This window comes from Novosphingobium guangzhouense, assembly GCF_002896965.1.
Classification (GTDB): domain Bacteria; phylum Pseudomonadota; class Alphaproteobacteria; order Sphingomonadales; family Sphingomonadaceae; genus Novosphingobium; species Novosphingobium guangzhouense.
Genome location: NZ_LYMM01000002.1, coordinates 1 through 57,671, shown reverse-complemented (window position 1 = coordinate 57,671; position 57,671 = coordinate 1). Strand labels below are relative to the sequence as shown.

The 57,671-nt window shown below is 64.6% G+C and carries 43 protein-coding genes and 1 pseudogene (1 of these 44 running past the window's edge); 27 read left to right on the top strand and 17 right to left on the bottom strand.

Annotated features, from left to right (window positions below; genetic code table 11):
* The 4 genes in view from A8V01_RS01760 to A8V01_RS01745 are tightly spaced (each overlapping or abutting the next) and all read left to right on the top strand, a layout consistent with a single transcriptional unit that may run on beyond the window.
* Positions 1-321: the final stretch of an OmpP1/FadL family transporter gene (locus tag A8V01_RS01760; RefSeq protein ID WP_103094243.1), read on the top strand. 978 nt of this gene lie to the left of the window's left edge; only the last 321 of its 1,299 coding nucleotides appear in the window; its start codon lies beyond the left edge, outside the window; it ends in the stop codon at positions 319-321.
* On the top strand, positions 321-2,039 hold the full coding sequence (locus A8V01_RS01755) for a long-chain-fatty-acid--CoA ligase (RefSeq protein WP_103094242.1): 1,719 nt from the start codon (positions 321-323) through the stop codon (positions 2,037-2,039). Before A8V01_RS01760 ends, A8V01_RS01755 begins: the two co-directional genes overlap by 1 nt.
* Positions 2,036-2,455: a MerR family transcriptional regulator gene (locus tag A8V01_RS01750; RefSeq protein WP_281256467.1), complete on the top strand. Its 420-nt coding sequence runs from the start codon at positions 2,036-2,038 to the stop codon at positions 2,453-2,455. Before A8V01_RS01755 ends, A8V01_RS01750 begins: the two co-directional genes overlap by 4 nt.
* Positions 2,448-3,317: an acyl-CoA thioesterase gene (locus A8V01_RS01745; RefSeq protein WP_103094241.1), complete on the top strand. Its 870-nt coding sequence runs from the start codon at positions 2,448-2,450 to the stop codon at positions 3,315-3,317. The genes A8V01_RS01750 and A8V01_RS01745 overlap by 8 nt, the downstream gene beginning before the upstream one ends.
* Before the next feature lie 19 nt (positions 3,318-3,336).
* Here A8V01_RS01745 and A8V01_RS01740 read toward each other — a convergent pair whose 3' ends face one another.
* Entirely contained in the window at positions 3,337-3,912 is a 576-nt protein-coding gene (locus A8V01_RS01740) for a TetR/AcrR family transcriptional regulator (RefSeq protein WP_103094533.1), read from the bottom strand.
* Between the two features lie 136 nt (positions 3,913-4,048).
* Between A8V01_RS01740 and A8V01_RS01735 the strand changes: the two genes are divergently transcribed.
* Both A8V01_RS01735 and A8V01_RS01730 read left to right on the top strand, forming a co-directional pair.
* Positions 4,049-5,815, top strand: a complete 1,767-nt coding sequence (locus A8V01_RS01735; protein WP_103094532.1) for an acyl-CoA dehydrogenase — start codon at positions 4,049-4,051, stop codon at positions 5,813-5,815.
* A gap of 168 nt (positions 5,816-5,983) precedes the next feature.
* Positions 5,984-7,069, top strand: coding sequence for an acyltransferase family protein (locus A8V01_RS01730; protein ID WP_170065807.1), 1,086 nt, complete (start codon positions 5,984-5,986; stop codon positions 7,067-7,069).
* A gap of 3 nt (positions 7,070-7,072) precedes the next feature.
* Here the strand turns inward: A8V01_RS01730 and A8V01_RS01725 are convergent, their stop codons facing one another.
* Both A8V01_RS01725 and A8V01_RS01720 read right to left on the bottom strand, forming a co-directional pair.
* Positions 7,073-7,861, bottom strand: coding sequence for a sulfite exporter TauE/SafE family protein (locus tag A8V01_RS01725; protein ID WP_103094240.1), 789 nt, complete (start codon positions 7,859-7,861; stop codon positions 7,073-7,075).
* Positions 7,858-9,246 (bottom strand): ATP-grasp domain-containing protein, encoded by a 1,389-nt coding sequence (locus tag A8V01_RS01720; RefSeq protein ID WP_103094239.1) that lies wholly within the window; start codon positions 9,244-9,246, stop codon positions 7,858-7,860. Before A8V01_RS01720 ends, A8V01_RS01725 begins: the two co-directional genes overlap by 4 nt.
* 198 nt (positions 9,247-9,444) lie before the next feature.
* On the opposite strand from A8V01_RS01720, the gene A8V01_RS01715 reads away from it, so the two are divergent.
* From A8V01_RS01715 to A8V01_RS01705, 3 genes are all read left to right on the top strand, one after another.
* A complete protein-coding gene (locus A8V01_RS01715; protein ID WP_103094238.1) occupies positions 9,445-10,620 on the top strand; it encodes a GGDEF domain-containing protein in 1,176 nt (391 codons plus the stop codon).
* A 107-nt stretch (positions 10,621-10,727) separates the two neighbouring features.
* A complete protein-coding gene (locus A8V01_RS01710) occupies positions 10,728-14,372 on the top strand; it encodes a PAS domain S-box protein (protein WP_103094237.1) in 3,645 nt (1,214 codons plus the stop codon).
* An 85-nt stretch (positions 14,373-14,457) separates the two neighbouring features.
* Entirely contained in the window at positions 14,458-14,841 is a 384-nt protein-coding gene (locus A8V01_RS01705) for a response regulator (protein WP_170065806.1), read from the top strand.
* Positions 14,842-14,850: 9 nt separating this feature from the next.
* Here the strand turns inward: A8V01_RS01705 and A8V01_RS01700 are convergent, their stop codons facing one another.
* Positions 14,851-15,633 (bottom strand): energy transducer TonB, encoded by a 783-nt coding sequence (locus A8V01_RS01700; protein ID WP_103094236.1) that lies wholly within the window; start codon positions 15,631-15,633, stop codon positions 14,851-14,853.
* A 145-nt stretch (positions 15,634-15,778) separates the two neighbouring features.
* On the opposite strand from A8V01_RS01700, the gene A8V01_RS01695 reads away from it, so the two are divergent.
* The 6 genes from A8V01_RS01695 to A8V01_RS01670 are packed head-to-tail and all read left to right on the top strand — an operon-like array spanning position 15,779 to position 20,872.
* Entirely contained in the window at positions 15,779-16,552 is a 774-nt protein-coding gene (locus A8V01_RS01695) for a PepSY-associated TM helix domain-containing protein (protein WP_103094235.1), read from the top strand.
* A 14-nt stretch (positions 16,553-16,566) separates the two neighbouring features.
* Positions 16,567-17,067 carry a DUF2271 domain-containing protein gene (locus tag A8V01_RS01690; protein ID WP_103094234.1) on the top strand — a complete coding sequence of 167 codons (501 nt, stop codon included), beginning with the start codon at positions 16,567-16,569 and terminating at the stop codon, positions 17,065-17,067.
* A 36-nt stretch (positions 17,068-17,103) separates the two neighbouring features.
* Positions 17,104-18,018: a DUF4198 domain-containing protein gene (locus tag A8V01_RS01685; protein ID WP_103094233.1), complete on the top strand. Its 915-nt coding sequence runs from the start codon at positions 17,104-17,106 to the stop codon at positions 18,016-18,018.
* Between the two features lie 29 nt (positions 18,019-18,047).
* Positions 18,048-19,034 (top strand): FAD:protein FMN transferase, encoded by a 987-nt coding sequence (locus tag A8V01_RS01680; RefSeq protein WP_103094232.1) that lies wholly within the window; start codon positions 18,048-18,050, stop codon positions 19,032-19,034.
* A 45-nt stretch (positions 19,035-19,079) separates the two neighbouring features.
* Positions 19,080-19,760 (top strand): Fe2+-dependent dioxygenase, encoded by a 681-nt coding sequence (locus A8V01_RS01675; protein WP_103094231.1) that lies wholly within the window; start codon positions 19,080-19,082, stop codon positions 19,758-19,760.
* A complete protein-coding gene (locus tag A8V01_RS01670) occupies positions 19,757-20,872 on the top strand; it encodes an alpha-hydroxy acid oxidase (RefSeq protein ID WP_245892259.1) in 1,116 nt (371 codons plus the stop codon). The genes A8V01_RS01675 and A8V01_RS01670 overlap by 4 nt, the downstream gene beginning before the upstream one ends.
* 3 nt (positions 20,873-20,875) lie before the next feature.
* On the opposite strand, the gene A8V01_RS01665 is transcribed toward A8V01_RS01670, so the two are convergent.
* The 5 genes and pseudogenes from A8V01_RS01665 to A8V01_RS01645 form a co-directional block, all read right to left on the bottom strand.
* Entirely contained in the window at positions 20,876-23,314 is a 2,439-nt protein-coding gene (locus tag A8V01_RS01665) for a hypothetical protein (RefSeq protein ID WP_245892257.1), read from the bottom strand.
* Positions 23,315-23,445: 131 nt separating this feature from the next.
* Entirely contained in the window at positions 23,446-24,600 is a 1,155-nt protein-coding gene (locus A8V01_RS01660) for a glycosyltransferase family 4 protein (RefSeq protein WP_103094229.1), read from the bottom strand.
* Positions 24,593-25,828, bottom strand: coding sequence for a CDP-glycerol glycerophosphotransferase family protein (locus A8V01_RS01655; protein ID WP_245892255.1), 1,236 nt, complete (start codon positions 25,826-25,828; stop codon positions 24,593-24,595). Before A8V01_RS01655 ends, A8V01_RS01660 begins: the two co-directional genes overlap by 8 nt.
* 148 nt (positions 25,829-25,976) lie before the next feature.
* Positions 25,977-27,296: pseudogene (locus tag A8V01_RS01650) on the bottom strand (sigma-54-dependent transcriptional regulator).
* On the bottom strand, positions 27,293-29,035 hold the full coding sequence (locus A8V01_RS01645; RefSeq protein ID WP_103094228.1) for a sensor histidine kinase: 1,743 nt from the start codon (positions 29,033-29,035) through the stop codon (positions 27,293-27,295). Before A8V01_RS01645 ends, A8V01_RS01650 begins: the two are co-directional and overlap by 4 nt.
* Positions 29,036-29,245: 210 nt before the next feature.
* Between A8V01_RS01645 and A8V01_RS01640 the strand changes: the two genes are divergently transcribed.
* Together A8V01_RS01640 and A8V01_RS01635 are read left to right on the top strand one after the other, a co-directional pair.
* Positions 29,246-30,568: a dicarboxylate/amino acid:cation symporter gene (locus tag A8V01_RS01640; protein WP_103094227.1), complete on the top strand. Its 1,323-nt coding sequence runs from the start codon at positions 29,246-29,248 to the stop codon at positions 30,566-30,568.
* A 36-nt stretch (positions 30,569-30,604) separates the two neighbouring features.
* On the top strand, positions 30,605-32,068 hold the full coding sequence (locus A8V01_RS01635) for an alginate export family protein (protein ID WP_103094226.1): 1,464 nt from the start codon (positions 30,605-30,607) through the stop codon (positions 32,066-32,068).
* A gap of 1 nt (position 32,069) precedes the next feature.
* On the opposite strand, the gene A8V01_RS01630 is transcribed toward A8V01_RS01635, so the two are convergent.
* The gene (locus A8V01_RS01630) at positions 32,070-32,690 is read right to left on the bottom strand and encodes a transcriptional regulator (RefSeq protein ID WP_245892251.1); all 621 of its coding nucleotides are present in this window, start codon (positions 32,688-32,690) and stop codon (positions 32,070-32,072) included.
* A gap of 230 nt (positions 32,691-32,920) precedes the next feature.
* Between A8V01_RS01630 and A8V01_RS01625 the strand changes: the two genes are divergently transcribed.
* Genes A8V01_RS01625 through A8V01_RS01605 form a run of 5 tightly spaced genes read left to right on the top strand, consistent with a single transcriptional unit; the run spans position 32,921 to position 37,516 of the window.
* Positions 32,921-34,375 (top strand): aldehyde dehydrogenase family protein, encoded by a 1,455-nt coding sequence (locus A8V01_RS01625; RefSeq protein ID WP_245892249.1) that lies wholly within the window; start codon positions 32,921-32,923, stop codon positions 34,373-34,375.
* Positions 34,372-35,154, top strand: a complete 783-nt coding sequence (locus A8V01_RS01620) for a carboxymuconolactone decarboxylase family protein (RefSeq protein ID WP_103094223.1) — start codon at positions 34,372-34,374, stop codon at positions 35,152-35,154. Before A8V01_RS01625 ends, A8V01_RS01620 begins: the two co-directional genes overlap by 4 nt.
* Positions 35,147-35,947 carry an NAD(P)-dependent oxidoreductase gene (locus A8V01_RS01615; protein WP_103094222.1) on the top strand — a complete coding sequence of 267 codons (801 nt, stop codon included), beginning with the start codon at positions 35,147-35,149 and terminating at the stop codon, positions 35,945-35,947. Before A8V01_RS01620 ends, A8V01_RS01615 begins: the two co-directional genes overlap by 8 nt.
* Entirely contained in the window at positions 35,944-36,702 is a 759-nt protein-coding gene (locus A8V01_RS01610; RefSeq protein WP_245892247.1) for an SDR family NAD(P)-dependent oxidoreductase, read from the top strand. Before A8V01_RS01615 ends, A8V01_RS01610 begins: the two co-directional genes overlap by 4 nt.
* Before the next feature lie 13 nt (positions 36,703-36,715).
* Positions 36,716-37,516 carry an SDR family oxidoreductase gene (locus tag A8V01_RS01605; RefSeq protein ID WP_103094221.1) on the top strand — a complete coding sequence of 267 codons (801 nt, stop codon included), beginning with the start codon at positions 36,716-36,718 and terminating at the stop codon, positions 37,514-37,516.
* Between the two features lie 3 nt (positions 37,517-37,519).
* Here the strand turns inward: A8V01_RS01605 and A8V01_RS01600 are convergent, their stop codons facing one another.
* From A8V01_RS01600 to A8V01_RS01590, 3 genes are all read right to left on the bottom strand, one after another.
* Entirely contained in the window at positions 37,520-37,687 is a 168-nt protein-coding gene (locus A8V01_RS01600) for a YbdD/YjiX family protein (RefSeq protein ID WP_103094220.1), read from the bottom strand.
* A 2-nt stretch (positions 37,688-37,689) separates the two neighbouring features.
* Positions 37,690-39,735 carry a carbon starvation CstA family protein gene (locus A8V01_RS01595; RefSeq protein ID WP_211294933.1) on the bottom strand — a complete coding sequence of 682 codons (2,046 nt, stop codon included), beginning with the start codon at positions 39,733-39,735 and terminating at the stop codon, positions 37,690-37,692.
* A 126-nt stretch (positions 39,736-39,861) separates the two neighbouring features.
* Positions 39,862-41,835 carry an OPT family oligopeptide transporter gene (locus tag A8V01_RS01590; RefSeq protein ID WP_103094218.1) on the bottom strand — a complete coding sequence of 658 codons (1,974 nt, stop codon included), beginning with the start codon at positions 41,833-41,835 and terminating at the stop codon, positions 39,862-39,864.
* A gap of 145 nt (positions 41,836-41,980) precedes the next feature.
* On the opposite strand from A8V01_RS01590, the gene A8V01_RS01585 reads away from it, so the two are divergent.
* Positions 41,981-42,859 carry a nucleotidyltransferase family protein gene (locus tag A8V01_RS01585; RefSeq protein WP_103094217.1) on the top strand — a complete coding sequence of 293 codons (879 nt, stop codon included), beginning with the start codon at positions 41,981-41,983 and terminating at the stop codon, positions 42,857-42,859.
* Between the two features lie 249 nt (positions 42,860-43,108).
* On the top strand, positions 43,109-43,948 hold the full coding sequence (locus A8V01_RS01580) for a LysR substrate-binding domain-containing protein (protein ID WP_103094216.1): 840 nt from the start codon (positions 43,109-43,111) through the stop codon (positions 43,946-43,948).
* 6 nt (positions 43,949-43,954) lie between these two features.
* On the opposite strand, the gene A8V01_RS01575 is transcribed toward A8V01_RS01580, so the two are convergent.
* Positions 43,955-45,319 (bottom strand): FAD/NAD(P)-binding protein, encoded by a 1,365-nt coding sequence (locus A8V01_RS01575; RefSeq protein ID WP_103094215.1) that lies wholly within the window; start codon positions 45,317-45,319, stop codon positions 43,955-43,957.
* Between the two features lie 241 nt (positions 45,320-45,560).
* Between A8V01_RS01575 and A8V01_RS01570 the strand changes: the two genes are divergently transcribed.
* Positions 45,561-47,987: a putative bifunctional diguanylate cyclase/phosphodiesterase gene (locus A8V01_RS01570; RefSeq protein WP_245892245.1), complete on the top strand. Its 2,427-nt coding sequence runs from the start codon at positions 45,561-45,563 to the stop codon at positions 47,985-47,987.
* Here the strand turns inward: A8V01_RS01570 and A8V01_RS01565 are convergent.
* The 3 genes from A8V01_RS01565 to A8V01_RS01555 all read right to left on the bottom strand — a co-directional run bounded on the left by A8V01_RS01565 (position 47,984) and on the right by A8V01_RS01555 (position 53,332).
* The gene (locus A8V01_RS01565; protein ID WP_103094213.1) at positions 47,984-48,970 is read right to left on the bottom strand and encodes a pectinesterase family protein; all 987 of its coding nucleotides are present in this window, start codon (positions 48,968-48,970) and stop codon (positions 47,984-47,986) included. The genes A8V01_RS01570 and A8V01_RS01565 overlap by 4 nt on opposite strands.
* Entirely contained in the window at positions 48,967-52,080 is a 3,114-nt protein-coding gene (locus tag A8V01_RS01560) for a sugar-binding domain-containing protein (protein WP_211294932.1), read from the bottom strand. Before A8V01_RS01560 ends, A8V01_RS01565 begins: the two co-directional genes overlap by 4 nt.
* A 175-nt stretch (positions 52,081-52,255) precedes the next feature.
* Positions 52,256-53,332 (bottom strand): LacI family DNA-binding transcriptional regulator, encoded by a 1,077-nt coding sequence (locus tag A8V01_RS01555; protein WP_245892239.1) that lies wholly within the window; start codon positions 53,330-53,332, stop codon positions 52,256-52,258.
* 111 nt (positions 53,333-53,443) lie between these two features.
* On the opposite strand from A8V01_RS01555, the gene A8V01_RS01550 reads away from it, so the two are divergent.
* Both A8V01_RS01550 and pelA read left to right on the top strand, forming a co-directional pair.
* Positions 53,444-56,059: a glycoside hydrolase family 3 C-terminal domain-containing protein gene (locus A8V01_RS01550; RefSeq protein ID WP_211294931.1), complete on the top strand. Its 2,616-nt coding sequence runs from the start codon at positions 53,444-53,446 to the stop codon at positions 56,057-56,059.
* Positions 56,060-56,082: 23 nt separating this feature from the next.
* Entirely contained in the window at positions 56,083-57,372 is a 1,290-nt protein-coding gene (gene pelA, locus A8V01_RS01545; protein WP_103094210.1) for a pectate lyase, read from the top strand.
* Positions 57,373-57,671 lie beyond the last annotated feature (299 nt).

The window sequence follows — 57,671 nt, the reverse complement described above, 5'->3', positions numbered from 1 at the left end:
GGCGCCGATTACGAAGTGAACCCGCAGTGGACCCTGCGCACCGGCGTCCAGCGCGGCATCACGCCGACGCGTAACGGTGACCGCGACGCCCGCGTACCTGACAGCAACCGTTGGAACGTTTCGGCAGGCACCAGCTATTCGCCAAGCCCGGCGTTCACGATCGATGCCGCCGCGTCCTACATCTTCTTCAAGGATGCCCCCATCGACCGCATCACCGCGGCCTATGCCGGCACCGCGGCACAGACGCCGATCATAACGGATGGCTCCCTGACGGACGCTTCCGCACTTGTCTTCTCCCTTGGCGCAAGGATGCACTTCTAATGACCGAAGCGGCGACGATCGGCGGGGTCGCTCCCGCCACTGGAACTGTCACGACGGACGAGATGCCGCCGATCGCGCCGCGTCTTCTGACCGATCTGCTGGACCATGCGGTTGACGCGCATGGAGCCTGGCCGGCGGTCGATTTCATGGGCCGCAAGTGGACTTACGCGGAAATCGGCGCGCTTGCGAAGCGCGCCGCCCGTGGCCTGCAGGATCTTGGCGTGACCAAGGGCACCCGCGTCGGTCTGTGTCTGCCCAATACGCCCTACTACGTAGTCGCTTACTTCGCGGTGCTGCGGATCGGCGCGGTCGTGGTGAACTTCAACCCGCTCTACACCGAGCGCGAGATGGCGCATCAGGTCACCGATTCCGGCTGCGAGGTGATGATCGCCACCGACCTTGCCCTGTGCCTGCCCAAGCTGGAGCCGCTGGTCGGCAAGACCTGCCTCAAGCGCGTGGTCGTCTGCCCCTTTGCCGATGCCCTGCCCGCGATGAAGCGGCGCGCCTTCCTGCTGTTCAAACGGCATGACATCGCCCACGAACCGCACGATCTGCGTTATGCCCGCTGGGCCAACCTGATCGCCCGCGATGCGGAGCCCGACCTGGTCGAGCGCCACCCCAACGACCTTGCCGTGCTGCAGTACACCGGCGGCACCACCGGCGTGCCCAAGGGCGCTATGCTGAGCCATGCGAACCTTGCCGCCAATTCGGCGCAGATGATCGCCCATGTCGGCCACATGCCGGAACATCAGGAACGCACGCTGGGCGTCCTGCCGCTGTTCCATGTCTTCGCGCTGACTACGGTGCTGAACTATTCGGTCGATACGGCGGCGGAAATGATCCTGCTTCCGCGCTTCGAGATGAAGTCCTTCCTTGCCACTGCCAAACGCACGAAGCCGACACAGTTCTTCGGGGTGCCCACGCTCTACACCGCGCTCAACGGCCAGCAATTGCATGGCGAGTTCGATAACGTGCGCGTCTGCATTTCGGGCGGCGCACCGCTGCCACTGGAAGTCCGCCGCGAATTCGAAGAGAAGACCGGCGTGAACGTGGTCGAAGGCTACGGCCTGTCCGAAGCCAGCCCGATCATCGCCTGCAATCCCCTTGAAGGTCTGGTCAAGGACAACTCCTGCGGCCCGGCCTTTCCCGGCACTGCGCTCGAAATCCGCGATCCCAACGATGCATCCCGCCTTTGCGCGCCGGGCGAAAAGGGCGAAGTCTGCGCCCGTGGCCCGCAGATCATGCAGGGCTACTGGGGACGACCGGACGAAACGGAGAAGACCTTCATCTACGGCGCCCTGCGGACCGGCGATATTGGCTATCTCGACGAGGACGGCTATCTGTTCCTGGTAGACAGGATCAAGGACGTGATCCTGTGCGGGGGGTACAACGTCTATCCGCGCATCATCGAAGAAGCTCTTTACGAGCATCCGATGGTAGCAGAGGCAGTGGTGATCGGCGTTCCTGACGCCTATCGCGGCCAGGCCCCCAAGGCGTTCGTGGTGCTGCATGCGGGGGATCTGTTGGATCAGGATACGTTGCTCGGGTTCCTGCGGGAGCGGCTGAACAAGATCGAGATGCCGGCCGCCATCGAATTCAGGGATTCGCTTCCCAAGACGATGGTCGGCAAGCTGTCCAAGAAGGATCTGGTCGCTGAAGAGGCTGCAAAGCGTGCCGCTGTGCAGACCGCCGGAACCGCCGCCGGAACTGCCGCTTGAGCACCGCACCCGCCCCTGAACCGCCTCAGCTGCTTGGCATCCAGGAAGCTGCCACGCTGCTCGGCGTTACGATGCGCACCTTGCGCTTCTACGAAGACAAGGGCCTGATCGCGCCGCACAGGTCCGGCACCATGCGCATCTATTCGCGCCGGGAAATCGGCCGGATGCAGCTTATCCTTCGCGGCAAGCGGCTGGGCTTCAGCATCCGCGAGATCAAGGAGTTCCTCGACCTCTACGACGTCGACCCCGAACACCATGAACAGGTCCGCGCGCTGAAGGACAAAGTGGCAGAGCGCATCACCGACCTGCGCAAGCAGAAGCACGCGATCGAACAGACCCTGGACGAACTTGTGTCGATCGAGCGGCAGGCGCTTGCATGGCTTGATGGCTCACCGATAAGACCAGTCGATGATTGACGCAGCAGCAGCAGCAGTCACCGAACTGCGGGCTCTTCTGGAAGTGGAAGAGATCGACACGGACCTGTTTCGCGGCGCGGCCGCCGCCGAAGGGCCGGGCCGCGTATTCGGCGGGCAGGTCGTGGCGCAGGCTCTGGCCGCCGCCGCACGCGGATTGCAGGACAGCGAAGTCGACCGGCAGGCGCATTCGCTTCATGCCTATTTCCTTCGAGCCGGAGATACGACCCGGCCCATCATCTACCGTGTACTGCGCGATTTCGATGGCGGCAGTTTCGCCAACCGCCGCGTCGTTGCGATGCAGGGCGGAAAACCGATCCTCAACCTTGCCGCCTCGTTTCACCGGCAGGAAAGCGGCTTCGCTCACGCTGCCGCCGTGCCGCAGGTTCCCTCGCCCGAACAATGCCCCTCGCTGGTCGATGCGCTGGCGGCGGCGGGCCAGAAATTCCCGCAGGCGATGCTGGAGCGGCTGGCCGCATTCGATGTGCGCCCCGGACCTCCGGCCACGCAAGCAGGCGACACGCCGCGCCAGTTCCTGTGGTTCCGGCTGGCCGCACCGATGGAAGCTGACAACGTGCTCAAACGCGTGGTGCTGGCCTATGCCAGCGACTTCGCGCTGGTTTCCACCGCCGTGCTTCCTCACGCGAAGACCTTCTTCACGCCTGACCTGCAGGTTGCCAGCCTCGATCATGCTGTGTGGTTCCATTCCACCCCGCCCGTGGAGGACTGGCTGCTCTACACGATGGACAGCCCCTGGGCGGGTCATGCCCGGGGCTTCGCGCGCGGGGCCATCTACGACCGCGCCGGGACGCTGGTGGCCAGTGTCGCGCAGGAAGGGCTTTGTCGCAGCGTGCCGAAACCGTAATCGGTTTACGGGCCGAAGTTCAGCCGTCTATCCCGTAAAGGGCAAGTATCTGGTCGGCGATTGCCTCCACCCCAAGGCGCCCCGGCCGATACCATGCACCCGCTGAATTGAGCGTGGTAAGCAGCAGGATGCGGTAGATCGCCGGATCACGGCCGGGATGCGGCGGCAGAGCGTCCACCAGCTGCGAGAACAGCCGTTCGAACGCATCACGCCGCTGGATAAGCTGCGCGCGGACGCCCTCGGGCACCGCGCGCAGATCGTTCATCAGCGGCATCGTCAGTGACTCAGGATCAAGCTGGATCGCCAGCAGCACCCGGCAGGCCATGGCAAGCCGCCTTGCCGGATTGTCGACGCCCTCAATAGCCGCGCGTATGCGGTCTTCCGCACCCTGCAGCGCCGCATCGTGGAGCCGCACGAAGAGCGCGTCCTTGCTCTTGATGTAGTGGTAGAGCGACCCGCCCAACAGCCCTACCCGCTCCCCGATGTCACGGATGCTGGTGGCAGCATAGCCGCGCTCGGCAAAGAGCGCTGCGGCAGCGGCCAGAACCTCGTCCTCGCGCGTGGGGTTGGGCTTGGTGGGGGGTATGGCGGTCATCGGTGCCGCGATGCCGCCATGCGCGCAGATCGGCAAGGGATTTGACGGACCATGACACCCCCGGCTTGATTGTAACGATCGTTTGGTACATTGACGCATCAAGACGCGCAAGCGCGCAAGACCTGCGGAGACCATGATGCCCTCTACCTATCAGCCCCCAGTCGCGACGATGCGCTTCCTGCTGGAGCATGTGCTCGATTTCGATGCGCAGATGGCTGCGCTGCCGGGGCTGGAGGAAGTGACCAGCGAATTGGCGGCCGAAGTCCTCACGATGGCCGGACGCATGTGCGCAGAGCGCCTTGCTCCCCTGAATCTGCCCGGCGATGCGGCAGGCACCCAACTCGTGGACGGACAGGTGGTGACCGCCCCCGGCTTTGCCGATGCCTATGCCGAATTCGTCGAGGCGGGCTGGCCGGGCCTTGCGGGTGACCCCGAATATGGCGGCCAGGGCCTGCCGCGCACCGTGCAGATCATGCTGGACGAGATGGTCTCCGCCGCCAACCTGTCCTTCGGCCTGTTCCCCGGCCTTACGCGCGGCGCGGCAGAGGCGCTGGCCGCGCATGGGTCGAACGATCTCAAGGCGACGTATCTGGGCAAGCTGGTCACCGGCGAATGGTGCGGCGCCATGGCGCTGACCGAGGCTTCGGCCGGCACCGACCTTGGCCTGCTGCGCACCCGTGCGGAACCGCGCGAGGACGGCAGCTATGCCGTCACGGGAACGAAGATCTTCATCTCTTCGGGCGATCAGGATTTCGGCAACAACATCGTCCACCTCGTCCTGGCCCGCCTGCCCGATGCCCCGGCGGGTGTGAAGGGGATCAGCCTGTTCCTTGTCCCCAAGTTCCTGCCCGGTGCGGCCGGCGCCTTCGACGAACGCAACGCGATGTCGGTGGGCGCGCTTGAGCACAAGATGGGCATCCACGCCCAGCCCACTTGCGTCATGAACTACGATGGGGCCACCGGCTGGCTGGTGGGCGAAGCAGGACGCGGGCTCAACGCGATGTTCACGATGATGAATGCGGAACGGCTTTTCGTGGGCATTCAGGGCCTTGGCCTTGCCGATGCGGCCACGCAGAACGCCGTCGCCTACGCCCGCGAGCGCCTGCAGGGCCGCGCTTCGGACGGACGGCCCGGCACCGTGCCGATCATCGCCCATGCCGATGTGCGCAAAATGCTGCTGTCCTGCCGCGCCTTCGTAGAGCCCGCGCGCGCGCTGGCGGCGTGGACCGCGATCCGCATGGACGTTTCGGATCACCACCCCGATGCACAAGTGCGTGCAGCCGCCGCCGCGGACGTTGCCCTGCTGACCCCGGTGATCAAGGCCGCCTTCACCGATTTCGGCTTCGAGACGACCGTGCAGGCGCAGCAGGTATTCGGCGGCCATGGCTATATCCACGAAGCCGGGATGGAGCAGTTCGTCCGCGATGCCCGCATCACGCAGATCTATGAGGGCACCAACGGCGTGCAGGCGATGGACCTTGTTTCCCGCAAGGTCACGCTGGACGGCGGCGCGCCGCTGCGCAGCTACCTTGCAGCCATCACCGTCGACCTCGACCGCGCCGATGGCGAACTGGCCGGGCACGAACTGGTAATCGCCATGCGCCGCGCGCTGACCATGCTGGAAGAAGCCAGCGACACCGTGGCGGCCGCTGCCGGAGAGGCCGATGCCCTTGGCGCCGCAGCAACCGAATACCTCAATCTCTTCGCGCTGGTTTCGCTGGGCTGGATGTGGGTGCGCATCCTGAAGGCCGCCCCGGCGCTGGAAGATGCCCGCCTTCAAGACACTTACAAGGCGCTTGCCGGGTATTATGCCGCATACGTCCTGCCCCGCGCCGCCCTGCACGCCGCACGGATCGCAGCAGGGCCTGCCACCGTCATGGCCCTGGACGAAGCGCTGTTCTGACACCGACGGTCGCTTCCTTACCCGCCGCCCCGTCACAGTCTATCCCGCCACTGGCGCAGTGCGACGCATAGCCTTGGCATCACGCCGCCAAGGCAACCACTGCGCCCCCGGCGACTTATGATGACAAAGACACAGACGGAGCATGGATGACCATTGGCGGGACAACGTTTGGCTGAGCCCCGGAACGAGCTGCATGCGCGGCGGTCCGATGCGATCCGCATCGCGCGCGTCATCTGCATCGCGGGGATCGTCTATGTCCATGCCTGGACGGGACTATCGGGCTACGATCTCGAACTGGCGCGCGGCACACCGCAGGAAACCTTCCGCTGGATCCTGATGGAAGGCTTCGGGCGAAGCGCGGTGCCGCTGCTGGGCCTGATTTCCGGCTGGCTGGTGGCCGGATCTTCCCGCACCCGGCAATGGGGGCCGCACGTCTCGCGCAAGGCGCGCACGATCCTCTTGCCCATGGTCCTGTGGAATGCGCTGGCGGTTCTGCTCGTGTCGGGCGCCGCTGTGCTGTTCGGGCTGGCCGCGCCGGTTCCGCAATCGTGGGGATGGCTGTTCGAGGAACTGATGATCGTCACGCACCCGCCAGACATCAACGTGCAGATGCCGTTCCTGCGCGATCTGTTCCTGTGCATGGTCATTGCCCCGCTGCTGGTGCGGGTGCCTTCGCGCGTGCTCCTGCTGCTGGCGATGGCGGCGGGCACCTGCCACGTGTTCGGCCTTGGCCCGCCGGTGATCCTGCGCGCATCGATCCTGATGTTCTTCACGCTGGGCATAGTCGCGCGCCGCGCGAACCTTGCAGAGCGCGCCGCCGCATGGCCTGCGGTGATCGCCCTTGCCCCGTTCGTGGTGCTGATGCCCCTGCACCTCTACGTCTCGATCGGCGATGCCCGCCCGTTCGACGATGCATCGACGGCAGCGGTGGACCTTGCCGCGCGCGTCGCGGCGTCACTTGCTGTGTGGTGGCTGGCCTGGCGTCTTGTCGCAACACGCGCCGCCCCGCTGCTGCGCCGGATAGAACCTTACATGTTCTTCTATTTCTGCGCGCACCTCATCCTGATCTGGCTGTTCGGGCCGTTGATCGGGAAGCTTACCGGTAAGCTCGGCTCTCCGCTTTATCCGGTGTACCTGCTCGCCCAGCCGTTCCTGATCCTGGGCGCGGTGGTCGCCATGGCCAAGGCGTTGCGAAAGGTGGCGCCGGGACTGGCCGGAGTGCTCAGCGGCGGGCGGCTCAAGGCCGCCTCCTGACTGTTACATCCGCGAAAACAGGGGCACCGGCGCGAAAACCAGCGAGATCAGCCCCCACAGGCTCAGCGCAATCATCACGCCTCCGATCCACTGCGTCATGTCCCGTGACGATGCTCTGCGCGTGATCAGTGCGCCAAGTGGCGCGGCCACGATGCCGCCGATCAGCAGGCCGGATGCAGCAATAGAGAACGACTGCAGGCCAAGGCTGCCGATGAAAGCCGAAAGCACGGTGACGGAAACGAAGAACTCCGCCGCGTTGACCGTGCCCACCGCCATGCGCGGGGTCATCCCTTGCGCAATCAGGCTTCCGGTCGTCACCGGCCCCCATGCGCCGCCGAAGGAGTCCAGGAAGCCGGCGGCAAGTCCCAACGGCCCCACCGCGCGCATCCGGCGATAGGCCTGCGCCCGCCGCGCGCCGCGCCAGATCAGGTAGATGCCAACGGCGGCCAGATAGACCAGCAGCACCGGCCGCAGGATCGACAGGCTGAGGTGCGACAGCGCCCATACTCCGGCAAGCCCTCCGGCAATGCCCGGTATGACCAGCCGCGCAAACAGCATCCAGTCCACGTTGCGCTGCAAGGCATGGGCCACACCCGAAACGCCGCTGGTGAAACCCTCTACCGTATGCGTGACGGTGGAAGCGGCGGCGGGCGGCAGCCCCAGCAGGATCAGCAGCGAATTGCCGATCACGCCAAACCCCATGCCCACCGCACTGTCGACCAGCTGCGCCAGGAACCCGGCAATGATGAACGGGGCAAGCGCAGCCCAGGGGATCGCGGAAAAATCTATCATCGGTTGTTCCTGCGTCGCCGCCCGGCACCTGACCCAAGACGACCGGCTCCGAAGCGTCCCGCCGGAGAAGTCAGCAGGAACACCGCCGGGAAGATCAGCGCCATGATCGAAAGGATGCCGCTGATAACCGTCGTCGCGCCTGCCAGCCAGGGCATCACGGCCGCCCAGATCGCCACGCCCAGCACCACCAGCAGGGTGCGTTCATGGGCGCGGTCGTTGAGCCCGGTCAGGTCCACCTTGGCGCGACCTTCGAACAGGCTGCGAAGACCGATGCCGGTGGGGCTGCGGCGGTCCACCAGCGGTCGCGGGAAAGAACCCTGTATCAGGCAACCGATGCCCGCCGCCAGCATGCGCAGCCCCACCGCATTGGCAAAGCGGCGGAATTCGTCGTTGCGATCGCTCAGCGCGCGAAGGCCCGTGCGGCCGCCGAAGACCATGTCGGCCAGCGCCGTGCTTTCGGCCGGAGCGGGCGCGCGGTCCTGCACCGCCGCCTGAGTGGACACCACCCATTCGAGGATCGCCGTCGGCACATCCAGCCCGGTCGCGCGCTCCAGCCCCTGAAAGCCGGGCGCGGAATTGGCCTCGCAGATGCGATAGCCGTCCTCGTCGAACAGGATGTCGATCCCGGTGATGTCCAGTTCGAGCACGTCGGCGGCCTGCACCGCCAGCTCGGCCATTTCCGGCGGCGGGTTGTACGCCACGCCGACTCCGCCGAGCGAGACATTGGACTTGAACCCGCCGGTCAGCGAACGGCGCTCCATCGCGGCGATCACCCTGCCCCCGACCACCAGCACCCGCACATCGCGGCCATGGCTGGCCCGGACATAGTGCTGCAGGATAAAGTCCGCCTTGGCCTCCGCGCTTTCGAGAAGCCCGGCCAGATCCTCGAACTGGCTGCGATCCTCGCACTTGAGGACGCCCGCGCCGCGTGTGCCCTTCAGCGTCTTGACGATCACCGGGAAACCCAGCTCCCGCTCCACAAGATCGATGTCGATGGGGAACGTGCCCAGCATCGTGCGCGGGATCGGCAGCCCTGCGCGGTTGAGGGTCTGAAGCGTGTGCAGCTTGTCGGAAACGATCTCGATCGTGGCGGGGCCGTTCACCAGCCGCACGCCCCGCCGCTGGAAATGACGCAGCAGGGCAAGGGTGAAGTAGTCAGTCTCCGCCCCGGTGCGGCAGATCACGAAGTCGGGCTTGTCGATCGGCCGACCGCCATACTTGATCGCCCAGTCCCCCCCGGTGCCGACCACGAGTTCGAAACTGTGGGGTTGCAGCACATGAAGTTCGATCCCCAGCGCCCCCGCGGCCTCCTGGAAGCGAAATACTTCCGGCACCTCGGGTATCGAGGGGTCGAGTTCATGCTGAAACAGGATCCAGCCGCGCAATGGATTAAGTCCCCGGAAAAAAGCCATTGATGCCGATATGCGAAGGCCTTCGCGCGTGCGTTCGGCCGGGTGTCGTATGCAAGAATGGCATTGGGACGCTCCGGTTGCAAATCCATGGCAATCGTCCGGCGCATCGAGGTGAACGTTTTGTTTAGGATATTCGCGTAATTCGCCCTCTCAAGGGGGTTCAGGGTCTTCATGTCGGTTGATGCACCAACAATGTTGCTGCTGTCGAACGCGATCGCGTTCGTGGCCGCAACGTTTCTTCTGATCGAATGGCGATCCCTGCGCGAGCGGTTCCTGCTGAGCTTTGCGCTGGGCTTCCTGTCGATCGTGGTCGGCTGCACCCTGGCGCCGCTGCGTCAGAGCGGTGAGTTCTTCGTCGGTGTATGGCTCTCCAACTCGATGGTCCCGCTGGCACACTTCATGTTCCTTCACGGCGCCGCATCGTTCGCGCAGCGCAAGCTGAGCCTAGCGTGGTTCTTCGCACCACTGATCTGCTCCGCGCTGATGGCGATACCCGGACTTGGCGACCGCGATCAGGTGATGTCCCTGTTCAACGCCGGTTTCGTGGCGGTGTTCTGCCTTCGCGCTGCCGGAGTGCTGGTGGAGGAGCGCCGCAACACCGGCTCCGAAACGCGCACGCTGGTCGCCACCCTGCTGTTCCACGGATCGTTCTACGCCATCAAGGCGGGCTGCGCCTTCGTGCCGGGCGCGTTCGTGAACCTGTCCTCCTACAAGGGCACGATGATTTCTATCTCACTCTTCGAGGGGATCCTTGTCGAAGTGGCGCTGGCCATGTCGGTTGCCGGCGCGCTGCGTCGCCGCCGGGAAGAACGCGCCACCCGCCTTGCCGAAAGCGACCCGCTCACCGGCCTGCTCAACCGCCGCGGGTTCGAGAAGCGCACGCGGATCGTCCAGCCGCTGGGCGGATCGCTGCTGCTGATCGATATCGACAACTTCAAGACGATCAACGACTGCTTCGGCCATCAGGACGGAGATCGCTTGCTGGTCGACCTGGCAAAGTTCCTTTCCCTGCGCCTGCCTGCATCGGCGGTCTGTGCAAGGCTGGGCGGCGATGAATTCGTCGTGCTGGTTCCCGGCATGGACGCGGTCCGGGGGCTTCATCTTGCCGAGGACCTGTGCACCGGCTTCGCCGCACGTCAGGGCCCGGACCAGTGCGGCACCCTCAGCATCGGATGCGCAGCGGTGCCGCAGGGCACGCACGACCTTGCCCCCGCAATGCTGGAGGCCGACCGCGGCCTTTACGAAGCGAAAAACAACGGACGCAATAACGCCTGCCTCGCTCCGCGCAGCATGACATCGGCACAATCGCCTGCCGCCCGCCTCTATCCCTTCGCTGCTGCGGGATAATCGCGAAATAAGCGATTGCGAGGAACCGTTTCCGGGCCGATGTGTTGTCGCCTGCGCAGATGGCGGCGCAGTCAGTTTCGTCCTGCACGAAGGGATCGGTAAGGAGAATGGGGCGCATCGGGGCGGACGGCGACGGGTTCATGGGACTCGAAGGCGATCTTGCGCGCCGTATCGCCACGTTTGACTGGGCATCGACGCCGATCGGCCCGATCGACGGCTGGCCGATCAGCCTTCGCCACACCGTTGCGATGATGTTGCCCTCCCCGGTGCCGCTGGTCCTGCTATGGGGCCGCGAAGGCGTCATGATCTACAACGATGCCTATGCCGAATTCGCAGGCGGGCGCGACAGTCGCCTGCTTGGCTCCAACGTGCTGGACGGCTGGGAGGAAGTGGCCGAATTCAACGCCAACGTCATGCAGGTCGGGCTTGCCGGCGGCACGTTGCGCTACCGCGACCACATGCTGACCCTGTCCCGCCACGGCCGCCCGGAACAGGTCTGGCTGAACCTCGACTATTCTCCGGTGCCCGGAGACGACGGCAAGCCCGCCGGGGTGATCGCCGTCGTGTTCGAGATCACCGAGGCGCATCACGCCCGTCAGGCGCTGCAGGAAAGCGAAACCAAGCTGCGCTTCCTCGACGATCTGGGCCGGGCGATCGCCGATTGCCGCGGGGCGGCGGACATTCTTGCCATCACCACCCGCATGACCGCGCAGCATCTGGGCGTATCCAACTGCGCCTATGCCGACATGGACGCCGACGAGGACGGCTTCACGATCCGGGGCAACTGGCACGCGGATCCGGCTCCATCGATCCTCGGCCATTACCATCTGGCCGATTTCGGCGCGCTTGCCGTGCAGGAACTGCACGCGGGCCGCCCCTTGATCATCAACGACAACGCGATTGAAATCGCTCCTGAGGAAGCAAGGACATTCCAGGATATCGGCATTGCGGCCACCATCTGCATGCCTCTGGTCAAGCAGGGCCGGCTGATCGCCCTGATGGCCATCCATGATGCCACGCCACACCGCTGGACCGCCTACGAACTGGGCATAATACGGGAAGTGACGGAGCGATCATGGGCCCACATCCAGCGCGTCGGCGCCGAAGGGCTGCTGCGCGAACGGGAAGCCTACAACCGCCAGATTCTGGACGGCGCGATCGACTACGGCATCGTCGCTACCGACCTCGACGGGCGGATTACGCTGTGGAACGCCGGCGCCACGACGATGCTGGGCTGGACCGAAGAGGAAATGCTCGGCCGCCCTATCGATGTGTTCTTCACCAGTGAGGATCGTGCCGCCGGACGCCCGGCGATCAAGCGCCAGGAAGCGATGGAAACCGGCCGGGCGCACGATGCCCGCTGGCACTTGCGCAAGACCGGCGAACGCCTGTGGGGGTTGAGCGAGATGACCCCGCTGCGCAACGGGGACGGAGAGGCGATCGGCTTCGTAAAGCTGATGCGCGACCGCACCTTCGAACATGATACGCAGGAAGCCCTGCGCCTGAGCGCCGAGCAGTTGAGCCGCGCCCAGGTGGCGGGCGGGGTCGGGCTGTTCTCCGTCGACATCGCCGCCAACACGATCACCGGCACCGATGAATTCTGCCGCCTGTTCGGCGTACCGCAGGACGGAACGATGAGCCCGGAGGACTTCGAAGAGATTATCGTATCCGAAGACCGCCACTTGTCGTCAAATCACGCAAGGCGCAATTCGGGGGCCGCCGCGCTCGACGTGGAATATCGGATCCGGCGCCCGGATACCGGCGAAGAACGCGTGATCGCGCGCAAGTCGGAATTCGAATTCGACACGGCCGGCAATCCGGTACGCATGATCGGCGCAGTCCGCGATGTCACCGAGCGCAAACGCACCCAGTCTGCGCTGGAAAAGAGCGAGGCGCAGTTCAGCGCGCTTGCCCAGAACATGCCCACGCAAGTCTGGACGGCAAGGGCCGACGGCGCTCTGGACTGGTCCAACGATCGTGCCTACGCCTACTCGGGAGAGCCCTATGGCAGTCTGAACGGCGAAGGCTGGGCTCGCATCGTCCACCCGGATGACCGTGCTTCCGCTCTTGAACGCTGGGAACAGGCCCGCGCTTCGGGGCAGGTCTATGATACCGAATTTCGCCTGCGTGACTGCGAGGGCATCTACCGCTGGCATTTGTGCCGGGCGATGCCGTTGACGGATGCCCACGGCGCCATCACGGCATGGATCGGCACCAATACCGAAATCGAGGCGCAGAAGCGGGCCGAAGCCGCATATGCGCAGGATCGCGACCGCTTGTGGACGATCAGCCGCGACCTGATGCTGGTGTGCGATTTCCAGGGCTCGATCACGGCGGTCAACCCCTCTGCCGAGCGACTGCTGGGATGGCATGAAGGGGAAATGCTAGGGCGGCGCGTCGCTTCCTTCGTGCATCCCGACGACATCGACGCCACCGTCGCAGAAATCAGCAAGCTGTCCACCGGCAAGCGCACGGTCGCTTTCGAAAACCGTTACCGGACAAGGGAAGGCGATTACCGGCTGCTGGCATGGACCGCCGTGCCCGACGATCGCCGCATCCATGCCATCGGGCGTGACATAACCGAGCAGCGCGCCATCGAGGAAGCCCTTCGGCAAAGCCAGAAGATGGAGGCGGTCGGGCAGCTGACGGGCGGGATCGCGCACGATTTCAACAATCTGCTGCAGGGCATCACCGGCAGCCTCGACATGATGCACAACCGCCTCACGCAAGGGCGGACGCAGGATCTGGAACGCTGGCTGGGCGGCGCACGCACCTCGGCAGAGCGCGCGGCGGCGCTGACTCACCGATTGCTGGCGTTCTCCCGTCGCCAGCCGCTAGACCCACGGCCGGTGCGCACGAACCCGCTGATCGCTTCGATGGAAGACATGATGCGGCGCACGCTGGGCGAACACATCGAACTGCGCTTCATGCTTGCCGGCGGCCTCTGGCTGACGCGCTGCGATCCCAACCAGCTTGAAAGCGCGATCCTCAACCTCGTCATCAATGCGCGCGATGCCATGCCGCAAGGCGGCAAGCTGACGATAGAGACAAGCAATGCCCACCTCGATGACCGTTTTGCCGCTCGCGAAAGGGATGTGAAGCCCGGCGAATACGTGTGCATCGCCATCAGCGATACCGGCGTGGGCATGAGCCGTGAAACCGTGACGCGGGCGTTCGAGCCGTTCTTCACCACCAAGCCCATCGGTCAGGGCACGGGCCTTGGCCTGTCGATGATCTACGGTTTCGCGCGGCAGTCCGAAGGTTATGCGCGCATCTATTCCGAAGAAGGCGCCGGCACCACGATCAAGCTGTACCTGCCCCGCCATGTCGGAGCCGAAGCCGGCATCGATTCCGCCGCAGCGGCCCTCCCCCTGCCGACCGCGCTGGACGGCGAAGTGGTGCTGGTGGTCGAGGACGAGCCGGTCGTGCGCGGCCTGATCCTGGAGGTGCTGGACGATCTGGGCTACCACGCCATCGAAGCGGCCGACGGCCCCTCGGGGCTGGCGATCCTGCAATCGGACCAGCACATAGACCTGCTTGTCACCGATATCGGTTTGCCGGGACTCAACGGCCGGCAGGTCGCGGACGGCGGGCGCGCCTGCCGGCCGGGGCTCAAAGTCCTGTTCATGACCGGGTATGCCGAAAATGCGGCCGTGGCATCGGGCTTCCTTGAACCCGGCATGGCGATGATCACCAAGCCTTTCGCCATGGACGTCCTCGCCAGCCGGATACGCGAAATCATCGAGACCTGAATGCCCGCTTGCCGCGGGCCGCAACCGCTGCCAATAGTCGCCAGTGCGAGGCGCCGTCGCGAACGCAGATTTCAAGGGTGGCACGATGCCTGACGATACGCCTCAATTCAACGGCATGCGGGTTCTGGTGGCCGAGGATGAATTCCTTGTCTCCATGCTGCTGGAAGAAATGCTGACCGATATCGGTTGCGAGGTGGTCGGCCCCTTTGCTGACCTGTCCTCCGCACTGCAGACGGCCTGTACGGGTGAGTACGACGTGGCCGTGATCGACCTGAACCTCGGCGGCGAAAAGGCCGATCCGATCATCGCCGAACTGGGCGCGCGCAACGTGCCGATCGCGATCGCAAGCGGTGGTTTCGAAGCCGATCTGGAGCACCGCCCGACGGTGCGGCTCGACAAGCCCTACAGCGCCACCCAGCTGGAACAGGCCATGGCAACCCTGCACGCCGCGTTGCAGCAGCGCGACTGAGGCTTAACCTCAGACGTTGGTCAGCACGAACGGGATCGTCACGTAGCCGCGTACCGCCGTGGCGATACCGTTCGCCATCATCGGGGACCAGCGCCACCGCTTCACTGCGCGCAAGGCTGCGCCGTCCAGCCGCGAACTGCCGCTGCTTGCCGCGACCTGGATATCCTTCACGGTCCCGTCCGAGCCGACCAGCAGAAGCAGCTTCACCGTGCCCTGTTCATGTGCGCGGCGGGCATCGACCGGATAGGTGGGCGGCTTGGCAAACAACACCTTGCTGGAAAGGTCGCCCCCTTCCAGCGTCGTCGCGGCAGGCGCGGGCGCGACGGCAGGCGGCGCGCTGACCTTCACGCCCTCGCTCGTCACCACGGGCGGAGCGGGCGGCGGCGGCGCGTCCACCATGACCTGCTGAGGTCCGGGACTGGGCAATTCGATCATCGGCCGGGGCGCAACGGTCTGCGTCACCGCAGCCTGCGGTGTTTCCAGCTTCGTCGGCTCGGGCGGCGGCGGAGGCGTTACGTCCAGTTCGCGCACGTCCACCGTCAGAAGGTGAGTGCGCTGCTTGTGCGCCGCCACCATGTTCAGCGTCGCCAGACATGCCCCCATGCCAAGGATCATCGCAACCGAAGCCACCAGCGCCACCGGATTGGCGCGATTCGGGGCATAGACGGAACGCTCTCCCATCACTTCTGCCGACGAATCTCCGAACTCATGCAGGTGCGACGGCGCGTGCCCCACGGCTGAAACCGGGGCGAACGCACGTTCGTCCGGCGCTAGCGCGGCAACTGTCGCCAATTGTATCCTCCTGCCAAGCTCTATTGCGAGTGATTTGCATATACACTAAGCAGCTGGTCGTCCAGAGGGCACCGGACAACGCAAGGCATGCGGCGGCATACTTGCGACATCCCCCCTCTCAAGAAGCGAAGAAGGATGCGACACCTTGGAAGTTGCCGACGCCACCGATCGCCATGCCAACGATACGCGTGATGCCGTATCGTCCGGGGCATCGATCCCGGCAACGCCCGTTCGCGCGCCGGCACGGCCCGCCCCGACCAAGCCCGCCCCGTCCAAGCCCGCAAAATCCGGCCCCGCTGGCAAGAAGAACAAGAAGCGCCGCGCCTTCTGGCTCAAACAGCTGCACACCTGGCACTGGGTCAGCGCCGCCGTTTCGCTGGTTGGCATGTTGCTGTTCGCCGCCACCGGGATCACGCTGAACCACGCGGCCTCGATCGGCGCGGAGCCACTGGTCACGCAAAGCCAGGGCAAGCTGCCTGAGGCCCTGCTGGCGAAGCTACCGACGCCCGGCGACAGCACCGCGCCCCTTCCCGCAGAAATCGCCAGGGCGGTGGCAGCCGCGATTCCGCTGGACCCTTCGGGCCGCCCCGCCGACTGGACCGCCGAGGACGAAGTCTATGTCGCCATGCCCGGCCCCGGCCGCGACGCATGGGTCAGCATCGATCGCACATCCGGCGAAATTCAGGCCGAAGTCACCGATCGCGGCTGGATTTCGTATCTCAATGACTTGCACAAGGGCCGCAATACCGGCGGTGCGTGGTCGTGGTTCATCGACCTGTTCGCCGTGGCCTGCCTGATCTTCACGATCACCGGCCTGTTCCTTCTTCAGCTTCACGCCAAGCACCGGCCGATGACCTGGCCGATGGTCGGACTCAGCCTGCTGATCCCGCTGCTGCTGGCGCTCCTTTTCATCCACTGACGAGAAAGCCCGTGATGACCCGATCGAAGATCCTGCCCGCGCTGCCGCTGCTGGCCGCCGGCACCGCGACAGCTCTTGCCGCAACGCCCGCCACCGCTGCATCGGTGACCGTCACCGTGCCGCAGATCAAGGTGGCCGAATACCACCGCCCCTACGTTGCAGGCTGGGTCGAACCCGCCGCCGGTGGCGATGCCCGCACGATCTTCGTGTGGTTCGACGGCAAGAAGCGCGGTGCGGAGCCGGGCACCAAGTGGCTGGCGGACCTGCGTACCTGGTGGCGCAAGGGCGGCCGCTCGCTCAAGCTGCCCGCAGACGGCATCAGCGGCGCCACCCGCGCCCCCGGCAGCTACACCGTCGCCATTCCCGCCAATCTGCCCAAGGGCGATTACGTCCTGAAGGTGGAAGCCGCGCGTGAAACGGGCGGGCGCGAACTGGTTTCGGTGCCCTTCACCGTGGGCGGAAAGGGTGGCTCCGTTTCGGGCAAGACCGAACTGGGCACTGTCACTGTCCGCTGATCCGACTATTTTCGTTTAGATAACAGGGGAATACAAATGCGCTTTCGCTCCATCCTGATCGCCGCCGCGGCATCGTCCGTGCTGGCGACGCCCGCCCTTGCCCACCGCATGTGGCTGCTGCCTTCGACCAGCACGCTGGCCAGCACCAACGAATACGTGACCGTGGACGCGGCCGTTTCGAACGACCTGTTCTATCCCGATCATGTCGCCATGGACCCGGCGCAGGTTTCTGTCTGGGCGCCTGACGGCACCGAAGGCAAAGTCGAGAATGCTGCCAAGGGCCGTCATCGCGGCACCTTCGATGTTGCCGTCAACAAGGCCGGTACGTGGAAGATCGGCATGGAGCGCAATTCCGTGATGGGCACCTTCAAGGTGGGCGCTGAGGAATGGCGCGTGGGTGGCCGTGGCCGTCCCCAGGGCGCTCCCGGTGGCCCCGGTGCTCCGGCTGGTCCCGGCGCGGCCGCGGGCGCGCCCGCTGGTGGTCCTGCCGCTGGTCCGGCCCGTCCGCCTATGCGCATGGTGCCGACCGTGGCCGACATTCCGGCCAACGCCACCGACATCAAGCTTACCGAAGTGACCGCCCGCACCTTCATTTACGTGACGGCCGGCGAACCCACCAAGGTTGCGCTGACCGGCAAGGGGCTTGAATTCGATCCGGTCACCCACCCCGACGAACTCGTCTCCGACGAAGACGGCAACTTCCGCTTCCTGATCGACGGCAAACCCGCTGCGGGCGTCAAGGTCACCGTCGTCCCCGGCGGCAAGAAGTACCGCGCCGCCGAAGACGCGCAGGAACTGACCACCGGCGCCGACGGCACCGTCAAGGTCAAGTGGCCGGTCGCGGGCTGGTACTGGTTGAGCGCCAGCGCGCAAGACACCAAGCCTGCCGACAAGAAGGCCAGTGCGCGCCGCATGTCCTTCACCACGACGCTGGAAGTGGTCGCACCCTGACCGTTTCCTCCGCCCTGCATCCGGGTTCCATGCGTCTCGCCGTGCCACTTGAAATCGACGCTGCCTCGCTTGCCACATGGCGGCAGGGCGTGCCGGTGATCGCGATGGACGGCGAGACGATGGGCACCACATGGCGCATCCGGCTTGCGCCGCCCCCCGGTTTCGACCGGGAGGCGGCGCACCGCGCGATCGAGGCGCGGCTGGAAGACATCCTCGCGCAGATGAGCCACTGGCGTGCGGATTCGCTGCTCGGCCGGTTCAACCGCGCCAATGCAGGCACATGGTTCACCCTGCCCGCCGACTTTGCCGCAGTGGTCGCGGCGGCGCTTGCCGTCGCCGAGCGTTCTGCGGGCGCCTTCGATCCCGCGATCGGCGCGCTCGTCGATATCTGGGGGCATGGGCCGGTCGCGATCGAACGGCCGCCCACGGTCGAGGAGGTCGAGCGCGCACGCGCGGCTTCCGGTTTCATGCGGCTCGTTTACGAACCCGGCACGCGGCAGCTGCGTCAGCCCGGCGGCCTGCGTCTGGACTTGTCGGGCATCGCCAAAGGCTACGCCGTCGATGCGCTGGCCGCGCTGCTGGCCGCCATGGACTGCCATCATGCGCTCGTCGAGATCGGTGGCGAACTGGTGGGGCGCGGACTGCGGCCCGATGGCGATCCCTGGTGGGTGGATCTTGAAACGCCAACTCAGGACGTGGCGCCGCTGCGGCTTGCCCTACACCAGCTGGCAGTGGCAACCTCAGGCGATTACGTGCGCGGTTTCCACACGATCGATCCGCGCAGCGGGATGCCGGTCGAACATGCCATGGCGGTCAGCGTGGTCCATCCTTCCGCCATGATCGCAGATGCCTGGGCAACCGCGTTCGGCGTGCTCTCACCTGCCAGTGTGCGTGCACTGGCTAGCGTTGAGTGCCTTTGTGTGCGCCTTGTGTGCCGTTGTGGTAGCGGTGTGTCCGAATGGATAAGCCCCGCGCTCGCCGCCATGATAGAGGCCGAAAACGGCGGTTCTGCTTGATGCGGATCATTGTCAGCACCTTTGGACTGCGCGAATAGAGACGTCATGGTCATCGAAATCCCCGAACTGTTCGACGCTGCCGAAGTGCGCGAAATCCGTGCAGCGCTTGAGGCCGCGGACTGGACGGACGGCCGCGCCACGGCCGGCCATCGCGCCGCAAAAGTCAAGGAAAACGAGCAGTTAGCGCTTGACCATCCTTTGGCCAGACAACTCGCCGACCGCGTCCTCTCCCGCCTTTCTCAAACCCCGCTGTTCATCGCCGCAGCCCTCCCCGCACGCGTGCTGCAACCCCGCTTCAGCCGCTATGACGGGCAAGGACACTACGGAAACCACGTCGATAACGCGATCTTCCCGATCCCCGGCACCAGCGAACACTTGCGTTCCGACGTTTCAAGCACACTGTTCCTGTCGGACCCGCAGGAATACGACGGCGGCGAACTCGTCATCGAGGACATGTTCGGCACGCATACCGCCAAATTGCCCGCCGGAAGCCTCATCGTATACCCCGGCTCCAGCCTCCATCGGGTGATGCCGGTGACGCGCGGGGTGCGCTTCGTGTCGTTCTTCTGGACGCAGAGCTTCATCGCATCGCCCGAACGGCGGCGGCTGATGTTCGAGCTGGACGGCGCGATTCAAGGGGTTGCTGCGGACCATCCCGAACACCCCTCGGTCGATACGCTGACTCAGGTCTATCACAACCTCTTGCGGCAATGGTCAGCAACGTGACAGTGCAACCGCCGCTAACCGCCATTCCGGCGGACCTGCGCACCCTTGCAGACTACGAGAAACGTGCCGAAATGCACATGACGCCCGACGTCTGGCGTCATGTTCAGGAGGGCGCGGGACGCGGAATCACGCTGGCGGAAAACCGCGCCGCCTTCGATCGCATCGGCTTTCTCCCACGCGCCATGGCCGATCTTGACGGCGATACCGGGATAGAGCTGCTTGGCCGCCACCATGCGGCGCCGATCCTTCTTGCACCGCTGGCCTATCAGCGCCTTGTCCACGCCGAAGGCGAACTGGCATGCGCACGAGCTGCCACCGCGCTCGACACCGGGATGATCGTGAGCACGCTGTCCAGCATCCCGCTTGAGGATATCGCGGCAGCCGCCCACGCGCTGGCCCGCGATCTTGGAAAAAAGCCAGCGCCGCTGTGGTTCCAGCTCTATCTCCAGCCAGATCGGGAACACAGTCTGCAACTGGTCCGCCGTGCCGAAGACGCTGGCTACGAAGCGATCGTCCTGACCGTGGATGCCGCGCTCAAACCCGCAGGAATCACGCTCCCTCCGGGGGTGGACGCCGTCAACCTTGCAGGAATGCCCCGTCCGCGCCAAACGTCGGTGCCGGGGGGGAAGATCCTTCTTGGAACGCCGCTGGCCCAATCCGCTCCCGGCTGGGAAGATCTTGCCTGGCTGCGTGGCGTGACCCGGCTTCCCATCCTCGTCAAAGGGCTTCTGTTGGGCGATGACGCAGCGCGAGCAGTTGACGAGGGCGCAGATGCGCTGATCATTTCAAACCATGGCGGCCGGGTTCTCGACGGCCTGCCCAGCCCCGTCGAACTGATCCAGAACGTAGCCGAAAGCACTGCAGGCCGCATCCCCTTGTTACTGGACGGCGGCGTGCGGATGGGAACCGATGTCGTCAAGGCAATCGCTCTTGGAGCAAGCGCCGTTCTGATCGGCCGCCCGCAGATGCATGCACTTGCCGTCGCCGGCCTGCCGGGAATGGCGCACATGATCCACCTGATGCGCACCGAACTCGAAGCCGCCATGGCCCAGCTGGGCTGTCCGACATGCGCCCTGCTTGGCCCGGACCGGCTGGTCGCGCTTAGCCGCTGAACCCTACTTGTCGATCGGCACCCGGACCACTTTGTCCGGCGCATCACGCAAGCGGATGCGCACCACTCCATCGGCAGGCCGGCCACTGATCTGAAGGGTGCGCCCGGTATAGCCCGGCTGCACCATAGCCGGCCTGGCGAAGCCGTCGTCCACCGCGACGGCATCGATCAGGAAAAGATCTCGCCCAACCAGCGTACAGGGGCCGTCCTGCCCTTCACAACCCACATGGTCGACGCGCGGCAAACGGACGAGAGAGGTCAGCGGGGTCCAATCCCCGCGCTCCTCCTGCCCGCCTGCCCCCCTGCTGACGACGCGGAAACGGATGGCACCAAAGGTGGCTGGAGGCAGATCGCCTGGCTTGAGCGTCGCGACCATGACTTCAGGGCTTTCCAGATTCAGCCCTTTGCCGATCTCCAGCCGGGCAATGGCCTCACCCTCAACAGGCGCGATCTCGATAAAGGATCCTGCGCCGAAACGTGTCTTCCCGGCAGCTTTCAGGGAGAACACCATTTCGCCATTACCGGGTAACATATCGCCGGTTCCCACATCCAGCGCCTTGCTGCCCTGCCCGGCCGGAGCAGGATAAACTGTGCGCTGCAGCAGAGTTGCCTGAGGGCGCGGGCCGCCAATCCGGACTGGGAGAGTCAGATTGCGACCGTCTTCCAGATGCACGATTGCCTTGTCTGACGAAGCCGCATCCGAAGCGCCTGACGATACCTTCGCGTCGCCTTGCGCCACGAGACGCAGGCGGTCAGCCCCGCTTTCGCGCGTCAGTTCGCCGGGCCGGAATTCGACGCCACCTAAAGTGACAGAACGCACCTGATCCAGACGCTGCCCGGTCAGAATGCCCTGCCCATCCCCGGCATGGACATCCAGCCCATCGAGGCGGCTTGCCTGGACCCGCGCACGCAAGGTTACCGTCTGCACCTCTGCAGCGCCGCGCTGGCGGATTTCGATCCGCATATCGCCTGCCGCAGCATCAGCCAGAGGTACGGTGACAGCAAGCCGCTGCCCTTCCATCGCCTTCCATGTGATCGGCCGGACCGCGCCATTACCTTGCCGCAAGGTCACGTTTTCGACGCATCCGGGCGCAGCGCCCTGCAAGGTCACTTCGTTGTCGCGCCCCACGATCAGGCCTTCGCCATCTGCTGCGGCCTTCCAGGGCTGTGCGCCGGGACGTTGCAACAGGAAATCAGGGCCTTCGAACGGCGCAAACCCCCAACTGCCGTGCAGATGACCGCGAACGTCCCCCGCAAAAGCGGCAGGAAGCGTCTCTGCGGCAAGAACGTAGCCGCCCTTGTCCGCGCGTGCCTTGACCGGCAATTCCAGCGTCTGACCGGAAGCAGAGGTGAGGCGGACCTTCACGTCGTGCGCGAAATCAGTAGAGAATACCAGCGGTGCACCTTCCACCGGCAGAACCGCACCCGATACGAGGCAGATCGGGCCTTTGGCGGTGCTGCGCAACTGGGGCGGAATATCCGCCTCTACCGCAGGCATCGCCGCGATCATGACCGATTTGGGCTTCTGGAACGAAGGCGCCGCATTGAGCAGCAGCGACATCGTATCGGCCTGGCGCACGGTCAGTGTCGGCAGGTACGTGAACTGCGGATTGTTGAACGCACCGAATATCTTCGCAACGTCGCGGGCAACGGCAATGTAGGCGCTGTAATATCCGGCCCCGCCTTCACGCGTATTGCTCAATTGCAGGGCAAGATCGGTCGGCGTGCCGGTAATCGTCTCTGCCAGCGAACTCGTATGCACGTCATTGAGAACAAGGGATTGGCGGTTCTGCACCAGGCACGAGGCCTGCGATTGGATCACCTTGCTGAGACAGTCTTCCTGCAGCTTGATCGACAGGCTCCGCGCCAGCACCGGCGCCACGGTGCGCAGATATTCGGGCCCGTTGTCATCCTGCGCCCGGATCGCGGCCATGAACGCGTTGAGGCGGGAATGGTCCAGCGATGCCTGATTGAGATCCTGACTGGCCCGCACGAATTCGCCGGGCTTGCCCCGGACCGCATCGACCAGCACCCCTTCTGCGCCGCCCGTTTCGGGCACCATCAACAGCACCATCTGCCGGGCATCGCGCGGAACGGTCAGCGTCAGCGACTTGTCCTTTTCCTTCTCCTTCCAGGTCCGGGCCAGATCTATCCAGTCTTTGGGCGGAGGATTCGTCGCCCCGCGCAGAAAAGCCGACATCAGCACGAAATTCGCGCTCTGGTTTTCCGGCAGTGCGCCGTGGATGACCACCTTGTCGCCCGGTGCAAGGCTCGGCACGCGGGAGATCGGCAGGGTGGTTCCTTCCCGCGTCACTTCGATGCGCAAGTCTGGCCCCGCAAGCTCGAACGGCGCTGGATCGGCCAGCACGGGGGCTGCAAGCGCCAAAGGCGAAACCAGCAGGCTCAGACTGCGGGACAGACGCCAGATGCGGCGCGTTGGCATTCTCTTGCGCAAAAAGCCGAATTCCTGTCGTTGCTTCAGACCAGACGCGCCCCCGCTCATGCCTTAGCCGCTACGGTTGGGCAGGTTCAACCCCGTAAGGCAAAAGGCAGCCGCGGCCGCATCCTTCGATGCTAATTCAGGGACCCGAGAAGTTGTTCCTGGCCAGCCCGACGCCCCGGCCTGCCGCCCGGCACAAGCCCTTCAAGCGCGAGACTGCAATGTCTGTCCCAACTGAAATGCTCACGCGCAAAGCTGCGCCCGTTTGCTGCCAGGCGATCACGATAGGCAGGATCACGCGCCAGTAGGAGAATTGCATCACGCAGCGCCCCCGGATCACGGCCATCTATGACCAGACCCGTGACACCGTCCCGCACCAGTTCGCCGGGACCACCATCGCGCCCGACGATGCAGGCCAGACCGTGCGCCATTGCGTCGGCTACGCTAATGCCGAACCCTTCTATCTCTGCCCCATCCTCCAGCGCGATCTGCGGATGCAGGAAGATGTCGGCGCTGCGATACCATTCCTCCAGTTCCGCATCCTCGACGTAGCCGGTCATCGTGGTTGCGCCCAATTCCGGCGTGACGGGTTCAATGGCCGCGCGGATATCAACCTCGGCAGGCCCGCGCCCGATCACCACGTAATCGAGCGCTGCATCCTTGTTACGGCAAGCGGCAACCGCCTTTACCGCGGCCGGCACGTTCTTGCGGCGGACAAGGCGGCAGACCGTGATGGCGCGCGGCCGGACATTCGCAGTTCTTTCCGGAGCATCGACCGGCAAAACGATCCCGTTCCACGCGGTAACACAAGCACCCGCAAAATCAGGCGCCCGATCAAGCAGTAGCCGGCGCGTCGCGTCGCTTACGGCGATTATTCTCGTCGTCCGGCCAAGCACGGCGCGCATGAGGCGGAAAGCCGCTCTGGAAGGCCGGCCAACTTCCCTTCCGTGCACCGTTGCAAGCAAGGGGCGCGGAAACAGCAGCGCCGGGATGGCGGCCCGCCATGTGCAGGCATGAATGGCGGCAGGACGCTCTCCCCGCAACCATGCCCGGCACATCGCCAGCGCCAGCCGGATATAGACCGCGACTAGAGACCCCGGCCCGACGTCGACAAGCGATATCCCGCCTTCGACCAGACGGCGCGGCCCTGCGGAAGATTTGGCGAACACCGTTACCTGCCGGCCGGCACGCGCATAAGCTTTGGCAACCTGCGCGACGTACGTCTGCACGCCACCTTCGTCAGGCGCATGGACCCGCGCCACGACCCAGATCAGGGATCGCTTACTCATGGACGAGCATACCTTTTCGAGAAAAGCCGAACGACGGCATAGATCGCGATACGACCTGCTTGTCCCGGCGCGCCGTCAGATAGTCCGCAACGGCGCGGCCAGCCCTTTGCGACGCACTGCGACCATCACTATCGAAGGTCTCTTCCACCCCTTGGCGTTGAGCCGGAGCGTATGCTTCGTGGGCTGCTATCGCATGGACGACCTTGCCCGTGATGTCCTCGCAGGCGTCATGAACCGGTCCGTACTGCCAATGGCGATAGCTTGCATTGCCCTCCCATTGCGCACCATGGGCATTCAGGAACAGGCACGGACGCGGACGCACCACAAACTCGTAGATCTGGCTGCTGACATCGCCGAGATAGACCGAGGCCATGCGGGTATAGGTCATATCCACGCTTGCCGCGCTGCCAAGGTCTACGTGAACATGCGGCAGACGGGCGAATTCCTCCAACTGACGCTCCATCCGTTCACGGCGGCGACATCCGTCATACATGCGGATATGGGGAGCGACGATCAGGTTGAAGCGATCATCGCGGGCGAACTGACGGACGATATCCAGTCCCATGTTCGGCCATGAAGACAGCTTGCGCGAAAAGTGCGGGTTGTAGAGCACTACCGGCCGATCGTGCACGAACAGCCGTGCGGGGGGCCGGTCCCCAGTCAGATCGAACTTGCCGTAGCCGACGATCGCATAGTGCCCATCTCTTACAAGGCGCTTTTCGAGCATGCGCCGCCGCTGCTTCTCTCCTGCCAGCAAGACAAAGTCGAATTGCCGGATGCGCCGATCGTATCCGACCGCACGATCCCCCGCGCCGTGGCAGGTGTGGATGAAGCATGTGCGCCGCAGTCCGAAATGCCGCAGCAGCAGCGAAGTGCGCTCGGGCACGACGATCGCGTCGTACTCTGCAAGCTGCGCGCGGGCCGCCGCCAGCGCTACAAGCTTGGGCGGCGTTGCAACGCCCAGCAGCCGGGTGAATGCAGAAAGCACGCCTCCCGCAACCTGCACGAAGCGGATCGTCGAGACGCCATGCCGGCGCGCGATATCGCGCGCCATGGCGATGTGGTCCTGTGTCATGGCCATCACGTCGACCGCGAAACGAGGATCGCCGGCCAGTTCCAGCGCAAGCGGCATGGCATGAAGAACGTGATGCAGCTGCGCGTTGAAGAAAAAGCAGATTTTCTGCGGTGCCGCGGGGTCGGCAAGCCGCTCGGTCGCTCCTCGGAGCATGGGGTCCTCCATTCCAAGCTTCGGCTAACCGATCCTTGGCCCCACCGGTTTGCCGACGCATTTCAGAAGGTCGCAGTCTCCCCGCAGCCCTGCAACAATTGCGCGGCAGAGCGCCCGATGGGCCGGTCTATCCGCGCGAAGGAACGTCTCAGCCTCCGCCCTTGCGCAATGCGGTCAGGTCGATGCCATGCTTGTGAACCTTGTAGTAGAACGTCTTGCGCGGGATGCCGAGCCGCTTGATCGCGACGCCGATCTCTCCCCTGGCGCCCAGAACGGCGGCAACGATGGTGTCGCGTTCGAAAGCATCCAGACGCTGCGGCAACGTGTCGCCTGAAGGCTCGGCCGCAGGCTCAGGTGCGGTTTCCTCCAGCCCCAGCACGAAACGCTCCGCAAAATGCGCCAGTTCGCGCACGTTGCCTGGCCAGTCGTGGCTGGACAGGTGATGCCTCACGGCGCCCGTCATCATCGGCAGCGGCAAGCGCAACCGGGTTGCGGCGGCACCGGCCAGATGGGCGAAAAGAGCAGGCACATCCTCCCGGCGCTCGCGCAGCGGCGGCATGCGCAGGCGCAATGCGGCAAGGCGATAGAACAGGCCGGGCGTGATTTTCTCGGACAGATCCCCTTCTCCTGCCCCGCCGGTCGCGATGACGCGCAAATCCAGCGGAAGCGGTTCACGAGCGCCCGGACTGCGCAACACACGTTCTTCCACCAGAGGTGTCAAACGGGCCTGAAGGCGGCGGGAGGCATGATCGATATCGTCAAGGAACAGTGTGCCGCGCGCAACCGAAGCGATACTTGCCTCGCCCATCGGCGCGAAGAGTTCGTCCTCAAGAGCTTCCGGCAGCGCGCCGCATGATACCGCCATGAACCTCTGTCGTGAACGCTTGCCCGCACGGTGGATCAGGCGCGCAAGCAGTTCCTTGCCGGTGCCCGTTTCGCCTTCGATGAACAGGTCGATGTCCGCATTTGCAAGTGTGGGTATCATCTCCCGCAGCCGGCGAATGGCGGGAGATTGCCCTATCAGCCCCTAAGCAGCATCCCCTTGCGCTGCGGCACGCAGGCGCCGGTTATCAAGGGCAAGGCCCCGCGCCGTTGCGGCGCGGTCAACTGCTGCCACCAGCGCTTGCGGGTCGAAGGGTTTGGTAAGGAAATCCCATGCCCCCGCCTTCAACGCATCCACCGCCATGGCCACGTCGCCATGTCCGGTCACAAGAATCACCGGCAGTTCGGGATCGCGCTCGTGCAGCGTGCGGAACAGTTCGGTCCCCGACATGTGCGGCATGCGCACATCGGAAACGACTATGCCCGGCCAATCGGCATCGATTGCGTCCAGCGCGGGCCGCCCAGAGGCAAAACTGTCGACCACGAACCCGGCAAGCGAAAGCACCTGCGCGGTAGAAACGCGCAGATCTTCATCATCCTCAACCAGCGCCACGCGCCTTGCCTGTCCCGGCAGCCGTTCAGTCATCGGGCGCGCCTCAGCGTTACCGCGAAACAGGCTCCGTCCCTGGACGGCGCCAGTTGCAAAGTGCCTCCAAAGTCCTCGACGATGTCTTTCGATATGACAAGACCAAGCCCCAGTCCTGCAGGACGGCTGGTGGCGAACGGCGTGAACAGGCGATCGGCAACCTCCGCGGCGATCCCGGGGCCATTATCGCGTATCGTCATTCGTACCTGCTCCTCATCGACTTCCAGCGCCAGTTCGATCCGCGCATCTAACTGGCCGTCCAGCGCCTCAAGCGCATTTTGCAGGATGTTGACCAGGACCTGCTCCAACCGAACATGTCCACCGAACACCAGCAGCTGCGGGGATACTTCGGGCAGCACGAAATTCACCCGCGACAGCCGCTCCTTAAGAAGCAGGCAGGCGCCCTCTATCACTTCCACCAGCGGGATGGGCCCTCCCGCACGGCTGCCTTTGCGCGCGAACCCGCGCAGTTCGGCAGTCACAGCGCCGATCCGTTCTGCCAGCCTGTCGATGGCCGACAGATTATCGCGCACCGCATCATCCGCGCCCATGTCCAGCAATTGGCGGGAGGTAGCGGCATAGTTTCTGATCGCGGCGACAGGCTGTGCGGTTTCGTGGGCAACACTTGCCGTCACCTGCCCCAGCGTCGCCAGACGATTGGCCTGCCGTAATCCGTCGCGCAACTGCGCTGCATGGGCTTCTGCGGCGGCGCGATCTTCAATCTCGCGACGTAAATCGATGGTGCGTTCGGCTACGGCAGCCTCAAGTTGCGCGGTGTGTTCCCGACGACGCCGACCGCGTTCCCGCACAAACGCTCCCAGTGCGCAGATCGCAAGCGTCAGCAAAGCGGCACCGATCTGCGCGGCGCGCACCACGGCATCCACCGCACCTCGCAGCGGAAGCGCAAGATTGACGCGCCAGCCAAGTGCATCTGCCGCCGTCGTCGTCAAAAGATGATCTCCTGCCTCGCCCTGAAGAACGAAGCGGCCATCTGCCCGCTCTCGGAAGGGCACAGGCTTAAGGTCGCCTACGCCGATGAGTTCGCGCTCACGCCGGCCGCGCTCTGCCGGAAGGGCGCGGGTAGCCGCATAGCGCCAGTCCCGGCGACTGGTGACAAGGATCACCCCATCACGATCGGTGACGAACGTGACGCCGTTAGCCTCGCGCCACTGCGCCTCCACCCGGTCAAATTCCATCTTCATCACGACGACGCTGCCACCCGCAGCACGGCGCGCAAAGAACAGGCCCGGCTTATGGCTGACGGTGCCAAGCGCGAACTGCTCCCCGATCCCGCTGCGCAGCGCCGCCTGGAAGTAGGGGCGAAAGCTGTAATCCTTCCCAAGAAAACTGCGCGGGTCGCGCCAGTTGCTTGCAGCAAGGGTGAGGCCATCCTTGCGAATGACGTAGATTATCGGTGAGCCGAGATCGCGCGAAAGGCGTTCCAGCTTGGCATTCATCACGGTTTCCGCGCCGGGGCGACCAGCGACCAGCGCAACCAGATCCTGATCATCCGCCAAGGCCAGCGGCAGCAGCCGGAAGCGCGCGATCTCGCTGGCCAGCAACGCTTGCCGCAAGCGCGCATCCACCGCAGCCTGCGCCGCAAATCGCGCGGTGGCACCTTCGCGCACCACCACCCCCGTCAGAAACGCTACCGCCAGGGCGCCTGCCAGCGCCGCCGTGAGCCACCAGATATACCGCGCTTGAACCACCAGAGTCCGACTAGGCCATCGCTCGATCATGTGCAAGTTTCTGCACTCCCCTCGCCTTCCAAGGGCAAATTTCCAGACAAGGTTGTCTCAAAAGTCTCCGTAATATATTGTTTTCAATGTATTTTATAAAAATGCAATTCTTCTTTGCACGCAATGAAACAGGCTGCAGTTTGACCCTAGGCCCGAGCGTCACCCCAAGGGTGCCGTCGGCGTCCCGAGGATGACTAAGGCTTATTTCGTATGCATTATGACCCGTCGCACGTTCAGCCCGCCGCTGCTAAGCGCTGGTATACCCACCTCTATGTTCAGGTTCTTGCCGCAATCACCGCTGGCGTACTTCTGGGCCATTTCTACCCGGCAACCGGAGGATCCCTGAAGCCGATCGGCGACATGTTCATCAAGCTGGTGAAGATGGTGATCGCTCCGGTCATTTTCCTTACCATCGTCACCGGCATCGCCGGCATGCGCGATCTCAGTTCGGTGGGGCGCGTTGCGGCGAAGGCATTCGCATACTTCCTGTTCTTCTCGACACTGGCGCTCATCGTCGGCATGACGGTCGCAAATGTCGTGCGTCCCGGCGCAGGGTTCAACATCGACCCAAGCACGCTGGATGCCAGCAAGGTCACGCAGTACGCAGAAAAGGCGCACGAAACCACGCTGCTCGGCTTCCTGAACGCGATGATCCCTGACACGCTGGTTTCCTCGCTGGCGCAGGACAATATCCTGCAGGTACTGGTCGTCGCCATCCTGTTCGGCGTTTCGCTGGCCTCGATCGGCGACCGCGCCGCCCCGGTCCTGTCGCTGCTTGAAGACATCTCCGCCGTCGTATTCAAGCTCGTCTCGATCGTGATGAAACTGGCTCCGATCGGCGCCTTCGGTGCAATGGCCTTCACCATCGGCAAGTACGGCGTCGGCAGCCTTGCCAATCTAGCCCAGCTGGTGGCAACGTTTTACCTCACCTCGATCCTGTTCGTGGTCGTCGTGCTCGGCGCGGTGGCGAAGCTGTGCGGCTTCTCGATTTTCAAGCTGATCGCCTACCTCAAGGCGGAACTGCTGCTGGTCCTGGGCACGTCCTCCTCCGAAAGCGCGCTGCCCGCGCTGATCGAAAAGATGGAGCGTGCCGGCTGCCCCAAGGCCGTGGTCGGCCTGGTCGTACCGACCGGCTACTCCTTCAACCTCGATGGCACCAACATCTACATGACGCTGGCCGCGCTGTTCATCGCGCAGGCATGCAACGTGGACCTAACACTAGGCCAGCAGCTGCTGCTTCTGGGCGTGGCCATGCTTTCTTCTAAGGGCGCTGCAGGCGTTACCGGCGCAGGCTTCATCACGCTGGCCGCCACCCTGTCCATCGTGCCGGACGTGCCGGTTGCGGGCATGGCCCTGATCCTGGGCGTCGATCGCTTCATGTCGGAATGCCGCAGCCTCACCAACTTCGTGGGCAACGCGGTCGCAACAGTCGTCGTCTCCCGCTGGGAGGGCAGGCTTGATCATGCCCGCCTTGATGCCGCGCTGACCGGCGCCCCTCTTGCCGAGCCTGCGCTCGCCATGCCTGCCGAATAAAACCAAAAGCCTACAGAGCCACAAGGGTCGCACCCCATGATTACCGTCACCTCGCGGCTTCGCGCCGCAACCCTGCCGCTCGCCCTGTCGACGGCTGCATCCATGGCCGCCACCCCGGCCCGCGCCGAGAGCCCCCCCTACCCGCAGGCCTTCAACGGCGATGGCGCGGTGACCAACGGCTATTCGCTGTCACGCTGGGCTGAGGACTGGACTTCCAAGGCCGATCCGGAAAGCCGCGATGACCCTCTGGATCGCCTGAAGTACATCCCGCTCGATAGCGATGGCGATGTGTACCTCACCCTTTCGGGCGAGTTGCGCCTCCGCGTGAACCATACGACCAACCCGAACCTGCGCGATGCCGAAGCCCAGCGGCAGGATATCAATCGCATTGTCGGTGGTGCCGACCTGCACGTGGGCAAGCACCTGCGTTTCTATGGCGAGCTTGCCCACGGCGGCATCGCGGGCGAGAACATCGGCACGCCAACCACCTCGCAGCGAAACGATCTCGTCGTGCAGCAGGCCTTCGTCGAAGGTATGGCAGAGGTTGGCGGCGTTGACGTCGGCGTGCGATACGGTCGCCAGGAATTCGTCGACGGGCCGAACCTGCTCGTCACCCAGCGTGATAACAACACGATCCGCTATACTCTGAACGGCTGGCGATTCTATGCCCGCGGATCGAAGCTGCGCTTCGGCGCCTTCGACTTTCGCCCTACGTCCTATGGCGACAAGGGCCTTGGCGACGACCAGCACGATCCGGCCCGGCGTTTTTCCGGTGCCACCGTGGGCGTAATGCTGCCCAAGACGATCCTTGGCAACAAGGCAAACCTTGCCTTCGATACCTTCCTGTGGCGCCGCAGCAATGATCTGGGCGCATGGGGCGGTCGTGTCGGGCCGGCCACCCGCTACTATCTCGGTGGCTGGCTACGTGGCGATATCGGCCGGGTGAACCTTGACTGGTCGGTGAACCGCCAGTGGGGCCACTACATCGATCAGGATATCTCCGCCTGGCATGCCTTCATCGCTCAGACCTATCGCATCGGCGAGGCCAAGACCGCACCGCGTGTCGGCGTCCATGTGGATTACGCCACGGGCGGCGGCGGCTATGGAGACGGCAAGCTGCGCAACGGCTATGCCCCGTTCGGCAACAACGTCTACTATAGCTACCAGACCTACCTGACGGCATCGAACATGCTCGCAGTCACGCCGAACTTCAGCTTCAGCCCCTTCAAGGGCGCGCGCCTGCTTGCAGAATACGAGTTCGCGTACCGCGACAACGTCAACGATGCGGTCTATCGCGCCAACGGTCAGCCCTTTGCCGGTACGCAGAACTTCCATGCTCGCAAGATTGCCGAACTGGCGCGCCTGCAGCTGACCTGGACGATCACCCCGCGTCTGTCGTTCACCGGCCGGTATGAACATCTCGATGCAGGCCCGGCACTGACGGACGCGGGCTACAAGAGTTCCGACTTCCTGGCCGGATGGCTGAGCTACCGCTTCTGATTCACTCCTGGCCCTCAAGATGGGCAAGGATTACGGCCCGGTTCTGGCGGTTCGCCTCGAACCGGGTCAACTGCGGGTCATTAGCCAGGATCGCCGCGATGATTCTGGCCCGCCCCTCTTTCCATGCGCGCCCATCGTCTTCGAAAACCGTCAGACGAGGGGCGGCATGGGCAGTGGAATACTGTAGGGTAACCCGCGTCAGCATCTCGAACAACGGACGACGGACCATCTGGAACAGCAGTTCCTGAAATTCCGTTTCGAAAGCTCCGCAATCCGCCATCGTCCTGCATGCCGATAAGCGTTCGCCCAATGCGGCAAGCCTTGACCGCAGTCCTGCATCGCTACAACGGGCAGCGGCTGTCGCCAGTTCGTTGAACAGCAGCGATGTCATGTCCAGCGCTTCATCATACGAGGCGGGATTCATCCGCATGTAGGCGTGCAGGCCGCGCTCCAGCGCAGAAGCATCGGGCCGCACACCGTAATAGCCACCGCCGGGACCGCGCCGCACCTCCAGCAATCCCTCATGCTCCAGCACCCGCGCGACCTGCTGCAACGTGACGATCCCAACCTCGAGCGTCCTCGCCAGATCATGAAGGGAGCCGATCCTCTGCCCTTCAGGCACAGCGTAAATCCGCTCCCGCAGCACTGCGGTCGTCCGCGTTATCAGGCTTGTTTTTGTTCGCGTCATAGAGACCTTATAATATGCCTTTAATTGACAATTTCAGCCGAAATTTGCGGTAATTTTGCGCAATTCAAGTCAATTGACCACCTATTTATGGGCATCTAAGTTTCCTCGCATGGAACGGCGCGTCAGTCGCCGCAGGAGAGGAGAGCCGCATCATGGGCTTTCGCATGCCCGAAGTAATCTTGCCCGAATTCGCACACCTGATTGGTGACAGCGCTGAGATCACGGGCAGCGGCGAGACTTTCGCCCATGTCTATCCCGGCAACGGCGAAGTGACGCGTGAAATCAGACTCGCAGACGAGACTGACGTTGACCGCGCGGTCGCTGCTGCCCGAGCGGCACAGGCATCGTGGCGCGCCATGCCGGGGGACAAGCGACGAGATCTGATGTTTCGACTTGCGGCAGTGATCGAGCAACATGCCGCGCAAATGTCCCCGCTGCTCAGCGTAGAAAACGGCTCGATCCTTCTCGCCGGCCCACACATGAGCGCGGACGCCGCGCAGAAATTCCGCTACTTCGGCGGGTGGGCGGATAAGCTGGAAGGCCGCACGGTGCCCACGTGGGGCGGCTCCGCGCATGACTATGTCGGTTATGAACCTTATGGCACCGTAGGCATCATCGTCCCGTGGAACGGGCCACTGTTCGCAGCCACCATGGTGATGGCACCGGCGCTTGCAGCCGGAAATTGCGTCGTGCTCAAGGCGCCCGAGACTGCCCCCTGGTCAATCATGAAGCTTGTGGAACTGGTGCGACTGGCGGGGTTCCCTCCGGGTGTCGTCAATCTCGTCACCGGCGGGCCGTCGGTCGGTGCTGCGATGGTCGAGCACCCCGGCATCGACAAGATCGAATTCATTGGCAGCGGCGCGACCGCAAGGAAGATCCTTGCCAGCGCAGCCCAGTCCCTGAAACCGGTGGGGCTGGAGCTGGGTGGCAAATCGGCCGTGCTGGTCTTCGCCGATGCTGATTTGCAGGCGGCTGCCAAGCGCGGGCTTTCGGGCGCCATCAGCGCCAACGGGCAAGGATGCGTGAACGGCACCCGGTTGCTGGTCGCACGGGAAATCTACGAGCCTTATGTCGCGATGCTCAAGGCGATGGCAGCGCACATCAAGGTGGGCGATCCTTTCGGCATGGATACGGTCATGGGTCCGGTCATCTCCGAAGCGGCGCTTAACCGCATCCATGGCATGGTAACCCGCGGCATCTCAGAGGGCGGGCGCGTGATCTGCGGCGCCGAACGCATGGGCGGCGATCATGCCGCAGGAGCCTTCTACCCGATCACCATTCTGGCGGACGTCACCCCCGAAAGCGAGATCGCCAGGAACGAAGTTTTCGGGCCGGTCCTGATCGTAACCCCGTTCGACAGCGAAGAAGAAGCCGTCCTGCTGGCCAACGACACCGACTACGGGCTGGGCGCATATATCCACACGACGGACCTGACGCGTGCTCACCGTGTCGCAGGACAAATGATGGCGGGCCAGGTCCAAGTCAACGGTTCTGGCGAGGCGATGACGCCCTGCGTGCCATTCGGAGGCATGAAGCATTCCGGCCACGGCCGCCTTGGCGGTATCGAAGGGCTGCGTGAATTCCAGCAGGTCCGCAACGTATGGATTAACCTCCTGTGAGCCTGCTCGATCCGACCGTCCGCAGCGCGACCGGTGCTGCCACCGAAAAGGAAGTGACTGGACGCGACGTTGCCGCTCCAACCACTCTGCTTGAAGAATCATGGCGCGATTTCGTCTTTGCCGAAGTGTGGACTCGCCCCGACCTTCCGCGCCGGGCGCGCTTCCTTGTCGCAATGGCATCGGCGGCCACTTGCGGTCTGGCGGACGGCCGCATCGACGATTTCGTGCGCGGCGCACTGACAACCAACGTGATCGGTCTGGCGGAACTACGCGAAGCCGCACTCCATCTTGCGGTCTATTCGGGCTGGGGCAACGGCGACAGGCTGGATCAGGCCGTGACCCGTGTTGCTACTGCCCTTGGCCTCCCCCCTGTAGACGGGCCGCCGATCCGGTCCGCGCCTTGGGACGCGCAAGAGCGTAACGATCAGGGCCATGCCGAATTTGCCAAGGTGATGACCTTTCCACCCGGCCCTCCCAGTTCGCCATACCTCGTGGGGATCAACAATTTCGTCTTCGGGGAAATGTGGTGTCGGCGCGGCCTTGACGAACGCTCCCGCCGCTGGATCACGCTGGTTGGCGTATGCGAGTCCGGCGCGGAAATCCCTATCCGCAGCCATGTTCACGCCGCGATGGCGAGCGGCAACTGCGAGCCTCAGGAAATGCTGGAATTCGTGCTGCAGTACGGCACTCACGCAGGCTGGCCCAAGGCTTCCCGCATCAACAGTGTGGTGCTGGAAATGATCGACAAGGTGAAAAAGGGGCTCCCTTGGCATGGCTGAACTGGGATTTGTCGGCCTTGGCTCACAAGGAGCGCCGATTGCTGCAAGGATGCTTGCGGACCACCCCTTGACCATCTGGGCGCGCCGGCCAGAAGCTGCCGCCGCGCTTGCCGGAAAAGGAGCCAGGGTCGCTGCATCGCTCGCGCAACTTGGCGCGATCTGCGATCACGTCGGCATATGTGTGGTCAACGATGCGGATGTCATTGAGGTCTGCGACCAGTTGCTGCCCGCCATGCGCTCGGGGAGCGTGCTGGCGATCCACTCCACCATCCTGCCACAGACATGCGAGGCACTGGCCGTCCGAGCCGCGGATCAAGGCGTGCTGCTGCTGGACGCCCCAGTCAGCGGAGGGGCTCCGGCGGCCGAAGCCGGCACTCTGACCGTCATGTGCGGCGGTAGCGAGGCAGCCTTCGCCAAGGCGTTGCCCGTCCTGCAAACCTTCGGGTCTAAGATAATGCTGCTTGGCCCAGCCGGCGCGGGGCAGCGCGCGAAGATCATCAACAACGCTCTTCTGGCCGCGAACATGGGTCTGGCCCATGCCGCACTGGATATCGCGGCATCCCTCGACGTCGACCGCGCCGCTATCGCCGACCTCATCCGGCATTCCAGCGGGCGCAGTTTCGGCTTCGATGTCTACGCACGACTGCCTGAGCCGTCTGCCTTCGCCCACGGAGGTGCGCTTCTGTTCAAGGACGTGAACCTGCTGGGTGCCATAGCTGATCACGATAATGCCCTCGCCACGGCCGCCATGCCGTTTCTTGACGCCGCCGGCGTGACCAAGGAGGCACCATGATATTCGAGAACCTGAATCTGACCGGAAAGGTCGCACTGGTGACAGGCGCAGCATCCGGGCTGGGCCGCGCCACCGCACTCAAACTGGCGTCCGCCGGGGCGAGACTGTGGCTGGTCGATATAGACCCGACGGGACTTGCCGAAACCGCCGCCTTGCTCGCGCCGACCGACACACGTAGCGAAACGGCAGACCTCTCCGACCCGGACGCCTGCCATGCCACGGTAAGAAAGGCGGTCGAAGCGTTTGGGCGGCTGGATGCTTTGTGCAACGTTGCCGGGCTTATCTACCTTGCCAATACGCCCGAAATGGCCCGCGATCGCTATGAACGAACGATCGACGTCAATCTCAACGCTCCGTTCTTTCTATCGCAGGCGGCCATCCCGCACCTGCTGGAAACCAACGGCGCCATCGTCAACATCGCGTCCTGCGCATCCTATATAGGAGAAGCCTATGCCGCAGCCTATTGCGCCAGCAAGTGGGGCCTGGTCGGCATGACCAAGGCGATGGCGATGGAATTCCAGAAGAAGCCCATCCGCATCAATGCGGTCGCCCCGGGCGGGATGATGACCAATATCGCCGCCAATTATGTCCCGCCTGAAGGCTGCGATTTCGAATTGCTCAAGCGGTTCTCCGGGATGCGCGGGCTGGTCGAGGTAGAAGACGTGGCAGACATGATCGTCCTTCTCGCATCGGAGGCGGGCCGGGGTTTCCACGGGGCCTGTCTGTCGATGGATGCAGGCATAACGGCAGGTTGAAGGAGCAAGGACAATGGCATTTTCCCTCGACCAGTTTCGCCTCGACGGCCGGGTTGCAGTGGTTACCGGCGCCGGTGGACGCGGCAACTCCATCGGCCGTGCCTACGCGCTCGGGCTGGCCAATGCAGGCGCCGCAGTGGTCGTGGCCGATCTAAACGGTGACGGCGCGCAGGCGGTTGCGGATGAAATCGTCGCAAGTGGGGGCAAGGCGCTGGGCGTGCAGGTCGATGTGGCCAACGAAGCATCCACCTTGGCCATGGCCGCCACCGCTTGCGCACAATTCGGCGGGATCGATATCCTGATCAACAATGCGGCGCTGATGGTCGATATCAGCTACGACAATTGCGAAACCGTCAGCCTGGAAGCGTGGAACCGCGCCTTCGCGGTCAACCTCAACGGGGCCCTCCTGTGCGCGCGGGCAGTCGTTCCCTCGATGCGCGAACGTAACAAGGCATTCGGCTGGGGAGGCCGGATCATCAACCAGACCAGCGGCGGCGCATTCCCGGCGACAGGACTTTACGGTATCTCCAAGCTGGCACTGGTCGGACTGACGACCACGCTTGCCAAGCAGTTCGGCAGGGACGGCATCACCTGCAACGCGATCGCGCCGGGGAATGTGAAGTCGGATGCCGGAAAATTGCTGGTGCCGGACGATTCGCCGTTCATCCAGTTCCTCGACATGACATGCGCGCTACGGGCCCGCGGTGAGCCTGACGAACTGGTGGGTACGGCCATCATGCTCTGTTCGCAGGCAGGTCAGTGGATCACCGGGCAGACCATCCACGTCGACGGAGGGTGGGTTCTGCGCCCCTGAGCGTCAGCAGCACTTGCCGCCGCCCGCCCCGCCGTAACGCGCCTGTTCACGGTTACGGAAAAACTCGATCCGGCTCATCGGGACCGCTTCGGGGTGGTGGCGGGCCATGTGCGCAAGATACGCCTCGTAAGGCGGCTGCCCTACCATCAGGCGCAGCATGTTGCGCAGCATTCTCATTCGGCCGGGACCAGCTGCAGCGGCGATTCATTCACCGTCGGCCGGTCATCCCGCAGAGCGGCAAGGCAAGTGCGCACGGTGAAGAACATCAGCGAAATCACGACGGCAAGGAAGATGGCACACAGGCCCGCATCGATGCGGTCGTTGAAGACGATCGCCTGCATTTCCTGCATGGACTTGGCCGGCGCCAGAACGGTACCAGCCTCCATGGCGGCACCATACTTGGCGGCGTGTGCCAGGAAGCCAACGGCGGGATCGCCCGAAATCAGCTTCAGCGCGCCTGCACTGAGCGTGCAGATAAGCAGCCATGCGGTCGGGATCACCGTGACCCAGGCGTAGCGCTGCTGCTTCATTCGGAACAGCACGGTCGTCGCCAGCATGAGCGCTACCGCGGCGAGCATCTGGTTGGAGATACCGAAAACGGGCCAGAGCGTGTTCACCCCGCCCAATGGATCGGTAACGCCCTGGTACAGGAAGAAGCCCCAGCTGGCGACACAGATCGCTGTCGCAACCACGCCCGGAGCCCAGGATGTTCCTGCGCGGAACGACGGTACGACAAGACCAATAAGATCCTGCAGCATGAACCGTCCGGCGCGGGTGCCTGCGTCGACCGCAGTGAGGATGAACAACGCTTCAAACAGGATGGCGAAGTGATACCAGAATGCCTTCATCGCCGTGCCGCCGGCGACATGGCTGAAGATCTCCGCCATCGCTACCGCCAGTGTCGGTGCGCCGCCGGTGCGCGAAACGATGGTGTGCTCACCCACATCGCGCGCGGTCTGGACCAGAAGGTCTGCGCTCACCGGAAAGCCCATCGCCGTAACGGCGTGCGCGGCGCTGGCCGGGTCGGTCCCCAGGATCGCCGCCGGGCTATTCATTGCGAAGTAAATGCCGGGATCAAGAATGGATGCCCCCACCAGCGCCATGATCGCTACGAAAGCCTCCATCAGCATTGCGCCATAACCGATGAACGGAGCATCTGCTTCGCTGCCGATAAGCTTGGGCGTCGTCCCGCTGGCGATCAGTGCATGAAAGCCTGAAACCGCACCGCAGGCGATGGTAATGAACAGGAACGGGAACAGCGCCCCGGACCAGGCAGGACCACCCCCGCCAACGAACTGGGTCAGCGCCGGCATCCGCAATGGCGGCGCCATGACCACGATGCCCACCGCAAGCGCGGTGATCGCGCCGATCTTGAGGAACGTGGACAGGTAATCGCGCGGGGCCAGCAGCAGCCAGACCGGCAACAGCGACGCCAGCGCTCCGTAGCCGATCAGGATCCAGCACAAGGTTTGCGGCGTGAACGTGAACAACGGTCCCCAGAACGCGGACGCGGCTACGTTCTGGCCGAACATGATGGCCGCGATCAGGCCCACGAAACCCAGCACCGAGACTTCGCCGATCCGGCCGGGTCTGATCCACCGGGTATAGACGCCCATCGCCAGCGCCAGCGGGATCGTTGCCGCTACCGTGAACATGCCCCAAGGGCTTTCGGCCAGCGCACGTACCACGATCAGCGCCAGCACTGCCAGGATGATGACCATGATCAGGAAGGCACCGATCAGCGCGATGGTGCCCGCGACAGCGCCCATTTCCATCCGGACGAGTTCGCCCAGCGATTTACCGTCTCGCCGCATGGAGATGAACAGGACCATGAAGTCCTGCACTGCCCCCGCGAGCACTACGCCGAAAATGATCCACAAGGTTCCCGGCAAATAGCCCATCTGCGCGGCCAGCACCGGTCCGACGAGCGGCCCGGCCCCGGCGATCGCGGCGAAGTGATGACCGAACAGCACGCGCTTGTCGGTGGCGACATAATCCAGCCCGTCGGCACGGTATATCGCCGGCGTGGCTCTGCGCGGGTCGAGCCGCATCACATGTCGCGCAATGTAAAGCGCATAGTAGCGGTAGGCGACAAGGAAGCAGCTTACCGCCGCGACGACGATCCACAGCGCATTGATCGGTTCACCGCGCGAAACGGCCAGAACCGCCAAGCAGATCGCACCGACGACCGCGAGGATGACCCAGGGGATATGCTTCAAGAGGTGCTCTCCAGTGCCGATGCCCCGGCATCCGCCGGAACCGCAGGCCGCAACCGGCCCATCTTGCTATCCTTCGCACCTAAAGACCACCCGCACCTGCGGATCAACCCCGCAGCACGTGCAAAATCAGCCGATCAGCTTGCGTGTGCGGCCATAAAGGAACGCGACAAGCACGAAGAACAAGGCCGTTCCGCCGACAAGTGCAGGCACCTCGAAGCCGTCACCGACCAGCGCCAGCGGAGCATCGCTTCCGGACGCAGCGACGATCCCTGCAAAAACAACGCCCCACAGGCTTTCTCCCACGATCATGCCGGTCGCGGTCAACACGCCCATCCGCAAGGCGAATTCGGGGTCTTTGCGCCGTTCAGCCCAGCCATCGTACCAGCGACCGATCACCGATCCGATCACCACCGGCAGGATTGCGCTCATCGGAAGGTAAATGCCGATCCCCACTGCGAGCGGCGGCAGACGCAGAAGTCCGACCTTGCCGAGCACTTCGTCAAGAACGATGAACGCCAAGCCGGCGGCTGCGCCCCAGCCGATCATCGTCCAGTTGAGATCGCCGCCAAGTACACCTTTGGCCAAGGCAGAAATCAACGCCGCCTGCGGGGCGGGCAAGGCGTTCGGACCGGCTCCAGGCATACCGGCGAAGCCGAAAGCCGTGTTGAGAAGATCCAGTACCGGCGGGATCACCAGCGATCCGAATACCACCCCGATCACCAATGCGACCTGCTGTTTCCATGGCGTGGCGCCCACCAGCTGGCCGGTCTTGAGGTCTTGAAGATTGTCATTGGAAATCGTCGCCACACCAAAGACGATGCCGGTGACGATAAGTGCATAAGCTACCAGCGCCGAAGCGGTATCCGCCCCCTGCTCCCGCCCGAACAGCCCGACAAGCATCAGCGAAGCCGCCACGACCGAAAGAATGCCGATACCCGATACCGGTGAATTGGATGCGCCGATCAGGCCCGCCATGTATCCGCAGACCGCCGCGATCAGCAGGCCGAACACCACCACGAAGACCACAGCCCCGGCAATCAGCACCAGTTCGCTTCCGGCCAGCGGGCCTCCCGCAATGACGCTCCACAGCAGCACGGCAATCGGCAGCAGCATTGCCAGCGCGCCAAGCGCAACAGCCGTGATCGGCAAGTCCTGCTCCTCTATGGCAAGCGCTTCACCCGCATGACGCGCACGGCTGGCGGCCATGGCAGAGCGCACACCCCCGATCACCGGCCCGGCGATCCGCAGCAGCGTCCACACCGCCGCAACGCCGATTACCCCCGCTCCGAAGAAACGCACATCGCGCGAGAAGATCGTGCCCGCCCACGCACCGACATCGCCCGCCATGGGGCTTTGCGCAGTAAGCATCGGCAGCAGCACCCACCAGCCGATGGCAAGGCCAAGGAACATCGCCATGCCCACCGACAACCCCACGAGATGGCCCACGCCCAGCAGCGCAAACGAAAGTCCACCGGAAACCCCGGTCGCGCCTGCCCCGGCACGGAACCATACCGCAGCTTCACCCACGATCAGCCGGGTCTGCGTCAACACCGCAAAACCAGCCGATGCCAGAGCATTCCAGACCAGTACCGAAAGCCCCTTCGCGCTCTCCTGAGCCCCCTCGCGCGAGCCGGAGCCGACGCGCAGCACTTCGGCAGCCGCGTGCCCTTCGGGGTACGGCAGCGGCGTGTCGACTACCAGCGCACGGCGCAGAGGAACTGAGAACAGCACGCCGAGAATGCCGCCCGTTCCCGTGATCGCGGCGGTCGTCCAGTAGGGGAAGCCCTGCCACCAACCGATCATCACCAGACCGGGCAGGACGAAGATGATCGCCGCCAGAGTCCCCGCCGCGCTGGCCACGGTCTGGACTATGTTGTTCTCCCAGATGGTGGAATCCCTGAAACCGCGCAGGATCGCCATCGATATGACCGCCGCCGGGATCGAGGTGGCGAACGTCAGGCCCACCTTCAGGCCGAGATAGACGTTGGCGGCCGTGAACAGCAAGGTTATCGCGCCACCCAGCATGATGCCGCGAAGCGTCAGTTCCTTCGCAGAAGCCCGCCCGTCTGCCTGCTGCGTCTCCACGATGTCCTTCGCCATTGCGTCCCTGCGTGCCTGAATGTCCAAGGCGTGCCTCTTGGCACGGAGAGCGGATGGAGGACAGCGCAAATCACGCTCGCCAACGCCTACGCAAAGCCGCAAAGTTTCACCAGTCCGTCACATCGTTCATCGATAACGGCCGGCCATGGATACTCTGACGCACGCCGCGTCCGCCGCATATGCGGCAGGGCAGAAATACGCCGGACCGCCGGTGCGCATGATCGTACTTGCCGGTCGCCACCCGCGCGAAACCGATGCTTTGGCGCAGCGCTTCGGGATGAGCCACAAGTGTCTGATCCCTTTGGCCGGTCGCCCGCTGGTGGCACATGTGCTGCAAACTGCGGCGATCCATCCCGCGATCGAAAGCCTGGCAATCTGCGTCGAGCCCGAAGCATTCGAGGGGCTGTTCGATGTCCTTTCCCAACTCCCCGGCCGAGGCATCGCCAAACTGGTGGAAGCGCGGGAAAACCTTGTCGACAGTGTGCTCGCCGCTGCTCATGGGTGGGAGGGGCCGCTGCTGGTAACGACGGCCGATCATGCCTTGCTGACGCCTGCTTCGATCGACGCGATGATCGCCGCGCTCGACACTTCGGACGCTGCTTTCGCCATGGCGCCGCGCGACGCGGTGCTGGCCGTACATCCGCAGCATGCGCATCCATTTCTTGAATTCTCCGACGGCGCCTATGCCAGTTGCAACCTTTACGCGGCGGCAGATCCGGAAGCCTTGCGCGCTGTTGAAGTGTTTCGCGGTGGCGGCAGGTTCGCGGGCAATGCACTCGGCGTGCTGCGGGCGTTCGGCTTCATCAACCTTGTCATGCTGCGGCTTCGTGCGAACAGTTTGACTGCCGCAACCGAACGCGTATCGCGCAGGATCGGACAGCGCCTGCAGCCTGTGCTGATGCTCGACGGTTCGCAGGCGCTCGACGTGGACGATAGTCACACCCACGCCGCTGCCGAGACCCTGCTGGCCGAACGCAGTGCGCCTCCCCACCCGACCGTTTACCGAACCCAGCATCGAAGCTAGCAGACGCACGCCGTCCCTATCGAGCGACAGCCGCCGTCGCAGACTGGTCGAAAGCAGGCGATAGCCCGCGAACGTCCACAACTTCAAATGAAGGCCCGCACCATCGAGAGTGCGGCAATGCGTTCGGCCGCCCGCAGGCCCCCGGTTGAACAAGCTTGCTTGACGGATGAATATGTCTACTATTTTGATTGAGATATAGTCATGTCACATGGACTGCCCGCTATTCTACCCTTCTTTGAAAGTCCGACGATGCCCGTGAATCTTCCGACGAACCTTCTGCGCAGCTTCGTTGCCATCGTCGATGCCGGCTCGATGCTGCATGCATCCGAACACGTATTCGTAAGCCAGTCTGCGCTTAGCCTGCAGATCAAGCGCCTTGAGGAACTGTTGCAACAATCGCTTTTCCATCGTGAAGGGCGCCGCCTTGCGCTGACCGTGCATGGAGAACTGATGCTGGATTATGCCCGCAAGGTACTGGCTCTTCATGACGAGGCGGTTGCCGCGGTATCGGCCGGGCAGTTTGCCGGTCAGGTGCGAATAGGCATGGTGCAGGATCTGGCAGAATTGCTGCTGAGCGGGCTTCTTGCCCAGTTCGCTGACCTGCACCCCGACGCGGAACTCTATTCGCGCGTTGCGGGTACTGCGGAACTGATGGACCTTCTGGAGCGCCGTCAGCTTGACATCGTGCTGGGCTTCGCACCGCCCGGCGATGGCAACGCAGTAACGAAGGCACCAATGTCGTGGTTCGGCAAGGATGAATTGGCATCGCTGCGAACCGTCCCGCTGGCCGTTCTTGAGGCTCCGTGCCGCTTTCGCGATGCAGCGATTCGCGCGCTTGAAGATGCCGGGCGGCCATTTCGCATAACTGTCGAGACGCCGAACCTGGCGACTTTGCGCACGGCAGTGAATGCCGGGCTGGGTCTTACCTGCCGAACCCGGATGTTCCAGCCCGACGCTCCGCTGGACGACATCGGCCTGCCTCCACTGCCGCAAGTTGCCTGCGTGCTACATACCGCGCCTGCGCTTGACGGACCGACGCACCAACTGGCGACGCTGGCCCGCGAGGTCGTGGCTGCACTGCCCGGTTGAGCAGCGTCAGAGCCCCTCGCCGCCAACCCAGTGTTCATCGGCAAGGAACCGCGCAAGGCCCCACACCTGCCGCCGGATGTCGGGCACGGCGACGATTTCCCACGCCTCTCCTTTCGTAATCGGACCGACTGCCAGCAGGCGGTCCTGCACATTCCCGGCGGCATCGCGCACGCGCCCCAGATGATCCACATCAACGCCCAGCCCATGCGCGTCGCTGCGGATGTGCCCTGCGTTCAGCAATTGCGTGAGCACGGGCGCTGCGACCCGATGCAGGTTGCCATCCGGACCAGCGCAATTGAACACGCGGCCGACCTCTATGGCCTCGACACCATCCTGCCCTCTGGGACGATAGGACACGTTGGCCCGCCCTCCGGCATCCTCGGCGCCGCAGAGCTTGCCCGCCACGTACTGTAACCGCCCGGCGGCTTCCATAACTTCAAGCCGCCGGGCGACCGAAGGGGCAAGACGGTGACGGTGAATGTCCCAATAAGGCCGCAAGTGACGAAGGAAGCGCGCCTGCGCATCAGTAGAGTGGCGACGCCAGATGTTCTGGGTGTGCGGCCTCAGGGCATCGACCGCTCCGCGCCAGCCAATCTCGCCCGCCCGTTGCCGCACAACCCGGATCAGCTCGGCCCCACGCATGTCCGGGTCAGGCACCGGCGTCACCACCGGCCCGCTTTCTGCATGAGCCAGGGGCTTGAGTCCACGCCGGGACAGCACCGTTACCTTGCCCTCGAACCCCGAGCTGTCCAGCGACAACACGACATCCGCCGCAGTCAGGCCGCTTCCCACCACAAGCACGTGATCCAGATCGGCCAGGCCCTCCACAGCGCCTTTGTCCCAGGGGTCGGCGCTGTAAAGGTGTACAGGCAATGCTTCGAGTACCGGGTGCGGCGCAGGTGGAAAGTTGCCCAGCGCCAGCACCACCGCGCGGCAGTCGATCGTATCGCCGTCCGCCAACCGCACTTGCGCGGTGACCGCGTCGAAACCGACGGCACATGCTTCCCCATCGATGATTGCGGCATCCGGCCCTGCCTTGGCCAGCGCCTCTACCAGCAGTTCGCGCAAGTACGTGCCGTAAGTCAGGCGAGGAACGAAGCGATTGGCCTCGTCCACCTCGGAGAAATCCATCCAGCGCAGGAAATGCTTCGCATCGTCCGGGAACGCGCTCATGTTGGCGGCGCGCACGTTGAGCAGATGCTCAGGCCGGCGGGTTCCGAATGCCACACCTTTGGCCAGCTGTGCCGAATGGCGTTCTATCAGGGCAACCTTGACGCCATATCGCAGCAGGTTGATCGCCAGAAGGGTTCCGCTGAAACCTCCGCCGACGATGGCGATAGGCAGGTCACGGGCGGCATTGCGACTATTCATGAAAAGAGAGATTCCCGTCCGGCTGATAGGAGCTGGCTAACAGGAAAACCACGCGCGGGGGTATTTTTTGTCCTCATACATCACTCGCTTGCCCTGCCGCGGCGTTAACCATTGTTAGTGACCTTCGGTTTATACGGTAGCCTCCTGCTTGGGGTTGGGCATGCCGTTTCGGTCATTTTTCGTCTTTATCTGTCTGCTTGTCGCGGCATTATCCTGCACGTCCCCGGCGCATGCGAAGACAGTGCGGCTCCGGTCCGAGATGTGCTACGCGACCGCCGCGAAGGACTTCCACGCGACCCCCGCGTCGCTCGGCCGGCTGTCGTTCGACTGCCGCCATGCCCCCGCCTATTCGAGATACCGCGAAGGTTGGGTATGGCTGAAGCTGCGGAACCCGGATGCGCTCGCCGGCCTGCCATCGGGATGGCTGCTGCTGACGGACCAGACCCGGTTCAAGCAAATGACCGCGATAGTCACCAGCCCGGTCAACCGCCCCCAGATCACGACGATCGCCCCCGGTTCGATCGGAGAGCACTGGGCACTGGGTGGCATGCTGCGCTTTGCGGTCGACACCCCAGGATCGCAGGTCGACAACGTCTACATCGGCTACCGCGAAATGGACGGCCTGCCGCTGATGCGCAAGGTGACCGCCTCCAGCCCCCAGAGCCTCCTTCATCTTGAGGGTATCTGGCTTGGCCTGATGGGCATATTTGCCGGCGCCATCCTTTCCGCCTTCGCCTATAACCTGCTGATATACACGGGTCAGCGACTGGTGTTTCAGCGCTGGTATCTGCTCTGGTCGCTGCTCGTCGTGGCCTATGGCCTGACTTGGACCAATGTGCTGGCCTTTGTGATCCCGGAATATGTCGGGCCGGTCGCAGTGACGTTCGACTATGTGCTCGTCGCCGGGTTGATCGCGGCGGGCAACATGTTCTTTCTCGTCGTCGTCGAGGAAGGTCTGTTGCCCCGGTGGCTGGTGCGCTGGGGCACGATCTGCGCGTGCCTCAATCTTGCGGTTGGGCTGCTTGCCGCGTTCTCTCCCATTGCGACCCCGGTGACCATCGACCGCTGGCTGAACACGGTGTTCGTTCTGAGCGTCGCCAGCGTGGCGACCGGGACCGTGATCGCACTGCGCGCCCGCAGCCGGGTCGTGTGGTTCTACCTGCCGGGATGGACGCCGGTGCTGTCGGTCTTCATCCTGCGCGTAAGCCGCAATTTCGGACTGGTGATACAGGACGACGTGGTCGACATGGCCACCTTCGCCGCCCTGGCGTTCGAATCCATCGCCCTTTCGCTTGCCATCGCCGACCGCTTCCGGCTGCTGGGCAAGGAGCGTGACGCAGCCGAACAGGCTCGCAAGGTCGCCGAAGTTGAAAGCGAGACATTCCGTCGTGCTGCACAGACAGACTACCTGACAGGGCTTGGCAATCGCGCCGCGTTCCAGACCGCGCTGCGGACCATGTGCGACAGCGCGCCCCTTGGCCCGTTCATGTTGCTGCTGGTCGATGTCGATCATCTCAAGCACATCAATGACCGTCTGGGCCACGATGGCGGCGACCTGCTGCTCATCAACGTCGGACGCGGCCTTCTTACCGCAGGTGGACCTTCGGCGCATGTCTCGCGCATCGGAGGTGACGAATTCGCCATCCTGCTCCCGTGGACCTCCATGGAAGAAATGCGCATCCGAAACGCGCTGGAGCAGTTGCAGGGCACGACGCTCAACCACGGCGGCCGGACCTGGGCCCTGTCGCTCAGCATCGGACTTGCTCGCTTCCCACGAGACGCAAATGACGCCGATGTGCTGGTCAAGAATGCGGATCTGGCGCTGTATCAGGCCAAGCAGGAAGGGCGCCGCCGTCTGCTCGATTATGCCCCCCATCTGCGGGAGCAACTCGACAGCCGCCAGCTGTTCGGGCAGGAAGCGCGGCAGGGTATCGAGCGAGGCGAATTCTCGCTCCACTATCAACCCATCGTCGATATCGAAAGCGGAGCCGTCGGCACCTACGAGGCGCTGCTGCGCTGGCAGCATCCGGTCCACGGCCTTATGACTCCGTCCGTATTCGGCGACATGCTGAACGAACGCAAGCTGGGCCTGGCGGTACAGCAGCATGTGCTGGACATGGGGTTGGCAGCCCTGCGGGATAATCCCGACCGCCTTTCAAAGCTATCGATCAACCTGATCGGCGCGCAACTCGACTGCCCCCATGCCGCCAACCGGCTGCTGGCGCGGCTTCGCGACTTCAGTGTTGCCCCCCAGCGCCTGTGCATCGAGGTAACGGAGGACTTCGTGCTCGGCCGCGCCGTGGACGAGACTGCAAAGGCGCTGGACATACTGCACGAAGCGGGCGTCACGGTGGCGCTGGATGATTTCGGCACCGGCTACGCCTCGCTCATCCATCTCAAGCATCTGCCGTTCGACGTGCTCAAGATCGATCGGTCCTTCACTCTCGGCCTCTTCGACGACGACGGGCAGAGTGAAGCCATCATTCGCGCCATCATCGGGCTTGGCCAGAACCTGGGCAAGCAGGTGGTAGCCGAAGGGATCGAGACCGAAGCCCAGCGCCGCAAGCTGGCGGAGATGGGCTGCAGGCTTGGCCAGGGATACCTTTTCGCCCGCCCCGCCCCGCTTCAGACCTTCTCACCGATCCATGCGGCGGCTTATGCGGCCTAACGCTTCTGGGCATGCGCAATCCAGCGGGTATCTCCGCCGAAGAATGTTTCCAGCCGCCAGGCCTGTGCGCCTTTGGCATCAAGCCAGGTCACTTCCTTCGCCAGCGTCAACCCGGAAGCGCCTGCCCCGCTCGGAGCATAAAGCGCATAGCGCGTAGTCGGCAGCTTGTTCGTCTTGCCCGGCGTCCATTCGGTGAAGGCCCCCGGCGCCAGCGGCGTATCAATGACCGGATCGAGGAACACTACCGAGGCATAATCGCGCCATGGCCGCCCCAGCGATACATCGTGCGCCTCTGGATCGGCGGTAAGGTGGCAATCCTCGAACACGAAGGCGCTGTCTTCGTCCGGGGCGTTGCGGCTCTGCGCGGTGTACATGACGGACTCGTGCGCCTCGCCATGGAGCTGGCACTTGCGGAAGAACGCCTTGGCGTTGCCGAACACGAAATCGACGTGGCCCGCGATATAGCAGTTCTCGAAATAGGCGCGGGTTTCCTTGCCGCCCTGCCCGTCGTTGACGAACAGCGTATCCTGATGACCAAGCATCCGCACGTTCGACACCACCGCCGCGTCTCCGGTCAGCGATACGGCGACCGCCTGCGAAGGCGCATGTGCGCGGTCGAGCCACCAGTCGTTGGACACCGTCAGGTTGCGCATCGTAAAGGATGCGCCGGTCACCGTGAGCGTTGCTGACTTGAAGGTTCCGCCCGCCGTCATCGCCGAATCGCCGTAGACCAGCACGACATCTTCCGCCCGCCTGCCCGTGCCTGCCAAGGTCACATTGGCAGCACTGACGGTCAGCTTCTCGCGGTAGGTTCCCGGCGCGATGAGAACCGTGCCGCCTTCCGTCGCAACCGCATCGATCGCGGACTGGACGGTATGAAACGCGCTCGCCTTGGACGGGTCGACATGGACAGTATTGGCCAGCGCAGGCGCGCTCAGCACGGCAGGGGCAAGCAGCGCCGCCCGGATCAGTCGACAGCTCATGAAGTCCTCCCCTGTCCTGCCAGCCATTCGACGGCATTGGCAAGGAACCTGCGCTGCAGCGGCGCCACCATGTCCGGCATGCGGTGCAGGACCGCACGCATACCCTTGTTCGCGGCCACCAGCGTTGCCGCGCCGTTGTGGCGATCGTGATCGCGGCTGTAGCCCGCGACGATCTCCACCCCCGGCCCATCTACCAGCAGCCCATTGGACAACCGCCCGTCGACCTGATGGAAGATCCCTGCCGCCCGGTCCGCCGGGATACCGGCGAAGAGCGGGTGCGCGCGCAAGTAGTTCCAGTTGCCCATCCACGGCGCGCGGATATCTCCCACGGTGCCGTTGAATTCCAGCAAGCCGAGGTCCGCCAACTGCCGGGCGACGCCTTCGGAGAGGCCGTCCTCCGGCACCAGCGCCAGCAGCGGCACGCCGGAGCGCACGGCCGCGAGCACCTGCGGCGACAGTTCGCCCAGCACAAGTTTGGGTTTTTCGCCTTTCTTCGGCTGGGCTTCGAGGCCGGTCTGTTCGCCAATCTGGCGACGCGCGATTTCCTCTGCCTTGAGGCCGGAAGCGATGACGAGATCATAATGCTGCCCCGGCCGGACCTCTTCCAGCCTGAGCCCCTGCAGTGCCTCCAGCTGCGTCCGCAGGCTGCGCGCGATGCCGGATACCGCGATGCGCCGCCCGGAGGCCACTTGCGCGGGCAGCGCCGTCACCCACAGACTGCGCGTGAACGTGGCATCGCTCGCGCCTGAAAACGCCAGTCGAACCTGCCACTCCCCTTCCCGCGTCAGCGCCGGGGTAACGACTTCGCGCGCCACCAGCTGGCTGAACCGGTCAGGCTCCGTAGCCGCCACCGGATAGCGCCCCAGTTCGGCCACCGCGCCTTGCGGATCGCGCAGGGACAGCGTCAGTTCGCCGCTTACCGGCCTGCCGGTATCGTTGAACAGGAACAGGTCAAGCGCCGCCCTCTCCCCCGCCGCGTAAGCCAGCCTGCGCTGCTTGGCGACCGGACGCACCGGCAGCAGGGTGGCGCGCACCGGCGCCGGATCGGCCTTGAACCCGCGCAAATTGTCGACGATGCCGGAATGGTTCTCGATCGCGGTCGTCTCCCACCCGCTGATCGCTGCCACATCCACCTCGTCGCCGATGCGGATGTTCTCCATGTAGTTGCCCCAGGCGTCATAGCATTTGCGCCCGATCGACAGGAACAGATCCTGCGCGGTAGGGAATGCCTGCCGGAAACCCCAGCGATCAAGGAACGCCTCGGTATTTGCGAGGATTTCGGCATGGTCGGCCAGATCGTAAGAGCGCCCGCCGCCCTTGCGGATCGTCTCGACCATGGCGGCGTGATCGTCGGCCACGGCGCAGCCTTCCATCTCGCCGAACTCGACGATGAAGGGCTTGCCGGTCTGCCGGTGGATGTAGTCGTCGGGGTTCTTGTAAAACGCATCATACCACTGGTCGCCCGCGCCCTGATGGTTGTCCCACCAGCCGCCCCACTCGACCTCGTCCGAACGATAGTATTTGTCGCTATAAGGCACGTACATCGCCTGGGATGCGCCGCGCTGGACGAAGCCATCGTTGAGGATCACCGTGCGGCTCGGATCGGCGCGGTGCATCGCCAGCAGCACTGCCTGCACGTCCGGGTTGGCAAGGTCCGCGCCCAGTTCGTTCTGGAGCGTGTACTGCACCAGCGAGGGGTGCGAGCGAAAAGCCCGTACCATCGCCACGCACTTTTCCACCTGATAGTCGCGGGCGAACCGATCGGCGTCCGAAAGTTCGCCGTTCTTGCCGTATCCGGCAATGGCAAAGCGGCCTCCGCCGGGCTCCATCACGCGCAGCAGGCCCATCTCGTCCTGCCGGTCCAGCACCTCGCGCTTGCCGACGTTGCGGTGGAAATGCAGGCAGTTGAGGCCCAGGGCCTTGGCCGCTTCCACTTCCTTCGTGGCCAGTTCGGGGCGCGGCCAGAGCCCATTGAACCCCCAATACCCCCACGAGATCGCCGAGTAGAGCTTGATCCGCCGCCCGTTGAGCCGCAGCATCCCGTCACTGCCCAGCCCCTCCGGCGCGAACCAGCGGAACCCGAATCGCACGTCGGCCGTATCCTTGCCGAACGACAGGCGCAGGGTGTGCAGCACCGGATCGTCGATGTCCCACAACTTCGCCCGTGGCGCCTCCACACGGAAGCGCAGGTGGAGCGTGGCGCCATCGGCCCGTGTTTCTTCCAGCGTCACTTTCGCCGCAACGCGCGCTCCGGCGGCGTCAAGCAACACCGCCTTCGCCAGCTTCGCGCCCCTTGCCGTCAGCGCAGCATCCCGGCAGGCCACTTCCATATGCGCGGTCACCACATGCGGGTCGGGCGTATTGAGCACCCAGGCGTCGGCCACGTGCGCATCAAGCGGATGGCTGGTGAGATGCACATCGCGGTCGATCCCGCCGAACCCGTGGGAACGGAAAAGCTTCACCGCGCCCCAGGTCATTGTGGTGGAATCGCGCCAGTCATACCGGCCGCCCGGATTGGTGATGCGGATCGCCAGCCGATTGCGCCCGCCCGGTCGCAGCGCGCCGGTCAGGTCGCAGACGATCGGCAGTTCGGCCATGATCGAATAGCCGACCAGCTTCTCATTGAGGAACACCTCCGCCCGCAGCCGCGCGCCACGGATGTGCAAAAGCGCGCGCCGTTCCGCGAATGAGGCCGGCGCATCGAAGTCCTTCGTCCACCACGAAACTCCGCGGTACGCGCCGTTCTGCGGCACCGGATCGTCGTTGGCATAGCGATATTCGTCGTCGGTGTAGGGCCGCTCTCCCAGCTTGCCCCAGACGTGCTCCTCCACCGTGGTCGGCAGTGTGACGGTAACCGAAGGGGCCGTATCCAGCACGTTCCAGCCCCCGGTCGGCGGGTTGACCGGCAGGTTGGTAAGATCGACCTGCGACGGCAGGTGGATGCGATCGTCCTCGAACCGTGCCTCGCGATCAAGCCAGAGACGCCAGCCCTCGTCCGGCAGCGAAAGGCGATTGCCGCTTTCCACGGCCAGCGCGGCTGAAGGCAGCATCGATACTGCACCCGATGCCCCGGCGACGCCGAGGAATCCCCGGCGGTCCAGCGCGGTCAACGCTGCTTGTCCCATAGGCGTGCGGATCGATGCTGTTCCATGCCATCCTGTCCCCTGTTTGCGGCGCCTGCTTGCTGCTCGGCTGCCTCATCAGAGATAGCGCTATCATCGAAGCAGGGAGATGCGCAAGGGGGCTTGACCCCAAGCTCTGCAAAACGGCGTCCGGCGCTTGCCCTCAGGCTGCAGGAGCGGCGTCGGACTCGCGCTGGATCAGCTCGAACGTCATCTGCGCATGCCGGGGGGCCAGGCGACGGCCATCGCGAGAGGTGCGGATATCCTCGACCAGTTGGATCACCGCGGCGCGCGACATGTCCGCGATAGGCTGGCGGATCGTGGTGAGTTCCGGCCAGGTTGTCGTCGCCTGCGGGGCATCGTCGAAGCCCACCACGGTCAGGTCGCCCGGCACGTCCAGCCCCATGCGGTGGGCCACCGAAACGACCGCCGCCGCCATGTCGTCGTTGCTGGCGAAGATCGCGGTGGGCCGCTCTTCCAACGCCAGCAGCTGCTGCGCGGCGTCAAGGCCGGAGCGGTACGTAAACAGCCCTTCGACCACCAACGCCGGGTCCGACACCTGCCCCGCTTCCCCCAGCGCATCGAGGTAGCCGTAAAGCCGCAGCGCCGAAGCCGTCTGGTCCGGATTGCCGGAAATGAAGCCGATGCGTTTGTGGCCCAGCTTCACCAGATGCAAAGTCATCGCCGCCGCCGCTGCGCGGTCATCGATGTTGACAGAGGACAGGAACACCGGCGGGCGCCCGGAAGCCACCACAACGGCAGGAACTTCCGCCTCCTGCAGTAGCTGGTGGATGTCATCGGCATCGCAGAGCGGCGGGGGCAGGATCAGCCCGTCCACCCCGCCATCGATCAGCCGCCGCACGATCTCGGCACGGTCTTCCTTGTTCTCGCACAACTGGACCACAAGCTGCACGTTCGCCCGGCTCGCCTGATCGAGACTGCCGACGAGGAATTCGTTGAGATACCCGGCGCTGGGATTGCTGTAGAGCAGGCCGATTCGAACCTCGCTTGCGGCGGCAAGGTTGCGGGCGGCGGCGCTGGGCGAATAGTTCAGCGCCTTGATCGCCGCCTCGACCCGTTCACGCGTTTCCTCGCGCACGTTGGCCTTGCCGTTCATCACGCGCGACACAGTCATGAGCGAAACGCCGGCCTCACGCGCAACGTCGGCAATGGTGTTGCCCGCGCGCGATCGCCGCGAAGAACGCGGCCGCATGGGTGATCCTTCGATGCCGTCAGCCATGCCCGCGTCTCTACTCCCTGCCTGAACCCTCGCTGCTAACGCGCCCGCAAGCCGCTTGCAATGCGGCGGCATGATTGATAGCGCTATCAGCCAATGACAGGGGAGAGCATCGTGACGCACCGAATCGGGCTGCTGCTGTGTGCGGCGACCATCGTTCTGCCGACCATCGCCAAGGCGCAGGACACCGTCAAAACACCGGACAATGCCGCCCTTCAGGCGCGCGCCTCGGAAATGGTCCGCGCGATGACGCTTGAGGAAAAGGCCGCGCAGCTCAAATCAGATGCCCCGGCTATTCCGCGCCTTGGGCTTCCCGCTTACGACTGGTGGAGCGAGGGTCTGCACGGCGTCGCCCGTGCGGGAGAAGCCACCGTGTTCCCGCAGGCCGTCGCCATGGCCGCCACCTTCGATGCCCCGCTGATCGAACAGGCCGCCGAGACGATCGCCACCGAATTTCGTGCCAAATACCGCCAGACGCTTGGCCCGGATGGCAGTTCCAAACGCTATCGCGGCCTGACGGTGTGGTCGCCCAACATCAACATCTTCCGCGATCCGCGCTGGGGGCGCGGGCAGGAAACCTTCGGCGAGGATCCCTACCTCACCGGCCTGATGGGCGTATCCTTTGTGCGCGGCCTGCAGGGCGATGACCCCACGTTCTACAAGACCGCCGCCGTCGCCAAGCACTTTGCCGTACACTCCGGCCCCGAAGGCAACCGCCACCGCGAGGACGTCCACCCATCTGCCTACGATCTGGAGGACACCTACCTTCCCGCTTTCCGCGCCACGGTGACCCAGGCCCGGCCCGCCGGGATCATGTGCGCCTACAACGCCATCGACGGCGTGCCCGCCTGCGGCTCGCCGCTCATGGCGCAGCGGCTTCGCGGGGACTGGGGCTTTGCCGGGCATGTCGTGACCGACTGCGCGGCGATGGTCGATTTCTTCAACCCCGAAGCCCACGCCTACAGCCGCGATCCTGTAGATGCAGTGGCCAGCGCAGTACGCGCCGGGACCGACCTCATCTGCATCGAGTTCGGACGCGACAAGTCCTCGGACCCGGCGATCATCGTTGAGGCCGTGCGCAAGCGCCTGCTGCCCGAGAACCTGCTGGACCGTGCGGTTGTGCGCACGCTGACGGACCGCCTGCGCCTTGGCCTGCCCGGCGAGACGACGCCCTATTCCGCGATCACCCCGGCCGAGAACGACACTCCCGCAAACGCCGAACTGAACCGCAAGGTCGCGCGCGAATCGCTGGTCCTGCTCAAGAACGACGGGCTGCTGCCGCTGGCGAAGGCGCCGCGCTCGATCGCGGTGATCGGGCCGAATGCGGACAGTGTCGATGCGCTGGTGGGCAATTACAACGGCACTCCGTCAAAGCCCTTCACCTTGCTGGAGGGTCTGCGCCAGCGCTTTCCAGAAGCGCGCATCGATTACGTGCAGGGCACCGGCCATGTCGGCCCGCCGCTCAAGCCCGTTCCGGCGGCGGTGTTCTGCGTCGATGCCCAATGCCGCACAAAGGGCGTCACCGTCGAGGAGTTCGCCGGGACCGCGGCCGAGGGCAAGCCCCGTGCAAGCCGGACTGGCGCCGAGGTGCATTTCGACTGGGGCCGCCCCACCCGTGCGCAGCGCAGCACGGCGATGCGCTGGAGCGGCTGGATCGTGCCCGAGGCGACCAGCGAATATCACTTCCGCATGAACCTTGACGATGGCTACCGCATCACCGTGGACGGGCGCGAGATCGCCGATGCCTGGGACCCCGGCGACCCGCCGTCCATCCACAACGACGGCGTCACGCTCACCGCAGGCAAGGCGCACAGGATCGTCGTGGAGGCGCGGCAGGAGGGCGATCGCGGCGACCAGTCGCTGCTGTGGACCGACATGCGCGAACAGGAGGATGCCGCCGTCGAGGCAGCGCGCAAGGCCGATCTCGTCGTCTTCGCGGCGGGCCTCAACGCAAAGCTGGAGGGTGAGGAAATGCGCGTCAACGCGCCCGGCTTCGCAGGCGGGGACCGCACCAGCCTTGATCTTCCCGCACCGCAGGAAGGGCTTCTGGAAGCGCTGCACGCCACCGGCAAGCCGGTGATCCTCGTCCTCATGAACGGCAGCGCGATGAGCGTGAACTGGGCGCAGGGCCACCTGCCCGCCATCGTCGAGGCGTGGTATCCCGGCGGGGTCGGCGGGCGCGCGGTGGCGGACATGATCGCCGGCGATTTCAGCCCCGCAGGCCGCCTGCCGGTGACCTTCTATGCCTCTGCCGACCAGCTTCCAGCCTTCGGCGACTATGCGATGAAGGGGCGCACCTATCGCTATTTCACGGGCAAGCCGCTCTATCCCTTCGGCCACGGTCTCAGCTACACCAGCTTTGCCTATGCCGCGCCGAAAGCCGCGAAGCAGGCCGTCGCGGGCAAGGCGCTGGAAGTCTCCGCAACGGTGACCAACAGCGGTACGCGGGAGAGTGACGAGGTTGCGCAGCTCTATCTGCGCCGTGCAGGTGGCCCTGCCCGTCATGCGCTTCAGGGCTTCACCCGCATCCACCTCAAGCCCGGCGAGCGCCGCGAGGTGCGCTTCACGCTTGATGCGCGCGCGCTCAGCACCGTCGATGCGGCGGGCCTGCGCAGCGTGATGCCGGGCGAGGTCGAAGTATGGGTCGGTGGCGGCCAGCCCGATACCGGCGCGCCCGGCGGCTGGACGAAAGTCCGCCTGACCGGCAAGGCCGTACCGCTTCCAAAATAACGACATTCGAGGGAGAGAGAACCATGCGCAACCTGAAGGCCCTGCTCCTTGCCACCGCTCTTGTGGCCGCGCCGCTGCAGGCCGCGACGATCGGCAGCATGACCCCCGCCGAGCCGGTAACCGCCGCGCGCATCGATGCCCTGCCCGGCGCGCAGCAGGCGGCGTGGGATCGCTACCTTGCCCGCTCTCACGCACTGATGGCGGCGGACAAGGCGGCGCTGGCGGCAGAGCGCAGGACGCACGCTGCAAGCAATCCGCCCTCCGGCCCATCGGGCGGGGGCGGGATGCCGATGGACAAGCCCGCCACGTGGTATGCCGCCGCGCAGGCGCGGCGGATCGCAGCCACCGTAGTCAGTTTCCAGACCCCGGCGGGCGGCTGGGGCAAGAACATGGACCGCTCCGGCCCGGCGCGCGTTCCCGGCCAGAGCTGGGTTCCGCACGAAAACCTGCCCGCCAACGCGCGCGAGGATATCGTCAGCACCAGCGAGGAATGGCGCTATGTCGGCACTATCGACAACAACGCCACGCTTGACGAAATGCGCTTTCTTGCCCGCGTTCAGGCGCAAGCGCCGGGCAAGGAAGGGGACGCGCTGCGGGCCTCGTTCCGCAAGGGGCTGGCCTATCTGCTGGAAGCGCAGTTCCCGAACGGCGGCTGGCCGCAGGTCTACCCGCTGCAGGGCGGCTACCACGATGCGGTGACCTACAACGACGATGCCATGGCGCAAGTGCTGGCGCTGCTGGCCGACGTGGCCGCGCGCAATGGCGACTTCGCTTTCGTATCCGCCGCCGATGCCGCAAAGGCCGGGACCGCGCACGAACGCGGGATTGCGGTGATCCTGGCAACGCAAGTGCGGATCGGCGGAAAGCTGACGGGCTGGTCGCAGCAGCATGACGCGCTGACGCTGGCGCCGGTCGGCGCGCGCAACTTCGAGCCTGCCGCGCTGTCCAGCAACGAAAGCGCGCGGCTTCTGGTGGTGCTGATGCAGCAACCCTCGCCTTCAGCGCAGGTGGTTGCCGCCGTGCACGGCGGCGCGGCGTGGCTGCGCGCGGCGGCCGTGCAGGGCAAGGTCTGGGGGCTGGCTGACGACGGCATCGCGGGCAAGCACTTGTCTGACAAGCCGGGAGCAGGCCCGATCTGGGCGCGGTTCTACGACATGACCACCGGACGGCCAGTGTTCGGCGACCGGGACAAGTCGATCCATGACGATGTGAACGAGATCAGCCTGGAGCGGCGCAACGGCTACAGCTGGTTCGGCAGCGGGCCGGGTCAGGCGCTGAAAGCGTATGAAAGCTGGGCGAAGACACACGCCTGACCTGCGCCCCCGGAAGACCACTCGGGGAGGTTTTTTGCAGCGCATACGTCATTGCCCGCTGGCGAGTGCGGGCCATTACGCCGGGGGAAGATAACGCAATCCGAGGTAAAATCGGGTCGGCGTCGGGAGCGTCCACGCAGGGACGCGGGGGGTTTGTGTTCCGCGGGCTCAGGCGAGTGGCCGGGTAGCAGCGGGCAGCCCGGCTCGACCAGCATTCCATCGAACTCGTCCCGTATGGCCGACGTCAGGGTTCGCGTCTTGGGCGGCCATGGGTCATCCGGGATAGGACATCCGATGTC

Bases quoted from the DNA above. Each gene is read 5' to 3' on its own strand.
- A8V01_RS01715 (WP_103094238.1), top strand. From the start codon at position 9,445: ATGTCGGTTGATGCACCAACAATGTTGCTGCTGTCGAACGCGATCGCG.
- A8V01_RS01745 (WP_103094241.1), top strand. From the start codon at position 2,448: ATGATTGACGCAGCAGCAGCAGCAGTCACCGAACTGCGGGCTCTTCTG.
- A8V01_RS01660 (WP_103094229.1), bottom strand. From the start codon at position 24,600: ATGAGTAAGCGATCCCTGATCTGGGTCGTGGCGCGGGTCCATGCGCCT.
- A8V01_RS01680 (WP_103094232.1), top strand. From the start codon at position 18,048: ATGCGTCTCGCCGTGCCACTTGAAATCGACGCTGCCTCGCTTGCCACA.
- A8V01_RS01555 (WP_245892239.1), bottom strand. From the start codon at position 53,332: ATGGCTGACGGCATCGAAGGATCACCCATGCGGCCGCGTTCTTCGCGG.
- A8V01_RS01710 (WP_103094237.1), top strand. From the start codon at position 10,728: ATGGGGCGCATCGGGGCGGACGGCGACGGGTTCATGGGACTCGAAGGC.
- A8V01_RS01590 (WP_103094218.1), bottom strand. From the start codon at position 41,835: ATGGCGAAGGACATCGTGGAGACGCAGCAGGCAGACGGGCGGGCTTCT.
- A8V01_RS01640 (WP_103094227.1), top strand. From the start codon at position 29,246: ATGCATTATGACCCGTCGCACGTTCAGCCCGCCGCTGCTAAGCGCTGG.
- A8V01_RS01565 (WP_103094213.1), bottom strand. From the start codon at position 48,970: ATGAGCTGTCGACTGATCCGGGCGGCGCTGCTTGCCCCTGCCGTGCTG.
- A8V01_RS01645 (WP_103094228.1), bottom strand. From the start codon at position 29,035: ATGATCGAGCGATGGCCTAGTCGGACTCTGGTGGTTCAAGCGCGGTAT.
- A8V01_RS01575 (WP_103094215.1), bottom strand. From the start codon at position 45,319: ATGAATAGTCGCAATGCCGCCCGTGACCTGCCTATCGCCATCGTCGGC.
- A8V01_RS01625 (WP_245892249.1), top strand. From the start codon at position 32,921: ATGCCCGAAGTAATCTTGCCCGAATTCGCACACCTGATTGGTGACAGC.
- A8V01_RS01655 (WP_245892255.1), bottom strand. From the start codon at position 25,828: ATGCTCCGAGGAGCGACCGAGCGGCTTGCCGACCCCGCGGCACCGCAG.
- A8V01_RS01755 (WP_103094242.1), top strand. From the start codon at position 321: ATGACCGAAGCGGCGACGATCGGCGGGGTCGCTCCCGCCACTGGAACT.
- A8V01_RS01735 (WP_103094532.1), top strand. From the start codon at position 4,049: ATGCCCTCTACCTATCAGCCCCCAGTCGCGACGATGCGCTTCCTGCTG.
- A8V01_RS01580 (WP_103094216.1), top strand. From the start codon at position 43,109: ATGCCCGTGAATCTTCCGACGAACCTTCTGCGCAGCTTCGTTGCCATC.
- A8V01_RS01635 (WP_103094226.1), top strand. From the start codon at position 30,605: ATGATTACCGTCACCTCGCGGCTTCGCGCCGCAACCCTGCCGCTCGCC.
- A8V01_RS01705 (WP_170065806.1), top strand. From the start codon at position 14,458: ATGCCTGACGATACGCCTCAATTCAACGGCATGCGGGTTCTGGTGGCC.
- A8V01_RS01615 (WP_103094222.1), top strand. From the start codon at position 35,147: ATGGCTGAACTGGGATTTGTCGGCCTTGGCTCACAAGGAGCGCCGATT.
- A8V01_RS01585 (WP_103094217.1), top strand. From the start codon at position 41,981: ATGGATACTCTGACGCACGCCGCGTCCGCCGCATATGCGGCAGGGCAG.
- pelA (WP_103094210.1), top strand. From the start codon at position 56,083: ATGCGCAACCTGAAGGCCCTGCTCCTTGCCACCGCTCTTGTGGCCGCG.
- A8V01_RS01685 (WP_103094233.1), top strand. From the start codon at position 17,104: ATGCGCTTTCGCTCCATCCTGATCGCCGCCGCGGCATCGTCCGTGCTG.
- A8V01_RS01725 (WP_103094240.1), bottom strand. From the start codon at position 7,861: ATGATAGATTTTTCCGCGATCCCCTGGGCTGCGCTTGCCCCGTTCATC.
- A8V01_RS01665 (WP_245892257.1), bottom strand. From the start codon at position 23,314: ATGCCAACGCGCCGCATCTGGCGTCTGTCCCGCAGTCTGAGCCTGCTG.
- A8V01_RS01605 (WP_103094221.1), top strand. From the start codon at position 36,716: ATGGCATTTTCCCTCGACCAGTTTCGCCTCGACGGCCGGGTTGCAGTG.
- A8V01_RS01690 (WP_103094234.1), top strand. From the start codon at position 16,567: ATGACCCGATCGAAGATCCTGCCCGCGCTGCCGCTGCTGGCCGCCGGC.
- A8V01_RS01675 (WP_103094231.1), top strand. From the start codon at position 19,080: ATGGTCATCGAAATCCCCGAACTGTTCGACGCTGCCGAAGTGCGCGAA.
- A8V01_RS01610 (WP_245892247.1), top strand. From the start codon at position 35,944: ATGATATTCGAGAACCTGAATCTGACCGGAAAGGTCGCACTGGTGACA.
- A8V01_RS01600 (WP_103094220.1), bottom strand. From the start codon at position 37,687: ATGCTGCGCAACATGCTGCGCCTGATGGTAGGGCAGCCGCCTTACGAG.
- A8V01_RS01740 (WP_103094533.1), bottom strand. From the start codon at position 3,912: ATGACCGCCATACCCCCCACCAAGCCCAACCCCACGCGCGAGGACGAG.